The organism is Streptomyces camponoticapitis, from assembly GCF_014646115.1.
GTDB lineage: Bacteria > Actinomycetota > Actinomycetes > Streptomycetales > Streptomycetaceae > Streptomyces > Streptomyces camponoticapitis.
In genome coordinates this window covers 1-52,074 of the sequence record NZ_BMMV01000005.1, presented here as the reverse complement: position 1 = coordinate 52,074, position 52,074 = coordinate 1, and the positions used below count along the sequence as shown (strand labels likewise).

At 68.7% G+C, this 52,074-nt stretch carries 82 protein-coding genes (1 of these 82 only partly in view); 72 read left to right on the top strand and 10 right to left on the bottom strand.

Annotation, left to right across the window (positions count from 1 at the left end; all coding sequences use genetic code 11):
• Positions 1-1,193: the 3' portion of a UDP-N-acetylglucosamine 1-carboxyvinyltransferase gene (gene murA, locus IEY79_RS09290; RefSeq protein ID WP_189106894.1), read on the top strand. 148 nt of this gene lie to the left of the window's left edge; the window shows 1,193 of its 1,341 coding nt (coding positions 149-1,341); its start codon lies off the left edge, out of view; its stop codon occupies positions 1,191-1,193.
• A gap of 69 nt (positions 1,194-1,262) precedes the next feature.
• On the opposite strand, the gene IEY79_RS09285 is transcribed toward murA, so the two are convergent.
• From IEY79_RS09285 to IEY79_RS09275, 3 genes are all read right to left on the bottom strand, one after another.
• Positions 1,263-1,544, bottom strand: a complete 282-nt coding sequence (locus IEY79_RS09285; protein WP_003954777.1) for an HU family DNA-binding protein — start codon at positions 1,542-1,544, stop codon at positions 1,263-1,265.
• A 270-nt stretch (positions 1,545-1,814) separates the two neighbouring features.
• Positions 1,815-3,248, bottom strand: a complete 1,434-nt coding sequence (locus tag IEY79_RS09280; RefSeq protein ID WP_189106893.1) for an NAD-dependent malic enzyme — start codon at positions 3,246-3,248, stop codon at positions 1,815-1,817.
• A 289-nt stretch (positions 3,249-3,537) separates the two neighbouring features.
• The gene (locus tag IEY79_RS09275) at positions 3,538-4,875 is read right to left on the bottom strand and encodes a tyrosine-type recombinase/integrase (protein WP_189106892.1); all 1,338 of its coding nucleotides are present in this window, start codon (positions 4,873-4,875) and stop codon (positions 3,538-3,540) included.
• A 19-nt stretch (positions 4,876-4,894) separates the two neighbouring features.
• Between IEY79_RS09275 and IEY79_RS09270 the strand changes: the two genes are divergently transcribed.
• Positions 4,895-5,152 carry a hypothetical protein gene (locus IEY79_RS09270; RefSeq protein ID WP_189106891.1) on the top strand — a complete coding sequence of 86 codons (258 nt, stop codon included), beginning with the start codon at positions 4,895-4,897 and terminating at the stop codon, positions 5,150-5,152.
• 158 nt (positions 5,153-5,310) lie between these two features.
• Here IEY79_RS09270 and IEY79_RS09265 read toward each other — a convergent pair whose 3' ends face one another.
• On the bottom strand, positions 5,311-5,691 hold the full coding sequence (locus IEY79_RS09265; RefSeq protein WP_189106890.1) for a helix-turn-helix domain-containing protein: 381 nt from the start codon (positions 5,689-5,691) through the stop codon (positions 5,311-5,313).
• A 227-nt stretch (positions 5,692-5,918) separates the two neighbouring features.
• Here IEY79_RS09265 and IEY79_RS09260 point away from each other — a divergent pair, with 227 nt between their 5' ends.
• From IEY79_RS09260 to IEY79_RS09175, 18 genes are all read left to right on the top strand, one after another.
• A complete protein-coding gene (locus tag IEY79_RS09260) occupies positions 5,919-6,188 on the top strand; it encodes an XRE family transcriptional regulator (protein ID WP_189106889.1) in 270 nt (89 codons plus the stop codon).
• A 30-nt stretch (positions 6,189-6,218) separates the two neighbouring features.
• Positions 6,219-6,455, top strand: coding sequence for a hypothetical protein (locus IEY79_RS09255; protein WP_189106888.1), 237 nt, complete (start codon positions 6,219-6,221; stop codon positions 6,453-6,455).
• An 88-nt stretch (positions 6,456-6,543) separates the two neighbouring features.
• Positions 6,544-6,843, top strand: coding sequence for a hypothetical protein (locus tag IEY79_RS09250; RefSeq protein WP_189106887.1), 300 nt, complete (start codon positions 6,544-6,546; stop codon positions 6,841-6,843).
• Positions 6,843-7,097: a hypothetical protein gene (locus IEY79_RS09245; protein ID WP_189106886.1), complete on the top strand. Its 255-nt coding sequence runs from the start codon at positions 6,843-6,845 to the stop codon at positions 7,095-7,097. Before IEY79_RS09250 ends, IEY79_RS09245 begins: the two co-directional genes overlap by 1 nt.
• Positions 7,094-7,273 carry a hypothetical protein gene (locus IEY79_RS09240; RefSeq protein WP_189106885.1) on the top strand — a complete coding sequence of 60 codons (180 nt, stop codon included), beginning with the start codon at positions 7,094-7,096 and terminating at the stop codon, positions 7,271-7,273. The genes IEY79_RS09245 and IEY79_RS09240 overlap by 4 nt, the downstream gene beginning before the upstream one ends.
• Complete coding sequence (locus IEY79_RS09235; protein ID WP_189106884.1) at positions 7,270-7,863, top strand: hypothetical protein; 594 nt, start codon at positions 7,270-7,272, stop codon at positions 7,861-7,863. Before IEY79_RS09240 ends, IEY79_RS09235 begins: the two co-directional genes overlap by 4 nt.
• A complete protein-coding gene (locus tag IEY79_RS09230; RefSeq protein ID WP_189106883.1) occupies positions 7,860-8,126 on the top strand; it encodes a hypothetical protein in 267 nt (88 codons plus the stop codon). Before IEY79_RS09235 ends, IEY79_RS09230 begins: the two co-directional genes overlap by 4 nt.
• Positions 8,123-8,338: a hypothetical protein gene (locus tag IEY79_RS09225; RefSeq protein ID WP_189106882.1), complete on the top strand. Its 216-nt coding sequence runs from the start codon at positions 8,123-8,125 to the stop codon at positions 8,336-8,338. The genes IEY79_RS09230 and IEY79_RS09225 overlap by 4 nt, the downstream gene beginning before the upstream one ends.
• A gap of 94 nt (positions 8,339-8,432) precedes the next feature.
• Positions 8,433-8,705, top strand: coding sequence for a hypothetical protein (locus IEY79_RS09220; RefSeq protein ID WP_189106881.1), 273 nt, complete (start codon positions 8,433-8,435; stop codon positions 8,703-8,705).
• A 94-nt stretch (positions 8,706-8,799) separates the two neighbouring features.
• A complete protein-coding gene (locus IEY79_RS09215) occupies positions 8,800-9,192 on the top strand; it encodes a hypothetical protein (protein ID WP_189106880.1) in 393 nt (130 codons plus the stop codon).
• Between the two features lie 106 nt (positions 9,193-9,298).
• Positions 9,299-9,487, top strand: a complete 189-nt coding sequence (locus IEY79_RS09210; RefSeq protein WP_189106879.1) for a hypothetical protein — start codon at positions 9,299-9,301, stop codon at positions 9,485-9,487.
• Positions 9,487-10,611 carry a DNA polymerase III subunit beta gene (gene dnaN / locus IEY79_RS09205; protein WP_189106878.1) on the top strand — a complete coding sequence of 375 codons (1,125 nt, stop codon included), beginning with the start codon at positions 9,487-9,489 and terminating at the stop codon, positions 10,609-10,611. The genes IEY79_RS09210 and dnaN overlap by 1 nt, the downstream gene beginning before the upstream one ends.
• Positions 10,612-10,698: 87 nt before the next feature.
• A complete protein-coding gene (locus IEY79_RS09200; protein ID WP_189106877.1) occupies positions 10,699-11,697 on the top strand; it encodes a YqaJ viral recombinase family nuclease in 999 nt (332 codons plus the stop codon).
• Positions 11,598-12,560, top strand: a complete 963-nt coding sequence (locus IEY79_RS09195) for a recombinase RecT (protein ID WP_506359353.1) — start codon at positions 11,598-11,600, stop codon at positions 12,558-12,560. Before IEY79_RS09200 ends, IEY79_RS09195 begins: the two co-directional genes overlap by 100 nt.
• Positions 12,451-13,425: an EspF repeat-containing protein gene (locus IEY79_RS38625; protein WP_189107148.1), complete on the top strand. Its 975-nt coding sequence runs from the start codon at positions 12,451-12,453 to the stop codon at positions 13,423-13,425. The genes IEY79_RS09195 and IEY79_RS38625 overlap by 110 nt, the downstream gene beginning before the upstream one ends.
• Positions 13,422-13,580 (top strand): hypothetical protein, encoded by a 159-nt coding sequence (locus IEY79_RS09185; protein ID WP_189106875.1) that lies wholly within the window; start codon positions 13,422-13,424, stop codon positions 13,578-13,580. The genes IEY79_RS38625 and IEY79_RS09185 overlap by 4 nt, the downstream gene beginning before the upstream one ends.
• Entirely contained in the window at positions 13,577-14,008 is a 432-nt protein-coding gene (locus tag IEY79_RS09180) for a hypothetical protein (protein WP_189106874.1), read from the top strand. The genes IEY79_RS09185 and IEY79_RS09180 overlap by 4 nt, the downstream gene beginning before the upstream one ends.
• The gene (locus IEY79_RS09175) at positions 14,008-14,412 is read left to right on the top strand and encodes a helix-turn-helix domain-containing protein (protein ID WP_189106873.1); all 405 of its coding nucleotides are present in this window, start codon (positions 14,008-14,010) and stop codon (positions 14,410-14,412) included. The genes IEY79_RS09180 and IEY79_RS09175 overlap by 1 nt, the downstream gene beginning before the upstream one ends.
• Positions 14,413-14,504: 92 nt before the next feature.
• Here the strand turns inward: IEY79_RS09175 and IEY79_RS09170 are convergent, their stop codons facing one another.
• On the bottom strand, positions 14,505-14,714 hold the full coding sequence (locus IEY79_RS09170) for a ribosomal biogenesis LAS1 family protein (protein WP_189106872.1): 210 nt from the start codon (positions 14,712-14,714) through the stop codon (positions 14,505-14,507).
• A 174-nt stretch (positions 14,715-14,888) separates the two neighbouring features.
• On the opposite strand from IEY79_RS09170, the gene IEY79_RS09165 reads away from it, so the two are divergent.
• The 12 genes from IEY79_RS09165 to IEY79_RS09110 all read left to right on the top strand — a co-directional run bounded on the left by IEY79_RS09165 (position 14,889) and on the right by IEY79_RS09110 (position 23,183).
• Positions 14,889-15,863, top strand: a complete 975-nt coding sequence (locus IEY79_RS09165; protein WP_189106871.1) for a DNA cytosine methyltransferase — start codon at positions 14,889-14,891, stop codon at positions 15,861-15,863.
• Positions 15,860-16,015, top strand: coding sequence for a hypothetical protein (locus IEY79_RS09160; protein ID WP_189106870.1), 156 nt, complete (start codon positions 15,860-15,862; stop codon positions 16,013-16,015). Before IEY79_RS09165 ends, IEY79_RS09160 begins: the two co-directional genes overlap by 4 nt.
• 51 nt (positions 16,016-16,066) lie before the next feature.
• Positions 16,067-16,981: a hypothetical protein gene (locus tag IEY79_RS09155; RefSeq protein ID WP_189106869.1), complete on the top strand. Its 915-nt coding sequence runs from the start codon at positions 16,067-16,069 to the stop codon at positions 16,979-16,981.
• Positions 16,978-18,351, top strand: a complete 1,374-nt coding sequence (locus IEY79_RS09150; protein WP_189106868.1) for a replicative DNA helicase — start codon at positions 16,978-16,980, stop codon at positions 18,349-18,351. The genes IEY79_RS09155 and IEY79_RS09150 overlap by 4 nt, the downstream gene beginning before the upstream one ends.
• Positions 18,348-19,118, top strand: a complete 771-nt coding sequence (locus tag IEY79_RS09145) for a PDDEXK family nuclease (protein ID WP_189106867.1) — start codon at positions 18,348-18,350, stop codon at positions 19,116-19,118. The genes IEY79_RS09150 and IEY79_RS09145 overlap by 4 nt, the downstream gene beginning before the upstream one ends.
• Before the next feature lie 35 nt (positions 19,119-19,153).
• The gene (locus tag IEY79_RS09140) at positions 19,154-19,483 is read left to right on the top strand and encodes a response regulator (RefSeq protein ID WP_189106866.1); all 330 of its coding nucleotides are present in this window, start codon (positions 19,154-19,156) and stop codon (positions 19,481-19,483) included.
• Between the two features lie 56 nt (positions 19,484-19,539).
• Entirely contained in the window at positions 19,540-20,226 is a 687-nt protein-coding gene (locus tag IEY79_RS09135; protein WP_189106865.1) for a DNA cytosine methyltransferase, read from the top strand.
• A gap of 82 nt (positions 20,227-20,308) precedes the next feature.
• A complete protein-coding gene (locus tag IEY79_RS09130) occupies positions 20,309-21,244 on the top strand; it encodes a hypothetical protein (protein ID WP_189106864.1) in 936 nt (311 codons plus the stop codon).
• On the top strand, positions 21,241-21,507 hold the full coding sequence (locus tag IEY79_RS09125; RefSeq protein WP_189106863.1) for a hypothetical protein: 267 nt from the start codon (positions 21,241-21,243) through the stop codon (positions 21,505-21,507). Before IEY79_RS09130 ends, IEY79_RS09125 begins: the two co-directional genes overlap by 4 nt.
• A 123-nt stretch (positions 21,508-21,630) precedes the next feature.
• Complete coding sequence (locus IEY79_RS09120; protein ID WP_189106862.1) at positions 21,631-21,984, top strand: hypothetical protein; 354 nt, start codon at positions 21,631-21,633, stop codon at positions 21,982-21,984.
• 318 nt (positions 21,985-22,302) lie between these two features.
• Positions 22,303-22,500: a hypothetical protein gene (locus tag IEY79_RS09115; RefSeq protein WP_189106861.1), complete on the top strand. Its 198-nt coding sequence runs from the start codon at positions 22,303-22,305 to the stop codon at positions 22,498-22,500.
• A 38-nt stretch (positions 22,501-22,538) separates the two neighbouring features.
• Entirely contained in the window at positions 22,539-23,183 is a 645-nt protein-coding gene (locus IEY79_RS09110; RefSeq protein WP_189106860.1) for a hypothetical protein, read from the top strand.
• 6 nt (positions 23,184-23,189) lie between these two features.
• Here the strand turns inward: IEY79_RS09110 and IEY79_RS37280 are convergent, their stop codons facing one another.
• The 4 genes from IEY79_RS37280 to IEY79_RS09090 form a co-directional block, all read right to left on the bottom strand.
• Positions 23,190-23,507 (bottom strand): hypothetical protein, encoded by a 318-nt coding sequence (locus IEY79_RS37280; RefSeq protein ID WP_229700768.1) that lies wholly within the window; start codon positions 23,505-23,507, stop codon positions 23,190-23,192.
• 79 nt (positions 23,508-23,586) lie between these two features.
• Entirely contained in the window at positions 23,587-24,369 is a 783-nt protein-coding gene (locus IEY79_RS09100; RefSeq protein WP_189106859.1) for a hypothetical protein, read from the bottom strand.
• Positions 24,370-24,443: 74 nt separating this feature from the next.
• Positions 24,444-24,908 (bottom strand): DUF6907 domain-containing protein, encoded by a 465-nt coding sequence (locus IEY79_RS09095; RefSeq protein ID WP_189106858.1) that lies wholly within the window; start codon positions 24,906-24,908, stop codon positions 24,444-24,446.
• Between the two features lie 95 nt (positions 24,909-25,003).
• Positions 25,004-25,711 (bottom strand): GntR family transcriptional regulator, encoded by a 708-nt coding sequence (locus IEY79_RS09090; protein ID WP_189106857.1) that lies wholly within the window; start codon positions 25,709-25,711, stop codon positions 25,004-25,006.
• 228 nt (positions 25,712-25,939) lie between these two features.
• On the opposite strand from IEY79_RS09090, the gene IEY79_RS09085 reads away from it, so the two are divergent.
• From IEY79_RS09085 to IEY79_RS08975, 23 genes are all read left to right on the top strand, one after another.
• Entirely contained in the window at positions 25,940-26,215 is a 276-nt protein-coding gene (locus IEY79_RS09085) for a hypothetical protein (RefSeq protein WP_189106856.1), read from the top strand.
• Positions 26,212-26,385: a hypothetical protein gene (locus IEY79_RS09080; RefSeq protein ID WP_189106855.1), complete on the top strand. Its 174-nt coding sequence runs from the start codon at positions 26,212-26,214 to the stop codon at positions 26,383-26,385. Before IEY79_RS09085 ends, IEY79_RS09080 begins: the two co-directional genes overlap by 4 nt.
• 5 nt (positions 26,386-26,390) lie before the next feature.
• Complete coding sequence (locus tag IEY79_RS09075; protein ID WP_189106854.1) at positions 26,391-26,582, top strand: hypothetical protein; 192 nt, start codon at positions 26,391-26,393, stop codon at positions 26,580-26,582.
• Positions 26,570-26,722, top strand: coding sequence for a hypothetical protein (locus tag IEY79_RS09070; protein WP_189106853.1), 153 nt, complete (start codon positions 26,570-26,572; stop codon positions 26,720-26,722). Before IEY79_RS09075 ends, IEY79_RS09070 begins: the two co-directional genes overlap by 13 nt.
• 98 nt (positions 26,723-26,820) lie before the next feature.
• Complete coding sequence (locus tag IEY79_RS09065) at positions 26,821-27,027, top strand: hypothetical protein (protein ID WP_189106852.1); 207 nt, start codon at positions 26,821-26,823, stop codon at positions 27,025-27,027.
• An 88-nt stretch (positions 27,028-27,115) separates the two neighbouring features.
• Positions 27,116-27,286, top strand: a complete 171-nt coding sequence (locus IEY79_RS09060) for a hypothetical protein (RefSeq protein ID WP_189106851.1) — start codon at positions 27,116-27,118, stop codon at positions 27,284-27,286.
• Positions 27,287-27,295: 9 nt separating this feature from the next.
• Positions 27,296-27,523, top strand: coding sequence for a hypothetical protein (locus IEY79_RS09055; protein ID WP_189106850.1), 228 nt, complete (start codon positions 27,296-27,298; stop codon positions 27,521-27,523).
• A gap of 20 nt (positions 27,524-27,543) precedes the next feature.
• Entirely contained in the window at positions 27,544-27,840 is a 297-nt protein-coding gene (locus tag IEY79_RS09050) for a hypothetical protein (protein ID WP_189106849.1), read from the top strand.
• A gap of 20 nt (positions 27,841-27,860) precedes the next feature.
• The gene (locus IEY79_RS09045) at positions 27,861-29,183 is read left to right on the top strand and encodes a cation diffusion facilitator family transporter (RefSeq protein WP_189106848.1); all 1,323 of its coding nucleotides are present in this window, start codon (positions 27,861-27,863) and stop codon (positions 29,181-29,183) included.
• Positions 29,180-31,291 carry a hypothetical protein gene (locus IEY79_RS09040; RefSeq protein WP_189106847.1) on the top strand — a complete coding sequence of 704 codons (2,112 nt, stop codon included), beginning with the start codon at positions 29,180-29,182 and terminating at the stop codon, positions 31,289-31,291. The genes IEY79_RS09045 and IEY79_RS09040 overlap by 4 nt, the downstream gene beginning before the upstream one ends.
• 150 nt (positions 31,292-31,441) lie before the next feature.
• Entirely contained in the window at positions 31,442-32,227 is a 786-nt protein-coding gene (locus IEY79_RS09035) for a hypothetical protein (protein ID WP_189106846.1), read from the top strand.
• Between the two features lie 9 nt (positions 32,228-32,236).
• Positions 32,237-32,833, top strand: a complete 597-nt coding sequence (locus IEY79_RS09030; RefSeq protein WP_189106845.1) for a DUF6919 domain-containing protein — start codon at positions 32,237-32,239, stop codon at positions 32,831-32,833.
• A 1-nt stretch (position 32,834) separates the two neighbouring features.
• Positions 32,835-33,335 (top strand): hypothetical protein, encoded by a 501-nt coding sequence (locus tag IEY79_RS09025; protein ID WP_308426657.1) that lies wholly within the window; start codon positions 32,835-32,837, stop codon positions 33,333-33,335.
• Between the two features lie 3 nt (positions 33,336-33,338).
• Positions 33,339-33,788, top strand: coding sequence for a hypothetical protein (locus IEY79_RS09020; protein WP_189106844.1), 450 nt, complete (start codon positions 33,339-33,341; stop codon positions 33,786-33,788).
• A 26-nt stretch (positions 33,789-33,814) separates the two neighbouring features.
• The gene (locus tag IEY79_RS09015) at positions 33,815-34,258 is read left to right on the top strand and encodes a DUF6221 family protein (protein WP_189106843.1); all 444 of its coding nucleotides are present in this window, start codon (positions 33,815-33,817) and stop codon (positions 34,256-34,258) included.
• Positions 34,259-34,450: 192 nt separating this feature from the next.
• Positions 34,451-34,693 (top strand): hypothetical protein, encoded by a 243-nt coding sequence (locus IEY79_RS09010; protein ID WP_189106842.1) that lies wholly within the window; start codon positions 34,451-34,453, stop codon positions 34,691-34,693.
• An 84-nt stretch (positions 34,694-34,777) separates the two neighbouring features.
• Positions 34,778-35,317, top strand: a complete 540-nt coding sequence (locus IEY79_RS09005) for a class I SAM-dependent methyltransferase (RefSeq protein ID WP_189106841.1) — start codon at positions 34,778-34,780, stop codon at positions 35,315-35,317.
• Positions 35,296-35,913 (top strand): hypothetical protein, encoded by a 618-nt coding sequence (locus IEY79_RS09000; RefSeq protein ID WP_229700767.1) that lies wholly within the window; start codon positions 35,296-35,298, stop codon positions 35,911-35,913. The genes IEY79_RS09005 and IEY79_RS09000 overlap by 22 nt, the downstream gene beginning before the upstream one ends.
• A gap of 462 nt (positions 35,914-36,375) precedes the next feature.
• Positions 36,376-36,759, top strand: coding sequence for a hypothetical protein (locus tag IEY79_RS08995; RefSeq protein ID WP_189106839.1), 384 nt, complete (start codon positions 36,376-36,378; stop codon positions 36,757-36,759).
• A 62-nt stretch (positions 36,760-36,821) separates the two neighbouring features.
• Positions 36,822-37,160, top strand: a complete 339-nt coding sequence (locus IEY79_RS08990) for a hypothetical protein (RefSeq protein WP_189106838.1) — start codon at positions 36,822-36,824, stop codon at positions 37,158-37,160.
• Positions 37,161-37,208: 48 nt separating this feature from the next.
• The gene (locus IEY79_RS38350) at positions 37,209-37,565 is read left to right on the top strand and encodes an HNH endonuclease (RefSeq protein WP_189106837.1); all 357 of its coding nucleotides are present in this window, start codon (positions 37,209-37,211) and stop codon (positions 37,563-37,565) included.
• 307 nt (positions 37,566-37,872) lie between these two features.
• Complete coding sequence (locus IEY79_RS08980) at positions 37,873-38,352, top strand: phage terminase small subunit P27 family (protein WP_189106836.1); 480 nt, start codon at positions 37,873-37,875, stop codon at positions 38,350-38,352.
• Positions 38,353-38,356: 4 nt separating this feature from the next.
• On the top strand, positions 38,357-40,072 hold the full coding sequence (locus IEY79_RS08975; RefSeq protein WP_229700766.1) for a terminase large subunit: 1,716 nt from the start codon (positions 38,357-38,359) through the stop codon (positions 40,070-40,072).
• Here the strand turns inward: IEY79_RS08975 and IEY79_RS08970 are convergent.
• Positions 40,069-40,296: a hypothetical protein gene (locus IEY79_RS08970; protein ID WP_189106834.1), complete on the bottom strand. Its 228-nt coding sequence runs from the start codon at positions 40,294-40,296 to the stop codon at positions 40,069-40,071. The two genes, IEY79_RS08975 and IEY79_RS08970, sit on opposite strands and share 4 nt — an antisense overlap.
• Before the next feature lie 39 nt (positions 40,297-40,335).
• Between IEY79_RS08970 and IEY79_RS08965 the strand changes: the two genes are divergently transcribed.
• The 17 genes from IEY79_RS08965 to IEY79_RS08885 all read left to right on the top strand — a co-directional run.
• Complete coding sequence (locus IEY79_RS08965) at positions 40,336-40,560, top strand: hypothetical protein (RefSeq protein ID WP_189106833.1); 225 nt, start codon at positions 40,336-40,338, stop codon at positions 40,558-40,560.
• A complete protein-coding gene (locus IEY79_RS08960) occupies positions 40,560-42,488 on the top strand; it encodes a phage portal protein (RefSeq protein WP_189106832.1) in 1,929 nt (642 codons plus the stop codon). Before IEY79_RS08965 ends, IEY79_RS08960 begins: the two co-directional genes overlap by 1 nt.
• A gap of 4 nt (positions 42,489-42,492) precedes the next feature.
• Positions 42,493-43,365, top strand: coding sequence for an HK97 family phage prohead protease (locus IEY79_RS08955; RefSeq protein ID WP_229700765.1), 873 nt, complete (start codon positions 42,493-42,495; stop codon positions 43,363-43,365).
• Between the two features lie 6 nt (positions 43,366-43,371).
• Positions 43,372-44,703 (top strand): phage major capsid protein, encoded by a 1,332-nt coding sequence (locus IEY79_RS08950; protein WP_189106830.1) that lies wholly within the window; start codon positions 43,372-43,374, stop codon positions 44,701-44,703.
• Between the two features lie 86 nt (positions 44,704-44,789).
• Positions 44,790-44,972 (top strand): hypothetical protein, encoded by a 183-nt coding sequence (locus tag IEY79_RS08945; protein WP_189106829.1) that lies wholly within the window; start codon positions 44,790-44,792, stop codon positions 44,970-44,972.
• Positions 44,973-44,981: 9 nt separating this feature from the next.
• Complete coding sequence (locus IEY79_RS08940; RefSeq protein ID WP_189106828.1) at positions 44,982-45,194, top strand: hypothetical protein; 213 nt, start codon at positions 44,982-44,984, stop codon at positions 45,192-45,194.
• Complete coding sequence (locus IEY79_RS08935) at positions 45,191-45,541, top strand: hypothetical protein (RefSeq protein WP_189106827.1); 351 nt, start codon at positions 45,191-45,193, stop codon at positions 45,539-45,541. The genes IEY79_RS08940 and IEY79_RS08935 overlap by 4 nt, the downstream gene beginning before the upstream one ends.
• Positions 45,531-46,082, top strand: a complete 552-nt coding sequence (locus IEY79_RS08930; protein ID WP_189106826.1) for a head-tail connector protein — start codon at positions 45,531-45,533, stop codon at positions 46,080-46,082. The genes IEY79_RS08935 and IEY79_RS08930 overlap by 11 nt, the downstream gene beginning before the upstream one ends.
• Positions 46,082-46,429: a hypothetical protein gene (locus IEY79_RS08925; RefSeq protein ID WP_189106825.1), complete on the top strand. Its 348-nt coding sequence runs from the start codon at positions 46,082-46,084 to the stop codon at positions 46,427-46,429. Before IEY79_RS08930 ends, IEY79_RS08925 begins: the two co-directional genes overlap by 1 nt.
• A gap of 9 nt (positions 46,430-46,438) precedes the next feature.
• Positions 46,439-46,729 (top strand): hypothetical protein, encoded by a 291-nt coding sequence (locus IEY79_RS08920; RefSeq protein WP_189106824.1) that lies wholly within the window; start codon positions 46,439-46,441, stop codon positions 46,727-46,729.
• On the top strand, positions 46,726-47,151 hold the full coding sequence (locus tag IEY79_RS08915) for a hypothetical protein (protein ID WP_229700764.1): 426 nt from the start codon (positions 46,726-46,728) through the stop codon (positions 47,149-47,151). The genes IEY79_RS08920 and IEY79_RS08915 overlap by 4 nt, the downstream gene beginning before the upstream one ends.
• A gap of 52 nt (positions 47,152-47,203) precedes the next feature.
• A complete protein-coding gene (locus IEY79_RS08910; RefSeq protein ID WP_189106823.1) occupies positions 47,204-47,725 on the top strand; it encodes a hypothetical protein in 522 nt (173 codons plus the stop codon).
• A gap of 76 nt (positions 47,726-47,801) precedes the next feature.
• On the top strand, positions 47,802-47,978 hold the full coding sequence (locus IEY79_RS08905) for a hypothetical protein (RefSeq protein ID WP_189106822.1): 177 nt from the start codon (positions 47,802-47,804) through the stop codon (positions 47,976-47,978).
• A gap of 6 nt (positions 47,979-47,984) precedes the next feature.
• A complete protein-coding gene (locus IEY79_RS08900; RefSeq protein ID WP_189106821.1) occupies positions 47,985-48,335 on the top strand; it encodes a hypothetical protein in 351 nt (116 codons plus the stop codon).
• Complete coding sequence (locus IEY79_RS08895) at positions 48,332-48,679, top strand: hypothetical protein (protein ID WP_189106820.1); 348 nt, start codon at positions 48,332-48,334, stop codon at positions 48,677-48,679. The genes IEY79_RS08900 and IEY79_RS08895 overlap by 4 nt, the downstream gene beginning before the upstream one ends.
• 95 nt (positions 48,680-48,774) lie before the next feature.
• Positions 48,775-49,092, top strand: coding sequence for a hypothetical protein (locus IEY79_RS08890; protein ID WP_189106819.1), 318 nt, complete (start codon positions 48,775-48,777; stop codon positions 49,090-49,092).
• Between the two features lie 22 nt (positions 49,093-49,114).
• Positions 49,115-52,074: phage tail tape measure protein (locus tag IEY79_RS08885; RefSeq protein WP_373292498.1), on the top strand; the 2,960-nt coding region annotated here is incomplete at its 3' end.

The following is a 52,074-nucleotide window of genomic DNA, read 5'->3' as shown; positions in this document are numbered from 1 at the left end:
ACATCCGTGACGTACGGGTCGTCAGGGGGCTGCTCCAGCTGCACGGCGTCACCGTGCGCCCCGGTGAGGAACCGGGTGAGCTGATCCTCGACCCCTCGCACGTCGAGAGCGCCAACGTCGCGGACATCGACGCCCACGCGGGCTCGTCGCGCATCCCGATCCTGTTCTGCGGCCCGCTGCTGCACCGCCTGGGCCACGCCTTCATCCCGGGGCTCGGCGGCTGCGACATCGGCGGCCGGCCCATCGACTTCCACTTCGAGGTGCTGCGCCAGTTCGGCGCGACGATCGAGAAGCGTGCGGACGGGCAGTATCTGGAGGCCCCGCAGCGGCTGCGCGGCACGAAGATCCGGCTGCCGTACCCCTCGGTCGGCTCGACGGAGCAGGTGCTGCTGACGGCCGTTCTGGCCGAGGGCGTCACCGAGTTGTCGAACGCCGCGGTGGAGCCGGAGATCGAGGACCTGATCTGCGTGCTCCAGAAGATGGGCGCGATCATCTCGATGGACACCGACCGGACGATCCGGATCACCGGTGTCGACAAGCTCGGCGGCTACAACCACCGGGCGCTGCCGGACCGGCTGGAGGCCGCGTCCTGGGCGTCGGCAGCGCTGGCGACCGAGGGCAACATCTACGTACGCGGCGCGCAGCAGCGGTCGATGATGACCTTCCTGAACACCTTCCGCAAGGTAGGCGGTGCCTTCGAGATCGACGACAAGGGCATCCGCTTCTGGCACCCCGGCGGCCCGCTCAACGCGATCGCCCTGGAGACCGACGTACACCCCGGTTTCCAGACCGACTGGCAGCAGCCGCTGGTGGTGGCGCTGACTCAGGCGGCGGGCCTGTCCATCGTCCACGAGACGGTGTACGAGTCGCGGCTCGGCTTCACCTCCGCGCTCAACCAGATGGGCGCGCACATCCAGTTGTACCGGGAGTGCCTGGGCGGCTCGGACTGCCGCTTCGGCCAGCGCAACTTCCTGCACTCCGCGGTCGTTTCGGGCCCCACGAAGCTCCAGGGCGCCGATCTGGTCATCCCCGACCTGCGGGGCGGCTTCTCGTATCTGATCGCGGCTCTGGCGGCGCAGGGCACCTCGCGGGTGCACGGCATCGACCTGATCAACCGCGGCTACGAGAACTTCATGGAGAAGCTGGTCGAGCTGGGCGCGAAGGTCGAACTCCCGGGCGGCTCCGTCGTCTGACACCTCGTCCTCGAACGCCAAGGGCGGTCACCCCGACCGGGGTGACCGCCCTTGTGCCGTGCCTGAGGGTTACTTGCCCTTGGCGGCTTCCTTGAGCTTGGAGCCCGCGGAGACCTTCACGCTGTAACCGGCCGGGATCTGGATCGGGTCGCCGGTCTGCGGGTTACGAGCGGTGCGAGCGGCACGGTGGGTGCGCTCGAAGGTCAGGAAGCCGGGGATGGTGACCTTCTCGTCGCCCTTGGCGACGATCTCGCCGACCGTCTCGGCGAGGGCGGCCAGCACGGCGTCGGCATCCTTGCGAGTCACCTCGGCGCGGTCGGCCAGGGCGGCCACCAGCTCACTGCGGTTCATGTTGTTACTCCCGTGTTCTTCTTGCGTGTGAGGCGTGAGATCGAAGCCGATGCTGCCAGGACCCTCTGACAGTCCCGTCGAGCGGGTCTGTTTTTCAGGTCTTCGCGCCCCAGTGGGGTATCCCCTGGACATAGTCCTTGAGAAAGCATCCTGCCCCCACCAGCGGCGGGAAAGCCAATCCGGGCCCTGAAACCCCCTTGGAGCAGCGGGCTCATGGTCCGTCACCCTAGAGGTGGGTTCACGGTGCCGCGAATCGCGACGCGCCGGGCGTCAGACGGACGTGGCGCCTGTCACAACGGCGCCGGCGGCCTTGGCGGCGGTACGTACGGCACCCGCCACAGCGCCCGCGACCTTGTCGTTGAAGACCGACGGAACGATGTAGTTCGGGTTGAGTTCGTCACCCGTGACGACGTCGGCGAGGGCCGTCGCGGCGGCCAGCATCATCTCCGTGTTGACGGTGCGTGACTGCGCGTCGAGAAGGCCGCGGAAGACGCCCGGGAAGACCAGGACGTTGTTGATCTGGTTGGGGAAGTCGGAGCGGCCGGTGGCCACAACTGCCGCTGTCTCGCGGGCGATTGCCGGGTCGACCTCGGGGTCGGGGTTGGCCAGCGCGAAGACGATCGCGCCGTCCGCCATGGCGGCGACGTCCTCGCCGTTCAGGACGTTCGGGGCGGACACGCCGATGAAGACGTCGGCGTCGACGACTGCTTCCTTGAGGGTGCCGGTGACGCCCTCCGGGTTGGTGTTGTCGGCGATCCAGCGCAGGGGCGATTCGGCCGCCGCGGAGACCAGGTCGGCGCGGTCGGCGTGCACCACCCCGTGAATGTCGGCGACGACGGTGTGCTTGACGCCGGCCGCGATAAGAAGTTTCAGAATCGCTGTACCGGCGGCACCCGCGCCCGACATGACGACCCGTACGTCACCGATCTCCTTGCCGACCACGCGCAGCGCGTTGGTCAGCGCGGCGAGCACCACGATGGCCGTGCCGTGCTGGTCGTCGTGGAAGACCGGGATGTCCAGGGCCTCGCGCAGCCGCGCCTCGATCTCGAAGCAGCGGGGGGCGGAGATGTCCTCGAGGTTGATTCCCGCGAAGCCGGGCGCGATCGCCTTGACGATCTCGACGATGGCGTCGGTGTCCTGGGTGTCCAGGCAGATCGGCCAGGCGTCGATCCCCGCGAAGCGCTTGAAGAGGGCCGCCTTGCCCTCCATGACGGGCAGCGCGGCCATCGGGCCGATGTTGCCGAGGCCCAGCACCGCGGAGCCGTCGGTGACGACCGCGACGGAGTTGCGCTTGATGGTGAGTCTGCGGGCGTCCTCGGGGTTCTCGGCGATCGCCATGCAGACCCGTGCCACACCTGGCGTGTAGACCATCGAGAGGTCGTCACGGTTGCGGATGGGGTGCTTGGACTGCATCTCGATCTTGCCGCCGAGGTGCATGAGGAACGTACGGTCGGAGACCTTGCCGAGTGTGACGCCCTCGATGCCCCGCAGTTCCTCGACGATCTCGTCCGCGTGGCTGGTGGAGCTGGCGGCGATCGTGACGTCGATCCGCAGCTTCTCGTGGCCGGACGCGGTGACGTCCAGACCGGTCACCGAGCCGCCGGAGGATTCCACGGCCGTGGTCAGCTGGGACACCGCGGTGCCGCTCGCGGGTACTTCCAGCCGGACCGTCATCGAGTACGAGACGCTTGGCGCCGTTGCCATGACCGTGTTCCTCTGCTTTCCCTGGCTTCACTTGCCGCACCGCCTCGCCCCTGGGGTCCGGCGGAACTTTCCGATCGTCGCACCTACCTGCTGGTAGGCGGTAACGGGGGGTGGGCCGGGAAATCAGGAGCGGGTCCGCGTCAGTGTGTGACGCGCCCCCGCTCCTGTGAAGACGTATTCCGGTGAATGTCCGTGAACACTAAGAAGAAAAAGATGACACCGACCCGCCATGCTCGCCTCGCGGCAAGTGGTCGCTCGAAGGGATCAAGGGCCGGTGCGACTACCCTTTTCAGGGGGTCAAGACCCGTTCCCGCCTTGGGTTTTCAACCCGGTCCAGCCCGGTGGAATCCGGTCCGACAGGGTGAGGATGTGGACTCTCAGTGGACTCTGCCCTCAGCGGGATACCCTCACTGACCAGCGCCGCCAGCACCTGGCCCGCCGTGTCGGCCGCCGCGTGCGTGTAAATCCAGGTTACCTCGCCACCCCGCTCGTGGCCCAGGATCTCCTGCACCACCACCTCCGGCACCCCGAGGGCATGCAGGCGCGAGGCGTAAGCGTGCCGGATCTTGTGGAACTGCGGCCAGCACTCGTTCCGCCCCGTCACCATGTCCTTAGTAATACGAGCGACCCCGGCGCGCTCAACCGCCTTCACCCACGTCGTGCGGAAGTTCGCCTGACGCATCACCGCCTTGCGCGGCCCCTTGAACACCAGCTCTGTCGCGCACAGCCCGTCCTGCACCTTCGAGCGGGTGGCCGCCGCGGGGGACTTCTCCAGGTGCGCCCGCAGCGTCCCGACCGCCAACGGCGTCAGCGGCACTGTGCGCAGGCCGGCGTCGGACTTCGGATACTCCTTGCGCCCGAGGTGCCCGCGGGCATCCTCCAGAACCTCGTGGACGTGCAGGCGTGCACCGTCCAGGTCGACGTGGCACCGGCGCAGTCCGACGAGTTCACCCCAGCGGAGCCCGGTCTCCTGCGCAACGATCGTCAGCGCGTGATGATGGGCCGGCAGGTGTTCGCGAATAAGGTCCAGTTGCGCGTAGGTGGGCGGCTTCCGGTCCTGCGGGTGCTTCTTCCGCACCTTCGGCAGTTTGATCGAATCGCACGGGTTGTTCAGGATCCGCTTGTCCAGGACCGCCGCCGTCAGCAGACGGTCCAGGATCTGGAAGGCGGCCGGGATGGACGACGCGGACAGCGGGCCGTGGATCTTCTTCACCCAGCGGTCCACGTCCAGCCAGGAGATGCTCGCCAGGGGCCAGGTGCCGAATACTGGCTCGACGTGCAGGCGCCACATCCGTTCGTCGCGGGTGAGTGTGTTGAGGGCGCCGCGCTGGTTGGGCCACCACATGCCGTGCCACCTGGTCAGGGTGATCTGAGACTTTGCCGGATCCAGATAGGTGCCGCGCGCCATGGCGGACTTGGCCTCGATGAGGAAGCTCTCCGCCCCCTTCTTCGTGGCGAAGTTCTGGTGGCACTGCTTCCCGCCCGGGTCCCGGTAGCGGGCCTGCCAGCTGCCGGTACAGTCCTTGCGGGTCGGCTTCTCGTCCGGACGGAACTTGGCTACGCACAGTGAACATCCGCAGGATTTCGCCCGGATCTGCCGGGGGTTGTTCAGAGCCTTACGCGCCACGATGAACCTCCGTCACGCCGTGGACGCGCTGCCGGGGGACGGTCCGCTCCTGGGGCATGTCCCATATCGTGAGCGGCTCGCCGCAGAAGCAGCGCGCTTCCATTGTGGACTCTGCCGGCTGATCGGCACCGAGTTCCTGGAGCATTCCCCGCGTGACGACCAGCATCTGAATGCGGCTCAGGTCGTCGGGCACGTGTATCGCAACCTCCTGTCTGCACCAGAAGGTCCGGCGATCTTGTGTCAGTTCGACGACTACGCACATGGCTTCCCCCTGTGACGCACAGCTGTACCAATTCAGTTGGCGCGCTGGGTGGAGGCAGCGGAGGACCGAGCGTAGCCGCGCGCACGGACAGAAGCACCATGCGTACCAAGAGCTACCCGTAACAGAACCGTAACGGTAGAAGGTTGTACAAGATGCCCATGATTTTCGCCGGATCAGGAGGTGGTGCGCTCCTCCGAGGCGAGCGTCTCAACGAGCTGATCAACAACCCGGCGCCGGCCTCCGGAGAGGTTGCGGTAGAGCGCCAGGGTTCGCGCTTCCGCTTCGGGTGACACCTCGCCGGGCACTTGCTGCCCGATTGATTCGAACAGTTGCGCGACGGTGACGCCCGGGAGATGCTGGGCGAGCGACCGGAGCTGCTCTTTGGAGTCTGCCGAATTCCGGGGCGACCTGCGTCCCGAGATCCACGCGTTCAGCGTAGCGAGGGGCACTCCGGAGGCGTCAGCCAGACCCTTCTGGGTCAGGCCGTGCTGATCGATCACGCGCTCCAGGAGCGCGGACAGGGACTCGCGCTCACGCCTGCTGTCATTCGCCACGTGTAGAAGCATGTGGCCAGCCTTCTACATAGGCAAGCGCATCGTAGAACTGTGACCGAAACCAGTTACGAACCGCTAACAGGCCATACACCCAGGGCCACAAAGACTCCCGGGCAATAACAGGCGTGACCGGGCTTGACCGGGTTCTACGTCTACGGTAGAACAGAGATACCGCACAGCGCCCCACAGCCCGAGCGGCCAGAACCTGAACGCATCAAGGGGAGCGCATGTACCGACGCAACGGTGGAAAGCCGATCCGCGACGCAATCAGGCGAGCCGGCCTCTCCATACCCCGACTCGCGGCACGCACCAAGGAGATCGACCCCGAAGGCCGCGGCCTCTCGCAGGCGCTCATCGGGTTCTACGCCTCCGAAGGTGCGAGCGGCCGGGAATCCGCCAGCACCCGCACTACCGAGCTCATGGCCGCCGGCCTCGACTCCCCCATCGAGGAACTGTTCGGCGATCACCCCGATCCCCCATCCATCCAGGTCTCGTGATCTACGTCTACGAGAGAACGGAGAATAACTGTGTCCCCCAGCACGGCCACTGTCCAGCTTCTGAACCAGAAGCAGCTCATCGGGGCCCTCGGCGTCGGTAAGTGGACCATCGACAACCGCATCGAGCGGTACCCGACGGGCCATCCGAACGCCTTCCCCGTCGAGTACATCGGCCGCTTCCGCCGGTTCGAGCTCGACGCGGTCCGCGCCTGGTTCGAGTGGGAGGCCGCCGGCTTCCCCGTCGACGCCGAGCGCAACGCCGCCTAGAGCGGCAAACGGCCCCAACCGCCGGTGTCGAGACCGGCAGCCGGGGCCTACGACCCACCACCACAACCCTGAAGAACAGGAGTGGACCGTGTCCACATCATCCCAGAACCCCAGCCCCGAGAGCGCCCGCGAGCGGCTGATCGGCTACGCGCTGGTCGCGCTGCCCAACGAGCCCGCCTTCGCGAAGTGCGACGAACTGGCCGACGCCTTCCGCGCCGAGGTGCTGAACGAGGCCGCCGACGCTATCGACGCTGGCAAGCAGCCGTTCCCGGAGGTCGTCCGAAACGGCGCTTCGTGGGCGGCGCGAACGGTCCGCCGCATGGCCAACCCGGACGTGACCGCCGCCGAGATGCAGCGCGCCAACGGCAACCCGATCGGCGGTGCGTGATGGGTTTCCTCTCCAGTGACTCGCTTGCCCTGCACAACACGGACGCCCTGCCGCTTCTTCAGGGCGACGAGCGTCGCTGCATTCGCGCCCACGTCGCGGGCGACGTCCCGGTCGACGAGACGTGCGCCACCTACGTAGACCGCTTCCAGGACGAGATCGACCGCCGCGCCGACGGCTTGAACATCCCGCAGGCCCTCGCGGACCGCATGCAGGCCAACTACGGCCGCACCGGACCGAAGGGCGGCACCCGATGACGACCCCGACCCCGACGAACCCCATCGAGCGCCTGGACGTGCCGCTGGACACCGTCCTCGCCGAGCTGGCCCGCATCCGCGAATCCCTGCCGCTGGACGACCCCGACCGGCACGCACTCGACCTCGACGCCGACACCCGCTTCGCCCAACTCGCCGCCAACTGGAGCACGACATGAGTGACATCGCCAAGCGCTTCGCCAGTCACAAGATGACCGTGCTGCACGAGGACGGGCTGTACCGGCACCTGCGGTTCGAAGGAACGGCGGACTCACCGTTCAGCCGCTACCCGTTCGAGCTCATCACATGGCCGTACAACCTCGTCGTGAAGTCGGGGTGGACGTTCCACTTCGACATCGACGCCACCCCGGACATGCTCGACCTGTTCCGGAAGACCGCGTTCAGCGGGGAGATCAACCCCGGCTACTGGCAGGAAAAGGTCCGTGCCGGGCGCGACGAGATCGAGGACTTCGACATCGGCCTCTTCGAGCGGCAGGTGAAGGAGCACGTCGTCCAGGCGATCCGCGAAGGGAGTGCCCCGCGCGGCTTGGGGCGCGAGGTCACCAAAGAGATCTTCGAGTGGGGCAACATCGACCACGAGGCCGGCGCCCGGTCAGCGCTCGACTCCTTCAAGTACAAGGGTTGGACGTTCGGCGAGACCTGGGAGTGGGACTTCGACGCCTTCACCCCCGGCTTCCTGCACTCCTGCCACGCGATCCGCCACGGCGTCGACCTGTACGACGCGGCCCGCAAGGCGGTGGCAGCGTGACCGCCTCCTCGCTTCTCACCGACGCCATATCCCACGCCCACGCTGCGGCCACTGCCGCTGAGCGTGTGGACCTCGACGACCGGCTGGCCGTCATCCGCTCCCACGCCGCGCTCAGGGCCGAACTCCGCCGGGTCCTGTGGACCCTCGACCACGACGGACTCACCGAGGACGACGAGCTGGACGTAGCGGCGCAGGTCGACCGTGAGGACGGTGTCCAGCGGCCCGTCATCGTCCGCTACCAGCGACCGGCGGTGGCGGCATGACGCTCCTGAGCACCGAGACGGCCGTCATGTCCGAGCTGCTGTGCGACCTGCCCAGCACGCCGGCATCCGTCGCCTCACCGATCGCCACCGCCATGGTCCGCGCCGTCATGCGGCCCGAGCCCGTCGAGACGGACTACGAGAAGTCGGAGCGCAAGGGCTTCACCGAGACGCTCGACCAGTGGTGCGAGCGGGTCCTCGGGAGGCCGTCGTGACCCGCCTCCTCACCCTTCGCGGCGTGCTGCTGACCGCCGCCGCATCCACCGCGCTCCTCCTCCTGGGGCGCCACCTCAACCACGGAGGAACCCGATGAGCGGGCCCGAGCACTACGTGCGGGCAGAGCGGCTGGTGGAGGACCTCCGCCGCGCGAAGGCCAGCATCAGCCAAGCGGTATCGCCCGAGACGGCAATGATCGCGCTCGCCGAGGCGCAGGTGCACGCCACCCTCGCACTGGCCGCCGCGACGGCCCTGCCCGAGCCCTCGCGTGCCGCTACCCGCGCCACCGTCCCGGAGTGGGACGCCTGGCACACCGCCGCCGGGGTGCAGCCCGAGTCCTACGACGTGAAGGGCAGCGCCTCGTGATCCCCGCCCTGCTGATCGCCGCCGGACTGGCCGTCATGGGCGCCGGGATCCGGCTGGCCATCGCCATCGAACGACACGCCTCCAAGGAGGACTCGTGAGCATCGTCCAGGACCTCTGCACCCGCGCCCGCCACCGTGGCCACACCCCGTTCCAGCTCATCCAGAAGATCGGGCGGCTGGAACGGGAGAACGACGGAATGGCCTGCCAGATGGTGGGGCTGACTACCGAGAACGGCGAACTCCGCGCCGAACGCAACCAACTGGGCCAGCAGCTCGACACCGCCCGGATCGAACTCTCCGGGGCCCGCGAAGACCTCGCCGCACAGACCGCCGAACTCATCGCCCTACGCGCCTTCAAAGCCAACGTGCTCGCCGTATCCGTCCCGGCCGTCGGCACCCGCCAGGTCGAGCCCGACGACCGGCCCACCGAACCCGCCGGGATCAACGTCCGGCCACTGTGGGACGCACTGCGCGACCACGCCGCCTGACACCGCCGTCGCGCCGTGCCCAACCCGGCGCGACGGCGGGCCACACACAGACGCCCGCCGAAGGCAAGTCGGCGGGCATCCACCACCAGCATCCCAGGAGAGCGCTGTGAAGACCTACACCCAGCCCGCCCTGTTCCCCATCACCGACCTGGTCGTCACCGGCCGGCCCAAGCCGTGGCCGGCCGACGAGCTTGACGCCACCAGCCCCGCGGTGGTCGGAACCGACGAGCCGCCGACCGCCGAACTCCCGCAGGCCGACGCCCTGTTCGACGTCACCACCCTGGACGCCGCCTGATGCGCGTCACACTGCCGCAGCAGGAACTCGCCGAGGCTGCGAAGTGGGCGGCCCGGCAGCTCCCCACCAAGCCACTCAACCCGGTGTTCGTCGGGCTCCTCCTCGCCGCCGCCGGCGACCAGGTCACCCTGTCCGCGTTCGACGGAGAAACCAGCATCCACGCCACCCTCGACGCAGATGTCGCCGAGGCGGGCTCCGTAGTCCTGTCCGCCCGGCTGTTCGCCGACATCACCGGGAGCCTCGGCAAAACCGATGTCACCATCGCCGCCGACGACACCGACGCTCAGGTCGAAACCCGCAGTGCCCGCTTCGACCTGGCAGCCCTGCCGCTCGCCGACTACCCGACCCTTCCGGTCGCACCCGCCACCACCGGATCTGTCGACGGCGCCGAGCTGGCCACTGCGGTCGCCAAGGTGAAAGCGGCCGTGGCCAGGACCGGTGAAGGTTCCTTCGCCGGCATGACCGGCATCCGCCTCAAGGTTGTCGGGGACCGCCTGGAGCTGACGGCCACCGACCGGTACCGGATCGCCCGCCACACCATCCCGTGGCAGGCCGCCGATGGTGGCAGTGACGCCATGGCGGTCGTTCCCGGGCACGTCATGGTCGCCAACGCCAAAGCGTTCGCCGGGCGCACCGTGCACCTGGCACTCCCCGCTGGCGGCGCGGGAACGGTCGGCTTCGACACCGGCCGGCGCAGGGTCACGACGATGCTCATCGAACCGGGCCTCTTCCCTCACAAGCTCGACGGGCTCAACCGCACATCGCAGGCCACCGCCCTGTTCGACACCGAAGACCTCACCCACGCCATCAAGCAAGTCACCACAGTCAACGACGGCGACAAGCCCATCTGGATCGCCTTCGACGGCCGGCAGGGGTCGGTTCGGGCGCGGGACACCGGCAGCGCCCAGGTCCGCTTCGACGCCGACTTTGAAGGCGACCTGGACGACATCGACGCCGCCTTCAACTCGCAGTGGCTCCTCGACGGGCTCGATGGGCTCACCGGTCGCATCGCCTTCGAAGTCAACACCCCGCAGACGCCGGCCGTGCTCCACGACCCAGACGACGACACCTACAGCTACCTCGTCATCCCGATCCGCGACCCGCACAAAGCCGCAGCCCCCTGACCACCCTCCCGCGGCGTGACCCCCTGCGCGCCGCACCCGCCGCCCGGACCCCCACCGGGCGGCGGGCCCCAACGAAAGGCACAACACGTGAAGACCGATCAGGCGAGCCTCGCGCCGCCACTCCACTACCCGACCGGGGCCACCGTCATCCTCGAGCCCGGTGCACCCGAAGCCGACTGGCACGAAGCCCGGCGCAACGGCATCGGCGGCAGCGACATGGCCGCCATCTGCGGACTCAACCCCTGGACGAGCCCGCTCGAGATCTGGATGCGCAAGACCGGCCAGCCCGTACCGCGGCGCGACGACGCGGCCCTGTCCGAGGCCGCCCTCATGGGACACCTCCTCGAGCCCGTCGTAGCCACCCGCTTCATCTCGATCACCGGCCTGTACGCGGCCGTTGGGCCCGGCACCCTGCGCCGGCCCGACAAGCCGTGGATCGCGAACCTCGACCGCGTCACCCACGAAGACGGGCAGCCCGGCGTCGTCGAAATCAAGACCCGCTCAAGCTACGCCCTCGCCGAATGGACCGAGGAAGTCCCGGTCGACGTACAGATCCAGGTCCAGTGGTATCTCGCCGTCACAGGCTGGCAGTTCGCCCACGTCGCCTGCCTCATCGGCGGCCAGCGCACCCTCGTCCACCGCCTCGAACGCGACAACCAGATGATCGCCGACCTGGGGACGATCGCCGACGACTTCTGGGAGCAGGTCGAGACCGGTCAACAGCCGCCCATCGACGGCACCCATGCCACCGGCCAACTCCTCGACCGGCTCCACGCCACCCCGACGGAGAACGTCGTCGTCGCCGACGCGGCCGAAGTCGAGAGCTGGCTCAAGCACCGCGCCCACGCCAAAGAAGCCCTGGCCGGTGCCGAGATGGCCATCACCGAGGCCAACAACCACCTCAAGGCCATCGCCGGCCAGGCCACCGACGTCCACATCCGCGGCGAACTCGCCTACTCGTGGCGGCCCCGCAAGGGCCAGATCTCATGGAAAACCGCCGCCCTCGAAGCCGACCCCGACATCGACCCCGAGCCCTACCGGGGCCCGGATACCCGCGTCCTCAACATCCACCTGGAGAACCTGTGACCACAGCCAGCAACGCCGTCGCCCGCCGAGCCGAAAGCGTCGGCACCGTCCAGCAGAACGGCGAACAGCCGCGCCCCGACCTTAGGGCCTTCGTAAACAACATGAGCGGCGAACTCGCTCGAGCCGTCCCCACGGGACTCAAGCCCGAGCGCATTGCCCGCATCGCGCTCACTTCCCTGAACACCGTCAAGTACCTGGCTGACTGCACGCAGGAGTCCTTCGCCGGCGCCCTCATGACGTGCGCCCAGCTGGGACTCGAGCCCGGCGGGCCCGCTGGCGAGGCGTACCTGCTGCCGTTCTACAACAGCAAACTCGGCTCCTACGAGGTGCAGCTCGTCGTCGGCTACCAGGGGATGGTCAAGCTCTTCTGGCAGTCGCCGATCGCCAAGGGCCTCGACGCTCGAGTCGTCAAAGAGGGCGACCTCTTCGACTACGAGTACGGCCTCGAGCCGTTCCTCAAGCACAAGCCCGCCAAGGGAAACCGCGGCCGGGCCATCGCCTACTACGCCATCGCGCGCACCACCACCGGCGGCGCCGTGTTCCTGGTCCTCGACCGCGACGACATCGAGGACATCCGCAAACGGGCCAAGGCCAAGGACAACGGGCCGTGGAAGACGGACTACGACGCCATGGCGAAGAAGACATGCATCCGGCAGCTGTTCAAGACGCTGCCGAAGTCGACCGAGCTGGCGCAGGCCATAGCCCACGACGAGACGGTCCGAACAGACGCCTCGCTGACGGCCATCGACGCGCCTGGCCCCTACGTGGCCGGCGAAGTCACCGCCAGTCGGCCGGCTGAAATCACGGCCGGTTCCCCGGGCGGCGACGCGGACGACCCGCGGGCCGGAACCGCCACCGCCTGACCCTCCACGCACCGGAGGCCGCCCCCGCGGGAATCGGGGGCGGCCCCTCCACCCAGGAAAGCAGACCGAAAGGACGCGCCGTGACGCACACCGCCACGCCGGCCGAGAAGCTCCGGATCAGCGCCGAACTCGAAGCGTTCATCGCCTCCGTCTCCGAGTGGGACAGGTCGCTCATCGAGCAGGCCATACAGATCTTCGGGGAAAACGGCCGCCCCTTCTCCATGAACACGTTCCGCGACCTGCTGCCCGAGATGGCACACGGCACCGCGGGCCTCGTGTTCCTGTCCCTGATCAACCGGAAGCCCGCGCCGATCGTCGAAATCCGCAAGGTCCGTTCCACGTCCGGCCCGACCCACAACAAGGAGATCGGGGAGTACGTCCTCGCCCCGTTCGCCAGCCCCGCACGGAGGGCGGCATGAGCGCCCCGCATCTCGCCCTGATCCTCGGCCTCGGCTCCCGCGCCTGGACCGACCGCACCACCATCGACAACGCCCTCACCGAGGTCTGGCACGACGCCCTTCAGGACGGCTATGACGGCATCAGCGTCATGGAAGGCACCGCCCCCGGCGCCGACTCCATGTGCGGCAACTGGGCGAAAGCCCGACTCGGTGACGGCATCGCCCACACCCCCGTCGAAGCCGACTGGGAAGGCCCCTGCGTCAACACCTGCCGACCCGGCCACCGGCGGACCCGCCGCGACGACACCGAGTTCTGCCCGTTCGCCGGGCACCGCCGCAACCAGGAAATGATCGACCGGAAGCCGCTGATGGCCCTGGCTTTCCAGGTCGGCAACTCCACCGGCACCGCCGACTGCCTGCGCCGCCTCAACAAGGCCGGGATCCCCGTCAGGCGGTGGACGGCATGACTCCCGCCACCTTCCTCGCCGCGGCCGGCCTGTGGTTCGCCGTCGTGCTCGCCGCGTTCGTCGCCACCATCCCGTTCCTCATCTGCCTCGCCCTCGCCTGGGCCGTCGTCACCGGCGCCCGGCGCATCAACCGCCCCCGGAAGGAGCGGACGTGAGTCTCCGGCCCCTCGCCACCCGACCCAGCCTCGGACGGCAGCCCCTCCCCATCCCCACCGACCGCACCTACAGCCGCGGCGTCGACTGGATCGCCCTCGAACGCGCCATCGCCGGCGACTGGCCCCGGCCGCAACTCACCCGGCACGAGCAGCTGACCGCGACCCTGCTGCTGATCCGCGCCGGCTGGACCGAGAAAGCCACCGCCGAAGCCGTCGGCGTGCAGCTCCGCCAGGTCTCCCGCTGGAAGTTCGAGCACGGCATCGGCGGCGCCAGCACGTGCACCCGCGACGACTGCGGCACCCAAGTCAAGGCCCGCGGTCTCTGCTCCCCGCACTACCGACAGGACCAGCGGCGGCGCAAGGCGGCCCAGCTCAACTTCCCCAACCAGAAAAAGACAGCTCAGCGCGGCTATAAGGAGGCGGCCTGATGTCCCGCGCCGCGATCGCCGAACTCCTCCAGGCCGGGCTCACCACCAAGGCCATAGCCCGCCAGATCCACGTCCACACAAGGACGATCACCGCCGTCCGCAGAGAACTCGACCTGCCCCCGACCCGTCCGGGACCTAAACCCAGCGACCCGGAAGCGATCTTCTGGCGCCGCACCCAGCCCACCGAAGACGGACACCTCCTGTGGACCGTTGCCGGCCGACAGCTGCGCGGCGGTGACAACAAGGTCTCCGTGTACCGGGTTGCCTTCCGCATCGGTAACCAGCGGGACCCGGTCGGCAATGTCATGACCGGGTGTGGGCGGGACCGGTGCGTTCACCCCGCACACGTCGAAGACCAGCCCATGCGCCAGCAGTACAAGGCGATCTTCGGAGAGACGTCATGACCGCCGCCCACCTCACCGCCCAAGCCGCGCGACGCAACACCTGAGCGCACGACAAAGGCCCCGCGCGGCGGGGCAGGAGGGAGAAGGGGATGTCAGTCGGACTTGGGCTTGGACCGCTTGATCACGATGCGCTTTCTGGCGGGCAGCCCCTGCTTCTTTCGCCAGGCGTTGACGCGGGCGTAGGCGTGACGTCGCAGGTCATCGCCGCGCGAGGTGCCTTCCTCGTCGCACAACTGCCCGTACTCGTCCCAGACCGCTTCATCGATCCGGACCATGCGGCCGGGCGTCCCCTTCGTCGTCATGCCGACAGCGTAGCTGACGGTCTCCTGCCTACACACCCCATGGCCCGGATTTGGCTCGCAAGTGTACTGACGGTGCCTACACACCTTGGGGTACTCTCGAAGCACGCCGAGAGGCTCGCCATCGAGAACGCTGGCGCCCCCAAGGGCCTGGTTCCGTGCGCCCACTCGGCACCCATGACCACCTCCAACCAGGGGGACACCTTGATCGTCCACGGCTTTGCGGGCATCGGCTGGTCCGAAGCCCTCCGCAACCTCGGCATGGCAGACGTCGGGCTAGAGCTCGATGCCGCCGCCTGCCGCACCCGCACCACGGCCGGGCACGCCACCATCCAGTGCGACGTCACCCAGTACCCGACATGGGTCTTCAAAGGGCGGACCGAGTGGAAGATCGACAGCCCGGTGTGCCCACCGTTCGGGAAGTCCGGCAAGAAGCTCGGGCTCATCGACCTGCCGCTCGTGCACCAAGCCGTCGAAGACCTGTCCCGCGGCAAGGACACCCGCGCCGGGATCGGCAACGCCTGCCTCGACCCGCGGTCAACCCTCACCGCCGAACCCATGCGCTGGCACTACGACCTGATGCCGGAACGGATCTGCATGGAGCAGGTCCCGTCCGTCCTGCCGGTCTGGGAGCAGTACGCCGGCATCCTCACCCGCTGGGGCTACAGCGTCGCGACAGGCGTTCTCGACGCGGCTCACCGCGGACTCGGCCAGCACCGGAAGCGGGCCGTGCTCATCGCCTCGCGCATCAACGAAGTCGCCCTTCCCGCGCCGACGCACGGCGGGACCGGCCAGCCGCCGCTCACGCCGATGACGTCGGTCATCGGCTGGGGGTACACACAGCGGCCGGCGCCCACCGTCACCGGGGGCGGTACCGCGACTGGCGGTGCGGAGCCGTTCGGCAACGGCACCCGGCAGGCCATGCGGAAAGTCATAGGCACCCCACTGTGGGCCGACCGCGGCGTCCCGCACCTGCGGCCCACTGTGGCCGAGTGCGCCGCCCTCCAGGGCTTCCGCCCCGGCCTCACCTTCCACGGCCGCGCAGGGCAGCAGTACTTGCAGGTCGGCAACGCCGTAGCAGTGCCGTTCGCCGACGCCGGCAGCCGCGCGGATGACGGCGTCGGCGAACGGCACCTGGCGGTGGCCGCGTGACCGCCGAACCAGCCCCGCAGCCAAGGGAAATGGTCGCCACCCCGGACTGGCCGCCCGTCGCGATCCCCGGACGGCCCGGCTGGTGGCGCCACCACGTCGACGGCCAGCAAGTCGACCTCCCGCACAACCAAAACCCCCGCGCCCCCACCTGACCGGGCCGCACCCGCCGCAGACCTATCCGTATCGCCTTAAGGAAGTCGTCAATGCCGAGCAGGTTCGAGTTCGAGCGCGCGATCAGGCGCAGCGGACTGCCTCCCCTGTCGCGGCTCTTGGCGCTGACGATCGCAACGTGGGCTGACGCGGACACCGGCTCGATCGCTCACAGAAACCAGCCGGCCCAATCGGTGCTGCTGGAAGCCACGGGGATGTCGAAGTCCTCGTTCCTCACGCACCGCAAAAACCTCCTCGACGGCGGATGGGTTCGGTGCGACTCGCCCGACCCCATCAAGGCCCAGAAAGAGCATGCACAGAATGTCTATTTCATTCAGATTCCTGACGGTAAGGCTGGGTCGGGAGACGACCCAGCTAAGTCCGGCAAACGCCCCGGAAAGCGACACGAACCTAGGTCGGGAGACGACCTAGCCCTAGGTCGGGAGACGACCCAGCCAAAAGGGACAGAAACCGCTAAGTCCGGATCGAACCTAGGTCGCCTGCCGACCACAAGAGTTCTTCCTTCTCCTATCTCCTCCCTACCTACCGGCGAAGGCGAGCAGGCGAGCAGCGAAGAACGAACCCCACGGGCCTTCGACTACTGCCAGCCGCTCATCAAGGCCATGACCGAAGCCGGGATCTACGTCTCCTGGCAGATGACCGCCGACGACTGGCAAGCCGTAGCCCGAATCCTCGACCGCGCCGGAGTTGAGCAGATGGTCAAGTTCGCGGCTGGCACCAAAGCGCGCGAGCCCATCCGCTTCGCCAAGTTCTTCCTCAAGGCCGGCTGGGTCGGCCTGCCCCCGCGGAGCACTCGCCCGCAACCCGCCGCCGACAAGCCGCCGCACTGCGGCCACCCCGACTGCGACCCCATCACCCGCACCCGCGAAACCGAAGACGCCCGCGGCATCCGCAGCCTCAACCGCTGCCCCGAATGCCACCCCAACACGAAAGGCCGCGCCGCATGACCGAGCCCACATGGCTCCCCGACATCGACGACGGCGGCGAGACCAGCACCAGCCCGCACAACCGCGAAGCCGAAGAAGCCGCCCTCGGCTCAATGCTCCTCGACCGCCGCCGCATCGACCCCATCGCAGCGATCCTCACCGGCCCCACCGACTTCTACGTCCCACAGCACCAGACGATCTACCGCGCCATCACCGACCTGTACTCCCGCAGCCGAGACCCGAAGATCGACCCCATCACCGTTGCCGCCGAACTCCTCGCCACCGGCGAACTCGGCCGAGTTGGAGGAGCCGCCTACCTCCACCAGTTGTGCCACCAGGTCCCGTCCGCGTCCCACGCCGAGCACTACGCCGAGATCATCCGCGAGAGCGCCCAACTGCGGGCCGTCCTCGACGCCACCCGCCGCGCCACCTCCCGCGCCCTCGTCGCCGCATCCACCGCCGCCGAAATCCTCGACGCCGCCATGGCCGACCTTCAGGCCGCGGCAGCCGGAACCGCCTCCACCGAGGTGCGGCTCGCTGTTGCCGACCGGTGGATGGGCTTCATCGACGAACTCGAAGCCGGCGCCGACCCCAACGCCCTCGACACCCCCTGGCACGACCTCAACGACGTCGTCGAACTCAAGCCCGGCCAGCTCGTCACCGTCGGTGCCGCAACCGGCGGCGGCAAGTCGCTCCTCGGTATGAACCTGGCCGCGCACGTCGCCCTATCCCGCGGCCGGCCCGCCCTCGTAGCCAGCCTCGAAATGGGCGGCTCCGAACTCATGGCCCGCCTCACCGCCGCCGAAGCGGGAGTCGTCCTCGACAAACTCATCCGCCGCAAGCTCGACCAGGCCGACTGGGAGAAAGTCTTCAAGGCCGCGCCGAAGCTTCAGAACGCCCACAACTTCATCCTCGACGACTCCCCGAACCTCACCATCGGGAAGATCCGGGCCCGCATGCGGTGGATGGCATCCCAGGGCAACGCACCAGCGATCGTCGTTGCCGACTACCTCCAGCTCATGACCCCAGAGAACGCGAAGCCCAACGCGAACCGGGCCAACGAAGTCGCCGAACTCTCCCGCGGGCTGAAGCTCCTGGCGATGGAGTTCGAAATCCCCGTCGTCGCCCTCGCCCAGTTCAACCGCGGCGCCGCCGGCCGTCAGCCCGTCGTCACCGACTTCAAGGACTCGTCGGCGATCGAGCAGGACTCCAACGTCATTGTCCTCATGCACCGCCCCCTCAACGACGACGGCACCCCCGACGACAACCGGGCCGGCGAGATCGACCTCATCGTCGCGAAGAACCGCAACGGCGCCAACGGCCGCATCGTCCCGCTGATCTTTCAAGGCCACTACGCACGGCTCCGGTCCATGGGGCGGGAGCTGGGATGAGCATCCAGAACATCAGCAACGGCATGTCGATCGGGCAGATCATCGGCGACTACATGGAGCAGAGGCTCGCCCGGCAGAACCACATACCCGGCCAAGCGGGCGCCCTCGGTGGCGACATGACGATCGAAGCCCTGCCTACCTGGTACGCCGGCGTCACCTTCCGATCCGCCCTTGAAGCCGGATGGGCGGCCACGCTCGACAGCCTCAACATCGCCTGGCAGTACGAACCTGAGGCCATCAACCTGCCCTCCGGTTCGGTCTACCTCCCCGACTTCCGGCTGCCCGACCACGGCATGTGGCTCGAAGTCAAAGGCACCGGCGTCCCCCGCATCGAGAAGGCCGTCGAACTCGGCAAGACCCTGGCCTGCCGCTGCGAAGGCGACTGCACCTGCGACTGGCCCGGCGGGCAGCTCGTGCTCATCGGCCACCCGCCCAAGCCCTATGACTTGTTACGCGACAGCCGGTACGACGACTACCTCGACTGGGAGCGTCCGCGGCCTCGTGGCCGCAAGACGTGCCCCGTCTGGTCTTCGGCCCACGGCCGGCCGGCCTGGCTCACTCGCTGCCCCAGCTGCAACCGCGGCGGCTGGTTCACCGGGCCCTGGTGCCGCGCCTGCCGCCGCCGGCTCATTGGCGCTCACGCCTACCCGGCGGGGGCTGCCGAGATCGAGTTCATCACCATCTCCGGGCCGCCAGTGACCCCCAAGCCGATCGGCGAAGACACCGGCCAGCCCTGCGAATGCCCCCGCTGCCAGATCACCGCCTGACCAACCGCACCCCGACCCAACAGGAGAAACCCGACATGACCGATATCCCCGAAGCCACATGCCAGGCCGTCCGCTACGAGGTGTCGATCCTCCCCGAGGGCGACATCAACCGGCACGTCTTCAACATCGACGTCGAGTACCGCGGCGACGGCAAGTGGGCTGTCACCCGCAACGGCTGGTGCCTCGGTGCCGACGGCACGTGGGCCCACGGCGTCAAGCCCTACGACCGCGGCGACGACTGGCTCGCAGCGCACCGGTTCGACCTCGACACCGCGCTGCGTCTCGCCCGTGAACACGCCCCGCACGTCGTCGTCAACGGGATCACCGCGCTCGACGCGTACCGCCGCACCCACCCCACGACCTGACCCGCTGTGGATCCGGTTCTCGCCGGCCCGCGCGCCACACCACGAAGGAGCAGCACATGACCGACCTGACCATCCCGACGCGCAGACCCCGCGTCCTGGACCTGTACTGCCACCGCGGCGGCATGGCCATGGGCTACCACCAGGCCGGGTTCGACGTGACCGGCGTCGACATCGACCCCGACTGCGGCACCGAGTACCCGTTCGAGTTCGTTCACGGCGACGCGATCGAGTACCTGCTGGCCCACGGCCACGAGTACGACCTCATCCACGGGTCCCCGCCGTGTCAGGCGTGGTCGCCGCTGAACGCGTACAACCACAAGGTCTATCCGGAGCTGATCGGTCCGACCCGCGAGGCGATGCTCGCCGTCGGCAAGCCGTTCGTGATCGAGAACGTTGAGGCCGCGCGTCCGGAGATGGTCGATCCGATCATGCTGTGCGGCCCGATGTTTGACCTGCGCATGTACCGGCACCGGCTGATGGAGACGTCGTTCCCGCTGGTCGCGCCCGAGCATCCGGCGCACGTCGAGCTGTGCTCGCGGAACGGCTACCTGCCCACGCCGGAGCGGCCGTTCATGACGATCACCGGCGGCAAGCACAGCAAGGCGTGGCAGCGCGCCGCCGCCGCGGCCATGGGCACCCCGTGGATCACGACCATCCAGGGCGTGTGCGAAGCGATCCCGCCGGCCTACGCGCGGTGGATCGGCGAACAGTTCCTCGCCCGTGTGCCCGTCCCCGCCCCGTGACGCACAACGGCCCGTCCCCCTCGTCGCAACCGAGGGGGCCGGGCGCCCTGGCAGTCCACCACCTGACCCTGAGGAGATCAACATGCCCGACCAGCCCGAGCCCACGACCTTCCGGTACATCGACGCCGATGAGTTCTGCCTGTCCGCCCGCCTGATGCCCGACTTCGACACCGGCGGTGTGACCGACACCCTGTCCATCTCGATCGAGGGCGATGAGCCGCAGTCGGTGCACGTGCCTGTTGCCGACCTGCCGAAGATCCTCGCCGGGCTCGCTGGGGCGGCTGGCAAGCCCGTCGTCGACTGCCCGGCGTGCGAAGCCGGGATCGAGCACACCGCCCACTGCCCGACGCCGGAGACCCACAACGCCGGGTGCGGCTGCCCAAGCGACACTGCCGCGTCCGGGGACCAGCCCGACACCCGGCCCGCTTCGTGCGCCTGCGACGGCCAGACCCTGCTGCAGGTGCACACGCCGACCGGCTGCCACGACGAGGCCCCCGCCCGGCCTGTGCCCGACGCCGAGCGGCGCGAACGGTGGGACGCCGTCTGGCCCGACCCGTTCGGCACGCTCACTGCCGACCAGGCCGAGGCCGTCCAGGCCATGAAGGCCAAGCTGCGCGCCGTGGCGGACGAGGAGCAGCAGCGGGAGCGCGAGCGCCTGTTCATCCCGCTGCACCGCGCCGAGTCGGACAACGCCCGCCTGCGTGCCGAGCTGGAGCAGGCCCGCGCCACCACGCTCACCGAGGCCGCCGACGCGATCCAGGACATGGAGCGGCGGAACGCGTGGGATGTCCGCCCGATGACCTCGTCCCTGTACGCCGAGTTCCTGCGCGGCATGGCCGCCGCCGGGTCCGGTGGGCAGGCCGAGGACGGGGCGCAGCCCGACCTGTGCGCTGCCTGCGGCCACCTGCTCTGCGCCGAGCAGTCCCCGTGCGGCGCTTTCCTCCGCGCCTACGCGGACACGGAGAACCGCTGCCCCTGCACCGGCACGGCCGACGTGGACGGGGCGCAGCAGAAGTGACCGCCGACGCCCGTCCGCTCGCCTGCACCCGATGCGGCCAGCAGTGCGGCGTTGCCGAGGATGTCGAGTCCTGCATCGACTGGGGGCCAGCCGTCGTCGGGGACGACGGCATCGTGCGACCGCAGTACCCCGACGCGGAAGACGGCTACCAGGAGGTCTGGTCCGTGGTGCGACCGCTCAGGCGTCGTGCGTTCTGCGTCAACCCGGACTGCCGCCATCAGTGGACGCTGCGCCGCTACTTCGACCCAGTCCCGACCGCCTGACCGGGTGTGGCGCGCCCGACCCCACGGGGCGCGCCACACGCCCACCACAGCCCCCCGCGCACGCCCACCGGCACCCAGCCGCACCGAGACCGCCACAGACCCGCACAACGCCACGGAGGACCGATGACCACCAGCCCCGCCGACGAACTCCGCACCGCCGCCGAGCGGTTGCGGACCACCGCCACCGCCGTCCAGTCCGCCCCCGGCATCGACAACGCCTGGGCCGCCGACGGCACCACCGTCACGCAAGGCGCCTACCCGGACACCGGAGAACCGATCTACCCGGTTGCGGACGCCGCCAGCCCGCAGTGCGCCGCGCACATCGCCCTCATGGACCCCGCGCTCGGCCTGCTGGTTGCCGACTGGCTGGAGCGTGAAGCCGCCCGACGTCACGCCCTGGACGTCGGCCAGCCCATCCCCGACGGAGAGCCCGCCCTCGCGGTGGCCCGGCAGATCAACACCGGGGGCGGGTCATGACCGGCCCATCGTCGGCCCCGCGCCGCGAGCGCGGCGGAACACCCGGTGCCCGCTGGGAGACCGAACTCCGGTCCGTTGAGGTCGTGGTGGCCGACGACGACCCCGAGCCCCGCCCGAACCGGGCGACGCGACGGGCGGCGAAGCGCGCACAAGCTGGGCGCTCGGCTACCCGTCAAGCAGAACAGCCCCGAGAAGGCCACTCAGCGCCCGCCTAAGCGCCTCGGAGTGTTCTGGCGCCCCCCAGTCGCCCCGAGCCCGAGAACGTCAGCGAGGCGCACAGCCCCGCCGATCCGTGACACGTGACCGAAAGGAACCGGAATGACCGCCTTGGTCGGCTGGCTCGCCAACGCCCTCACCCGACTCGCCCACTGGCTCGGCACCCACGTCTACCTCTCCACCGGCTGCCTCCACGACGAGCACGCCTACTGCCAGGGCAAGACCGGCCTGGCCGGGGCGAAGACCCCCGCACAGTGCAAATTCTGCGCCGCCCGCTGCGTCTGCCCCTGCCACAACTGACCCACCGCACCCGCCCGACCCGCACCAAGGAGCCCGCCGTGAACCTGGACGAAGCCCCCGAGCCCCGCTGCACGATCTGCCCCGCCGCGCTGCACCCCGACGAGATCGGCCGCTACGCCTGCCACCGGTGCACCGAGCGCGTCGACCGGCAACTGCTCGAACTCGCCGGCCCGCGCGGGCTGTACGCCAAGCTCGGCACCCGCCTGGCCCCCGGTTCCGGTGGCGGCGGACCGGCGGTGTCCGGTTCCCGCAACGCGCCCGTCCCGGTGCGGCTCGACGTGCTCAACCTCATGACGGCCGGGGGCCCGGTCCTCGGCCCGCTGGAAACCTGGGTGCGGGACTGGGAAGCCCAAGGCCGGGCCGAGCTCGACGAGGCGGGGACGCTGCAGCAGCGGGTCAACCACGCGGTGTCGACCTTGAGATTCAACCTTGAATGGGCGGTCACGGCGCACCCCGCGTTCGACGAATTCGGCCGGGAAGTGAGCCTCATCCACCGCCAGGCGAGCGTCCACGTGGCGGGCGAGAGACCACCGCGCGCCGTCCCCGTGACCTGCCCCTGCGGCGCCGTCCTGCGCGTCACCCTCGATACGCCGGGGGCCCGCTGCTACGGGTGCCAGACCCAGTACGGGCACGCCGAGGTGCTGCGGCTGCCGGTCGCCGAACGGAGGGCAGCGGCAGCGTAGGTGCACCTACGTCTCGTCGGGCGGCAGCCGATTCGCGATGCGACTGGCCAACCTGTGCGCCGCAACGTGTCCGTCGCCGTCGCCCGACGCAAGGACCCGCAGCAGCAGTACAGCGGCTTGCGCCTCACGCAAGCTGATCAACGGCAGCCGGTCATCTGGCGAGTCCAGCAAGTCGTGCAGCCGTTCCTCGACTTCTGTGATCGGGGGCGCGTCCAGAACCGGCAGATGTGAGCCGTAAGCGCCTGTCACCCCCATGGAGTCGGCGATCTTCAGCAACGTTGAGACGTCATCGCGCTGCCTGTTCGTACCCAACGGTTCGCTCATGCCCCCTATAACGCCCTGACCGGCCAGCGGTCACACACCGAAGCCCCCGGGCCATCGCGGCTCGGGGGCTTCGGTGCGCTCACCGAGGGAATCGCACCAGCCAGTCGGGCAGTGGCTTCCCGTCGCCGCCGTAGTGCTGGAGCGCGTACTTGAAGCTCAGCATGTCGACGGCACGCACCGACCGCAGGTCGTCCGGTTTCTCCCGGCCGAGCTGGGCCAGCGCAGCTTGCCGCTGCTCCCGGTAGATCCGTGGCCGCTTCCGTTCGAACTGGAGCAGCAGCCGGCGGACTTGGTCGTCGTTGAGCTTGTCTGCCGCCGAGTACAGCCGGTCGAGTTCTCGCCGCCGCCCCTCGCGCCCACGCGCCAACTGGCCCGCACGAGCGGCAGCGAGTGCGGAGGAATGTTGCCCCTCGTCGTCTTGGTGATCCGTCTTTAGAGAACCCGTGTTGTTAGAGACCTCCTGGTTGGCCGACTTGCTGGAGGACCGGGTTACTGAACCTCCGGGGTCCTGAAGACCAGTAGCCCGGACATCGGCAACGCCGGGCAGGTCGGTGACCACCGTCTCGGTGCGCCACTGCTTGCGGTCGCCGACGCTTCCGTCGATCCGATGGCGGACATGGGTCAGCAGGCCCGCTTGCTCCAGCTCCTGCATGGCCTTACGCATGGCGTCGCGACCCTCCGCCTTACCGCCTGCCGATCGCGCCCTTTCCATCAGCTTCTCGAACGTCAGGTCGTACCCGTCGGGATAGCTGAGGAGCTCAAGCAGCAGCCCCTTGGCGCGCCAACTGAGCTTGTGGTTCTGGGCCGTCACATTGGCAATGGGGACCCACCCGTCGGGCGACATGCTGCGGATGACTCTCATGCGCTCACCGCGCCTTATCTGCGAAACGGCCGGGCAGCGAGGCCGCCCGGCCGTAGAGGTTCGTGGTGATCGGTTCAGCCCGTCTGTCCGTACTTGGCGCGCGCCGCCACGAGCTGCGCGTGCACCTCGTCGAGCCGGTCGCACTGCGCCCGCACCTGTGCGATCACCTGCGCGAACTGGTCCGGGTTCAGCGTCTCCATGACCTCGTCCTGCCACGGCTCCAGCGTCACGTGCGGCAGTCGGCGGTTCGGGTCCTCGCTGTACGGGTCGACGTTCAGGCGACCTGCCAGGACCGGCATCGCTACCGCGCCCAGGTCCGGATGGAACACCGGCATCGGCGTGCCGTCGAAGTACGCGCCGTGCTGGAGGTCATCCAGGGCGCCGTCGGTGTCGTTGCGGTGGTGGTCGGTGCAGTACGACGGACATGCCTCGATGATCTGACCGCCGCCGTCGATCGACCGCAGCCAGGAGCGTGGGGGCGTGGTGGAGGCGGAGGAGGGGGCCTGCGCGGTCGGGCGCTCAGGGGATACGATGGACATGTTGAGACCTCTTCCTTCGAGGGTTGCGGATCTCTGGATCAGCGGGTGCAACCGCTGGTTGAACTGGCCGGGCGTTGGCGCGCCCGGCCGTTCGTTTATTCGGCGTCGACCTGCCAGGAGCCCGGAGGATAGACGTCCTCCCAGACCTCTAGCGGTCCGTCTTCATCGTGGAAGACATTGACCACCACCAGTACGGAGGTCGCCGACTCGGGCGGCAGCTGGATCCCGAGGGCAGTCAGCTCGTCGTTGGAGATGAGTCGCGCAGTTCTCCGCTCAGGCGACCTGGTGATGTCGCGACCAGTTCGTTCCTTGTAGAGATCCTGCCACCAGCGCTCGGACGGCCCATCGCCCAGCATCTCTGGGACAGTGCCTAGAGCCCGGACGTGAATGAAGGAGCTGTCCACGGTGGACGGCGAACCCTCGCGGTGGTGAACCCGGCGTCTGATTACGACTTCTTCGTGTGGTTCCAGGTCAAGCAGTTTGGCGATGACCGGATCTGCGACCGACCTCAGCCCGCTCCAGTGATTACTGGTCGTTTCGCCTGGTGCGCGAAGGGCGCCTGTGCGTTCCCGGCGGCCCAGCCTTGCGGCGCCGGTGACGGCGACGTCTGATCGAGCAGCCACGAAGGTGCCGGTGGAATTGGCCTCCAGGAGGCCCTCTGTGGTCAGAGTCTTGAACGCCTGATCAATGGTTCCGGAAGCGGCACCGGTCTCCTCGGTGATCTTCCGCCTGGACGGTAGTTGATCTCCCGGGGAAAGCGTCCCGTCTTGGATGAGCCGCCGGTAGTGAGCGGCGATTTCCATCGCGGAACGCCGTCTGTTCGGCGGCGGCATGGGTCTCCTGTCGTGAGTTCGGGCGGGGGGCTTGCTTGTGTTCTAGATTAGCTCTAGATTGGTTTTCCGCAAGCCCCCCGCCGCAAGGCAAAAGGCCCCACCAGTGGTAGCGCACTGAGAGAGGCCGGGGCCCTCGACACCGGTGGTAGCGCACCGATGCCGAGGTAGCCAGCAACCTGACCGAACCAGGAGCTAGCCATGTCGAACCTTACCCGTGATCTAGAGCGCACAGGGGGCGCCCCAACCCCTGCCCCTACTCTCAGCCCGGCCGACGTCGCGGCCCACGCCGCCGCATCGTTCGTCCGCAACACTTCCGCCGGGGTCAACCGGTCGGCGGCCCGTGCGGAGATTTGCCGGGAGACGATCGAGCGTCTGTCCGCGATGGACGCCCGTGACCTGTCCGGCGCCCAGTTCGATCTGCTGGCGTCCGCCCGGGCCGAGCTGGACTCGCTGACTCCGGCGGTGGCGTCATGACCGCCACCCTGGTCGCGACCCCGGACCCGGACCGTCGCCCCCGCCCTGTGGCCTCCGGTCGCATCACCGCCGGGCGCCTGCGCCTCACCGTCATCCCGCAGCAGGAGTCGCCGAAGCGCCCGTCCGACCCGGCCGAGCTTCGCCGGTTCATCAAGCGGATGGGGTGGTGAGCGCCATGTCTGCTCCGACGCTGGCGCTGGTGGAGGAGATGCGCGGCGAGGGTCTCGCGGCCCGTGCCGCCGAGATCGCGTCGACCCCCGACCACCCGTCGACCGGTTCGGCCTGGATGTACCGGGCGATGGCCCGCATGGCATTCGAAGCAGCCGCCGAGAACGCCGAGCAGCCCGAGACGGGGTGGCAGCAGTGACCCCGCAGGAGATCCAGGCCGCCGCCGAGGCTGCCCTCGCCGAGCAGACCCGGCAGGCGCAGGAACGCGCCCGTGAAGCCCAGAAGGCCATCGAGAACGCCAAGTACGAGCGCGACTGCATCGTCACCGCCCGCCGCTGACCCCAAGACCGCAGCGCCCGTGGGGTGCCTCCAACCCCCGTAGCCCCCACGGGCGCTGCACCAAACCCCTTGATCACTACTCACAGATTGGCACCCCCATGTCTCTTTACCTGCTGTCGGACCTGCTCGACGCCCACGACGCCACCGAGACGGCCGTCCTTCGCTTCCGGACCCGCCTGGAGGTGGCACTGGGGACCGGTGACGAACTGGACGTGCGCCGGGTCCGGGCCGAGGCCGCCGTGTACGAGCTGCGCAACCCCGGCGTGCGGGTGCTCGACGAACTCGACGCCATCGCAGCGGCCTGATCCTCTCCGCCTCTGTCGCCGCCGGACTTCGGCTCGGCGCCGGCAGAGGGGACCGGAACAGCCGGAACCCAGACCAGAAGGGGAACCGATGTTCGGACGCGAGAAGACCGACAAAGAGTGCGCGCAGCAGGCCGTCGCCGTCGTCGTCGTCGCCGGAAAGGCCGGCTCCAAGGAAGTCATGGACAACACCATGACCACCGATGAGATCCAGCGGGCCGTCAGGTACCTCGAATCCGGCCAGACCATCCACGGCAAGTAGGGGAGCCCCGTGTTCGCCACCCTGTTCGTTCTGCTGAACGTCGACCTCCTGCCCGCCGCGGTGGTCCTGCTGTGGATCGCCGGAACGCACGCCTTCGTTGACCGCCGGTGGCCCGTCGCCCGGTGGATGAAGTTCGCCAGGCAGGCCGGGTGGGCGGAGCGAGGCGGTGCCGCGCACGTCGACCAAACCGCCCACGTCACAGCCCTGCTCGTCGCCGCACTGGCACTCGCCGCATAACTTCGAGAGGAGTCCGCACCGTGCACCCCTACCTGATCACCGCGAAGCCGGGTCGTATCCGGCGGTCGCTGACCGCCCTGCGGGTGTGGTCGGTGCGGCTCCTCGCCCTGGCCGTCATGACCGGGCTGGGCGCCGTGGTCCTCACCGTCCGCTGCGCCCGCCCCGTCATCAACTACCTCGCGACCAAGGCCATCTACCTGGAGCTGTGGGCCGCCCAACGCCTCGGGCGGCCCCCGGTGTCCGGCCTCGTCGGCGCCGGTCTCACTGACGAGTTCATCCGCGAATTTCACCGCGCACGCCAAACCACCAACGCCTGACCAGGAAGGAACCGCCCGCCATGATCACCGCCCCGACCCAGGCGAACGGCCACCCGCGCCCCCTGCCCGACCTCGGGGAGCGGCGGCCCGTCGAACAGGACAACCCGACCGAACCGCCCACACCCGCAGTCGACCCGATCTCCGAGGCTGAAGCCGCCGCCATCCGGGCGCGCACCTACGCCGAGACCGAAGCCATCCGTATTGAGGCCGAGGGCAAGGCGGACGCCGCGCGCACCCTGGCCGCCACCGAAGCCGAGCGGCAGCGCCTCGCCAACGAGCGAACGGCGATGCGAGTCGAGAAGGAGCGCGCCGCACACGAAGCGCACCTCGCCGAGATCAACCGGAAGCGCGAGGAATCCGACCGTCTCGCCCGCCAAGCGCGGAAGGCCGAGGAGGCGGAGCAGCAGAAGGCCGAGAAGGCTGACGAAGAGGTCGCCAAGGCCGACGCGAAGTGGCGTACCTACGCCATCCGCTTCGCGATCGTCTGCGGGATCGTCGCCCTGCCCGTGCAGATCGCGGCGTTCTGGAACCCCGAGGCGTGGTGGCTGGTCGCCGCGCCGGTGATGCTGGAAGGCGGGTCCTGGGTCGTTCAGCGCGGTGCCGCTGCCGCGGTCGCGAACCGGCGCCCGCTGTGGCACTACCGGACGATCGCCTGGCTCCTCGCGTTCATCGCCGCGGGCATCAACCTTTGGCACGGGTGGCATGCGTTCGACCCCGCCACCGCAATCGCCACCGCGTTCGCGTCTGTTGCCGGCCCCGGCGTCTGGGACCTTCACGAGCACGGCCGCATCCGCAAGCGTGACGGCGCCCTGACGCGTCGGGAGCGCAACGCCGCCAAGGAGGTCGCCAAGAAGCAGGCCGAGGAGGAGGCGGCGGCCGAGAAGGTTGAGGCCGAGCGTCAGGCCCACCTTGAGAACGCCGCGCGGGCTTCTGCTGCCGCGCTCGACGCTAACCGCGAGGAGAACTTCCCGAAGGTCTGGAAGCACGCCCTGAAGCTGGCTGCTGCACTCGGCGAGACGACCGTCACCGAGTCGGTCTGGCGGCGCGCCCACAACGACATCGAGGGCACCGAGCCGGGCAGTTCCGTCGACATCATCCGTGGCCGCAACTCGGCCGCACGGCGCGTCGAGGCGGCCCGCTCCGAAGCCCCCGGAAACAAGCCCACCAAGGTCACGTCGCCGCAGCGTGCATCGCAAATGCCCCCCACCTCGAAAACACGCCGCTACAACCCGCCCGCGCGCTCCGGCCGACGCCGACCCGGCGACACCCCGAAGTACGTTCCGGCCGCCAAGAAGCAGGCCTCCATCACCGCCCGTACCGCAGCCACCGAGGAGCAGAAGTGAGCACCGAGACCGAGCCGCAGACGTTCCCCGCGGACTGGGATTTCACGAAGGTCATCAAGGGCCAGATTGTCGAGCCTGAGCCGGCCGCCGAAGAGGTGGACGACATCGCGCCGGGCATGGTGGAGACGGTTCCCGCCCGGACCCCGGTGCTGCGCCAGACGGCTTCCGCTGCGATGGTCGTCGCGTCCGTCACCGGGAAGGCCGCAGGGCTCACCGCTCGCACGGTGTTCCCGCCGATCAAGTGGTTCGCCGTCGGCGCCGCCGCGACGAGCGTGCTCGGCTGGCGGTACGTCCGGGCGCACGACCACCAAGAGGTTCTCGGGGGCATGAGCACCGGGGCCGACTGGGGCAAGGTCGAGCGCACCCGCAAGTCCCGCTGGAAGATCCTCGGATGGAGCGCGGGCGCAGTGGCCGCCTTGGACCTGGCCGGCTGGTGGGCGCTCGTGAAGTACGGGGAGCTCGCCGCCCTGGACTGGTCGTGGGCGGTTATGCCCGGCGTCGAAGCCCTCGCCGCGGGGACGCTCCTCACCGCCTACGGCCGGTACCGCGTCCAGAATCCCGGCATAGGGCCTGGCCAGATGCTCGCCGACGAGGACCAGGATGACGGGGAGGAGCCGTACCCGCTCTCCTGGTGCACCAATGGCGAGCAGGTCATCGAGTGCATCGAGCGCGCCCTCGCCCACGAGAGGATCGCCACCCGGCGCGTCCAGATCCTCGGCCACCGCCCCTGGGGCTGGGAAGTCGACATCGACCTCAAGGGCTCCACCCCCGGCAAGGTCAACGCCGCTGCCGACCAGCTTGACGCGCACTTCGACATCGCCAAGGGCGGCACCCTCATCGAGCCCGACCCCTCCCGGTCCGCGCATATCGTGCTGCGGCTCGTCACTGCGGACCCGTTCGCGAACATGCCCCGCCCGGCCGTGCATGCTCCGAACTCGCTGTCCGTCAAGGACGTGGCGGTCCGTGGGCGCAGCATGGACGGCGGTCCCCTCGAACTGCGCCTGCGTGGCATGTCGATGCTCGTCATCGGCAAGTCCGGTTCGGCGAAGACGAAGGGCGCCCTGCGGTGCATCGCCGAGACCATCACCGCCTGCCGGGACGCCATCGCCATCGAGATGGACCCGGTCAAGGGCGGGCTGCGGGAGTTCGAAGGCGTCATGGCGGCCCCGCCGATCCGCGGCGGCAAGGCGTGCACCGAGTGGCTGTCGCACCTGGTGGCCATCGCCTCCGCCCGCAACGACGTGAAGCACCGGCTCAACATGGGCGACCTGTGGGAGCCGTCCCGCGATCACCCGGCGATCTACGCGATCGTCGATGAGTTCATCTACCTGCCGAAGGAGGCGAAGGCCCTCGCGATCGAACTGCTGCGCATCGGCCGCGAGACCGGCTCCTACCTGATCTTTGCCGCGCAGGAGGGCACCGAGGACTCGCTCGGTGACGCCATCGCCGACTCCGTCACCTACCGGGTGATGCTCGCCTCCCGTGCGGAGGACATCCGGCTCGTCCTCGGCACGGGCGCCGCGGCGGCCGGCTACCGGCCCGACCGGCTCCAGCCCGCCGTGGACGACGAGCGGGTGTACGACGCGGGCAAGTGCTTCATCCGCGGGCCCGGGTACGACCGGCCGATCCTGTGGAAGTGGGACCGCATCAGCCGCGACCAGATCATGGAAGCGGTCGCCGACCGCAAGACCGCTGGCCGGCCGTGGTTCGACCAGGACAGCCTGGCTGCCGCCAACTTGCTGCACGTCATCACCCGCAGCGGGACGGCGGACACGGTCAGTCTCTCGGACCGGCTCGACGCACTGGCCTCACAGGGCGGCATCGACGATGCCCGCCTGGTCGCGGTGCTGATGCGGGAGTTCGAGCTCGGCGGCCACACGTTCCTGCCCACCTCCGAGGTTCTGCTGCCCGCGCTGCACGGCGCCGGGGAGACCGATATGGACGCCAACAAGCTCGCCCAGCTCCTCAAGGCCCACGCCCCCGGCGCGGCGGCTGGCAAGGGGAAGTGGCTCGACACTCCGCAGGCTCGCGGCTGGCATCGGGCCACCGTCGAACAGGCTGCCGCGGGGCTGATTGACCCGTCTACAGCCCGTCTTTCGGCCGCCTAACCCCCGTCTTCGGCCCGTCTTGGGCCCGTCTAGTCGTCAGGGCATCGTCGCAGGTAGGCGGGCTATAGACGGCCTATAGGCGGGGTCAAGACGGCCCCTAGACACCCTATTGATCCATATATGTGAAGTTTACGGAGAGGATTGCCGATCATGGCCGCGAGGAAGCCCGCCGCACGCAAGAAGACCACCGCCACTCGCCGGAAGGCGACCGCCCGCAAGTCCACCGTCCGTAAGCCGGCCCGCGGCGGTCTCGTGCAGCGCGGACTCCTCGCCACCGCCCTAAAGGTCGGCGAATACCACGAGAAGCACGGGCAGACCGTCATGTCCCGCAAGGACGCCGCGATCCTCCGCTACACGCATGAGGGCTGCCCCACCTGCAAGGGCAACGGGCAGATCTTCACCAAGGGCAAGGACGGGTCGTTCACCGGCTCGAAGCCCTGCCCCGCCAAGCCCACCAAGGCCCGCGCCGGACGTCTCCGGGTCGCCCTGTCCGCCCGGTTCTCCGGCGCCAAGGCGACCGGCCTGTGCGGCGTCACCTGCCCGTGCGGGTGGAAGGAGAAGCCCCGCTATCGGGACGCCAAGGAAGCCACCAAGGCGCTCCGCACCCACGAGCGGAAGAAGCACGGCGGCAAGACCGTCGGGGGCCGCTGGTACGCCCAAGTAACCGAAGGGGCGCAACCGTCGGCCAAGCCCGGTAAGACCGCGGCGCCCGTCACCAAGACCGACACCAGCGGCACCACGATGACCGACGCCGAATGGGAGAAGCAGAACACCCCGCTCTCCCCGGCCGCCGCTCAGAAGAAGGGCGTCTGCTGGTGCTGCGGCGGCAGCGGCGCCCTCTACTCCGCTTTCGGCGGTCAGCGCATCACCGCCGCCTGCACCCCCTGCAACGGCACCGGCAAACCGTCCACCACCAACCAGCCCGCGAACGCCTAGGAGATCGTCATGCCGCTGCCCTGGATGTCCCGCCGCGACCGCCGTGCCTGGCGCACCGCTTCGACCCTCGCCGACCTCGGTGAGCTGACGGCCCGCTGGCTGGAGGGTGACCTCAAGTCCCAGGCTGGCTACCAGCCCCGCTACGGGCCCGACGAGGAGACTGCGGAGCTGATCCCCACTCTGGCCGCGGCCTGCCGGGCCGGGTTCCTGACCGACAACTCGCAGCCCGGCGAGGACGAGACCGCGGCCGGGGTCCGCTGGCAGCAGCGCGCTGCGGTCGACGGCTACCTCACCGACCTCGACCTGCTCTCCCGCATCCGCGCTGCCGCGAAAGCCGAGGGTGTGCTCCTCGTCGTCAACCAGCCCGGCGGCCGCGCACGGCAAGGCATTCCCGCGACCAAGGCCGACGGTGAGACATACACCTGGTTCGGCCGCGCACCCACCCGTGCCGACCGGCGTATCTCCTGGGACGGCGTCAGCCGGGCCGCGCACCGGGAGATCGCCGCCGCCCGCCACGTGACCCTCATTGACCCCGAGTGGGGCCGCAACGACCGGCTGTGGCCCCTGCTCGACCAGATCACCAACCGCGTCCAGATCGGAGTCTGACGTGCCGCTGTCCGACCGGCGCCCCGCCCCCACGGCCGGGCAGCCCACACCTGAACCCGCCGACGACCAGGCGCAGATGCTTATCGCTGCGGTCAACGAGGCCCTTGCCGAGAAGCCCACCGCGTTCCGCGACGACACCCCGCTGCCCGTCGTCGGCACCGCCCTGCCCGTACCGCAGCCTGGCCGCCCGCCGATGTCCCAAGGTGCGACGGACGCCAGCACGTTGATGCTCGCCGGGGGCGCCACGACGCTCATGGTCAGCATGTCGGCCGCCGGGCTCATGTACTTCTCGCAGTTCGCCGACCCGGTCGCGTGCGCGATCGTCCTCGGTGCCCCGACCGCCCTCGTACTCGCGGTCAGCCGTCTCGTCGCGAAGACCCGGACGTCCGCCCCGCCTGTGATCCACCAGCACTACAACGGCACCGTCGTCCAGGACTCGCGCAGCATCACCACCAGCACCCGCGGCGTCATCGCCAACACCCGCAACCAGACGCCGCGGTGACCCGTGTTCGGGTTACGGGTGTACGTCCCGGAACGGTCGTCGTCCACGCCCGTCGCCGACTTCACGTGCCGCTGTGGAGAGAAGCGGCGGGCCCGTGGCGGCAGTGAGATCGCGGCCCTCACCGCGCACGCCGGCGCCCACCGCGAAACCTGTGCGGCCATCGAGCCCCGGCCGTGTGAGCACTGCGGTGTCGCCACCCGGCTGCTGTCGAACGGGCAGAACGGCTACCCGGCCCACCGCGAATGCCGTGAGGCGTGGGAGACCCGGAAACCCGAGATCCGGCGGCGCGAGAAAGCCGCCGAACGAATCAAGAAGATCGAAAAGCAGTGGTACAAGTCCCGGATGCTGCGCGAACAGCTCACCCGCGACGGATACGCGCCCGACGTCATCGACGCACTCATCTCCGGCGGCGCACTGCCCGACCCGGAGGCGGAGGTCGAAGAGGACGAGTGACCGGCAACAGGAGGGATGATGGACGCATGAGCGAGGAACTGGCGGCGTTCCTGAGGGCGCGCCTGGATGAGGAAGCCGAGGTCGCGCGGGCTGCTGCCGCGAAGCGTGGTGGCGGCAAGTGGACGGCTGTACTCGGTGACGACGGGTTGACTTCCGTCTGTGGCGAAGGGGACGGCCGGTCGGTGCCTGCGATCCTCGATCCAGACGACCATGAGACGTCCGTCCACATCGCCCGGCACGACCCGGCCCGCGTGCTGCGCGAGGTCGGAGCCAAGCGGGCGCTCCTGGCCGAGCACCAGCCGCAGGACGGCGACTGCACCGTCTGCGCGTTGTCGGAGGACTTCGACGACGACGCCGACGGCAACCGCGAGTGGTTCCGGCGTGCGAAGCCATGGCCCTGCCCCAGCGTCCGCCTGCTCGCCACCGAGCACGCCGACCACCCCGACTACAAGGAGACGTGGCGCCCGTAGCGTTACCCCGCGCGGCCCTGGCCCTCGTCGGCCGGGGCCGTTGGACGTGTCTGCACCAGAGCCAGTCGACGAAGGTCACTTGACCAGTCTGATCACCTTATGTCACAGTGCTCGCAGGGCAGACACGTATGCCCGCCCACCACTTGAGCCCCCGCCACTGCCGGGGGCTTTCTGCATGTCCGGGGAGGCCCAATGCACCCCACCCAGCTCTACCCCGAAGACCTCGTCTACGGGACCGAAGCCGAACGCATCACCGGCGTCCCCGGGCACGTCATTCGCCAGTGGGCCTCACGCGGGAAGATCCAGCGGTTCCGGGGCGACGGGCGGCCCAACGGGCAAGGCCACGGGCAGCGCACCATGTACGCCCTCCCCGAGATCCGCCAACAGGCCGCCGGCTACCGGGCGATGCCGCAACGGGCGCCGAAGGCGGCGTAACCCCCGAACTCGGGGCTCCCGCTCCGATGTCCCGCCGTCTGCCACCCCCCGCCGACGGCGGGACGACCCCGCATTGGAGCAGTCATGCCCACCAGCGATGCCGAGGGCAAGGACTGGTCCCTCGAACGATTCCGCCGCCACCTGCCGAACACCGTCACCGACATCGGGCCCGGCGAGGGGACTTACGCGCGACTGTTTCGCCCCGCACATCCCGGCGTCTGGTGGACCGGCATTGAGATCCACAAACCCTATGTGGCCAAGTACAAGCTGAAGTCGACGAAGACCCGCAAGATGTACGACGAGATCCACGTCGAGGACGTGCGCGACTCCGAAGACCATCTGTTCCACCGGGACCTCGTCATCGCCGGTGACGTGCTGGAGCACATGCCGCGCGAAGACGCCGTCGCCCTGCTTCAGCGGGTTGAAGCGGCCGGGGCGTGGCACATCCTCGTGTCGCTGCCGATCGTCGAGTCCGAGCAGGGCGAAGTCGACGGCAACCCGCACGAAGCGCACGTCTACCAGTGGGACGCCGGCGACATGGACCAGGTACTCGCCTCACTCGGCGGCAACGTCGAAGCCATGCACGGCGGGACGCTCGGCGTGTGGTGGTGGAGCCGAGCCTGACCCGAAGACCGATCACCCGCGAGAAAACGGGAGCCCGCGCCATGGATCTCCACGCCTGGATCGCCCAGCAAGTCGACCGTGCCGAACTGACCGGCCGCCACATCACCCTCGTGCCGGATGACGGCAGCCACGTCATCAGCGGAAGCGTGACGGATGTCGCCCACGGGCCCGACGGGCTCAGCCTCTCCGTCGCTCAGCATGGAGTCGAGCCGACGGTCGACGCGGCGACCCTGCGTCGCTGTGAGGCGGACCGCCGCATTCTCGCCCGGCACTGCCTTGACCCGGCAAAGGTCGACAGCTGGATGTTTGCCACCGCCTGCCTAGGCTGCGGCACCGAGGGCGACTTCCAAGACCCGGTCACAGAGAACCTGAACGACTGCCCCGAACTGCTGGACCTCGCCCACGCGCACGGCATCACCACCGAGATCCTTGCCGGACTGGACCGGCCACAGGCGCCCGAGCGGGAGCCGCGTGGACCTGTCGACCCAGTACTCGCTGGCATCTTCGCCCGAACCTTCGGTCTCGCCACCCCGGTCATCACCACCGCCGGCGTACCCGAAGCGCTACGCGGCCCCCACTGGAAGCCCGCGCCATGACCCGGTACTCCGCCACGATGCGCATGCGGCCACCCGGATTCGTTGAACGCCTCTGGTACCGGCGTCTCGGCATCCGGCCGCCGCTCTCCACCGCCACCACCCAGCGCCAGAAGAACGAGAAGTGGGTGCGGCTCCTCCCACAACGATGGGCTCGCATCCACCGCGAATACGCCCACCGCCACCGCCTCTTCTGGCGCCCATGCGTCCTCTGCTCGGCTGGCTACGGCGGTCACCAGTTCGCAGGAAGCATCCCCGACCCCGAGCACGGCCCCGGATCCGGTCGCAGCGTTGGCATTTGTCCACGTTGCACACGAGCCGGTCGGCACGTCGAACTCCCCGACGAGGACATCCTCTGCCTCTAGGCATCAAGGGCCCTAAGGTCAGCGGCTGACGCATTCGCCTTCCCGGCACCCCCGGCATACAGGATGATTGCGGCCCCAACCGCGCCACCCTGGGGGGACCATGTTCGGCAGCAAGAAGACCGACGAAGAGAAAGCCGCCGCGAAGCGCAACCGGCAGATCGTCGCCGCAGCCGCAGCGGCCGGAGTCACCGCATACGGGGGCAACTTCAAGAGCCCCAGCCAGATGGACGTGCCCATCGAAGGCGCACGCGTGACCATCGAGAAGGGCGAGCAGGCCAAGGCCCGCATCACCGCCACCCGCGTAGCGCTCACCGGGATCTTCGCCCTCTGGTTGAAGAAGGACATGAACCAGCTGTTCATCACCATCGAAGGCGCCGGCGGTGAAGTCCTCGTGCAGCCCGTAGCGGCCCGCAAGGAAGCCCAGGCGCGCGTCTTCGCCACCATGGTCAACGGTGAGGCCACCGGCATCAGCAAGATCGATTAGCAGCACCCCACCCACCGAAGCCCCGCCACCGCGCGGGGCTTCGCGCATGCCAGGAGGCGACCGTGCCCCGCGTCAACGTACCCGTCACCCAGATCGTCAGGGCCGGCGTCCCCGACACCGTTCCGACCGAAGGCGACGCTACCAACGGCCACAGCGTGGTCAACGACGGCACCGTGTTCATCGAGGTCGAGAACACGGGGGCCGTGTCACGCACCCTCAGCGCCCTGTTCGCCAGCACAGTGGACGGCATCACCGTCGACCCCAAGACGTGGACCATCGCAGCAGGCGCACGCAGGCGCATAGGGCCCTTCCCCACGCGCTACTACGGCACCACGCTCCAACTGGACGTGGACAACGCCGAACTGGAGCTCAGCGCATACAAGGTGGCCATGCAGGGATAGCCCCTCTCGGGCGCGCGTACCCCCCTCCCCCCAGGGAAGGACCCCCCGGTGCCTACCTCCCCCCCATCCAGGTGTGGTGAACAGGGATGCAACGAGCTCACGAGTGATGGCCGATGCGATGAGCACAAGCGCAAGGCGTGGGCCAACCGATCAAGCGCATGGGGATCAGGCAGCACACGCAAGTGGCGTGCGTTCAGGGCTGCAAGGCTTGAGGATGAGCCACAGTGCAGACGATGCGGCTCGAAGCGACAGCTCGAAGTCGATCACATCATCCCCTTGAGCGAAGGCGGCTCGAAGTGGGACCCGGCGAACGTCCAGACGCTCTGCGACGACTGTCACGACGTCAAATCGGATGAAGATCGACGCCGAAGGACTCGAATCGAGGGTTCAAGACTCACCTCTTGATCTCTCGGGGCCGATTTCGAGGCCAAAACGGGCATCCAGGGCATCAAATTGGGCGATCAGAGGCGTGAAAAAGGGCTCGCTGGTATGCTGAAATGTAGCTTCCAGTTGATGTTTTCGGTGATCTTCGGGCCAAGATCCTTCCCCATCGGGGGGAGGGGGAGTCAAGATCACCAGCTCGGATGTCCTGGACAGCGCCGCGGTTAACTCGGCACACGCCCGCTCAGAATTGCCACCCTGGGTCGCTCCGTCACTCACTGTCACGCAGGCTCCTGACCTGCGATTTTGTCATTTCTGGGGGTGAATGGCCATGGGGCGCACCGCTCAGCCGGCCGCACTCAAGCTGATCAAGGGCCGCGCCGACGGCCGCGACTCCGGTGGCCGGCCGGTCGACAAGGGCCCGGCGTTCCGGCGCATCGCCCCGTCCCCTCCGTCATGGCTGAGCGAAGAGGCGCGCGCCGAGTGGGACCGCGTCGTGCCGGGTCTCCAGCGCCTGGACATCCTGAAGGAAGAAGACCGCGCGGTCCTGGCCGCCTACTGCGAAACGTGGGCGTCGTTCGTGACCGCGACCCGCATGGTCACGTCGGAGGGCATCACGACTGAGGTGGTGACCGTCGGCCGCTCGGGCGCGGAGTCGACGCGCACGGTCGCGCACCCCGCGGTGTCCATCGCTTCCCGAGCCGGCCGCGAGCTGCGCGGGTTCGCCGCCCAGTTCGGCCTGAGCCCGTCCAGTGAGCAGGCCCTGTCGAAGGGGGCCGACGATGGCGAGGACGAAAGCAACCCGTTCTGACAGTGTGAATCTGCCGGAAGCGGCCGAGCTGGAGCGCCTGAAGATCTCCCCTGAGGTCGCCTGGTACATGCTCAGTCGGGGCATGGTTCTGCCGGACTGCCCGCCACTGATCCAGACCCCGAGCCCCGGTGAGGCGCCGGGTGCGGTGTTCGACCCGGCCCGCGTCGACAAGGTCATCCAGTCGTTCAACCTGCTGCGGCATACGCAGGGCCAGTGGGCTGGGCGGCCGTTGAAGCCGGACCCGTGGCAGGTCGCCTACGTGCTGGCGCCGGTCTTCGGCTGGGTGTACTGGGACACGGACGCGGACGCTTACGTGCGCGTGGTGCGCGAGCTGTACGTCGACATCCCCCGCAAGAACGGCAAGTCCACGCTCTCTGGCGGCATCGCGATCTACCTGACGTGCGCGGACGGCGAGCAGGGCGGGCAGGTGGTGGCTGCGGCCACCAACGAGCGCCAGGCCGGGTTTGTCTTCGCGCCGATCAAGCACTTGGCGGAGAAGGCGCCCGCACTCAAGGGCAGGGTCCTGCCGCTGAAGAAGAAGATCGTTCATCCGCGTTCGGGCTCGTACTTCGAGTGCGTCGCCTCGGTGGCGGATGCCCAGCACGGCGCGAACCTGCACGGAGCGATCATCGACGAGCTGCACATCCACAAGGATCCAGAGCTCGTCGAGACGATCGAGACGGGCACCGGTTCGCGCACGCAGCCGCTGATCGTCATCATCACGACGGCGGACAGCGGCAAGCGTGAGTCCATCTACGACCGGAAGCGCGGCCGTGTTGAGCAGCTGGCCCGCCGGGTGTTCACCGCGCACACGGTGTACGGCGTGGTGTGGGCCGCAGAGAAGGCGGACGACCCGCACGACGAGGCAACGTGGCGGAAGGCGAACCCCGGTTACGGGATCAGCCCGACGCGCGCGTACATGCGCGCCCGGTCGGACGAGGCCAAGCAGTCGCCGGCCGACATGGCGAAGTTCCAGCGCCTGCACCTTGGGCTGCGGACGAAGCAGGAGACGAAGTTCCTCCTGCTGGACAAGTGGGACGACAACGCGGGCATGGTCGACGAGGCGAAGCTGAAGGGCCGGGACGCCTATGGCGGCCTGGACTTGGCGAGCACGTCCGACCTGTGCGCCCTGTGCTGGCTGTTCCCGAACGACGCCGACGGCACCCTGGACGCCGTGTTCCGCTTCTGGACGCCCGAGGACAACCTGAAGGCCCTGGACAAGCGGACAGCGGGCGCCGCTTCGAAGTGGGTTCGCGAGGGCTTCCTGGTGGCAACACCGGGGAACGTCGCGGACTACGACTGGATCACGGAGCAGATCAAGCGGGACCGCGACTTCTTCAAGGTCCGCTCGATCGGCTACGACCCGTGGAACGCAAGCCAGATGACGAACACGCTGGTCGCGGAGCGGGCGCCGATGGTGAAGGTCCGTCAGGGCTTCGCGACCATGTCGCCGGTCCTGAAGGAGATTCAGCGACTGACGTTGCAGGGGACCCCCGAGGTTCCGGTGCTGCGGCATGGCGGCAATCCGGTGACGCGATGGTGCGTCGACAACCTGGCCGTGGCGATGGACCCGGCCGGGAACGTGAAGCCGGACAAGGCCAACAGCGGCGACAAGATCGACGGCGTGTCTGCTCTGGCCACGGCGATGGCCGAGGTCGTCGCCCGCCCGCCGAAGCGCAAGAGCGCGTACTCGGACGAGGACGAAATCATGGTCGTCTAGCGCAAGCCGAACGACCCACCGCCGTAAGGCGGAATGGTCACGTCGACATCGATTGTCATCTCAACGGACTGACCACCATCCGCGACTTTCGCCGCTACGAGGCGGCCGGTCTGTGCGCTCCCTCCCTCGATGTTCACCGGCACATCGGTGCCGATCTGGCCTTCGAATGCGTCCGCCGTGAACACCGTTCCGGCGGGGGCGGGCTGCTCGAATTTCATCTTCATGTCGCCACGGTAGCGGCTCCAACTCAACGGAGGTCGCTGATGTTCGCATGGCGTCGCACTGCGGTGCGCAAGCGCGTCGTGGTCAACCTGGCGGACAAGGCTTTCGACGGGGTCCTGTGGGCGAAGCGCGGTCCGCTGCTGGTGCTGCGGGACGCGATCCTGCTGGAAGCCGGGCGGGAGCCGCAGCGCATTGACGGCGAGATCGTCATCGAGCGGTCGAGGGTCGAGTTCATGCAGGTCCTCGCTGTGACGGGCGGTGGCTGATGGCGTTCGTGGTCAGCTCAGGCCAGCTCGCGGTCACCGGCGCCGGAGTTACGACGGGCTACGCGGCGATGCCGCTGCAAGCCGCGCCGTGGGAGTACGAGGCGATCTGGCGGACGCAGCCGCAGGTCCGCACGGTGATCGGTTTCCTGGCGCGGAACATCGCCCAGCTCGGCATTCACACCTTCCGGCGCCTGTCGGACACGGACCGGGAGCGCCTGACGGATCACCCGCTCGCCCAGCTTCTGGCGGCCCCGCTGCCCCGCCTGACGACGTACCGGTTCGTCGAGCGATGGGTGGCGGACTGCGCGCTGTACGACAACGCGTACCAGATCAAGATCAAGGTCGATGGGCAGCTCCGGCTCCTGCCGGTGCCGCCGACGCTGATCCGCCCCTACGGCGGAAACTGGATCTCACCCGAGTACTACGAGACCGCGGGCGGCCGGGACTTCGGCCCGGATGAGGTCGTCCACACGCACGGCTACTCGCCGGAGAATCTGACCTACGGCTCGTCGCCGATCGAGGCGCTGCGGGATCTGCTGCTGGAGTCGACGGAGGCATCGAAGCAGCGGGCCTCGATGTGGAAGTCCGGTGCGCGCATGACGGGTGTCATCACCCGCCCCGCAGAGGCCACGTGGGAGCCGGACGACAGGCGTCGGTTCCGCGAAATGTGGCGAACGTTCGCTGCTGGCGGCGGCGCCGAGGGCGGCACGCCGATCCTGGAAGACGGCATGGAGTACAAGCCGATTGCCCTCAACCCGCAGCAGGCGCAGTACGTGGAAGCCCGCAAGCTGACGCGCGAGGAAGTGTCGGCGGCGTACTTCATCCCGCCGCCGCTGATCGGCATCCTCGATCACGCGACGTACAGCAATATTCGCGAGCAGCATGCGCACCTGTACCAGGACACGCTCGGTCCGTGGATGACGATGCTCCAGCAGGAGATCCAGTCGCAGATCCTGCCCGACCTCCCCGACAACCAGGACGTGTACTGCGAGTTCAACATCGCGGAGAAGATGCGCGGCCAGTTCGAGGAGCAGGCGGCGGCCATGTCGACGATGGTCGGCGGCCCGGTCATGACCCGCAACGAGGGGCGCGCCCGCATCAACCTGCCGTCCATCGAGGGCGGCGACGAACTGATCACCCCGATGAACGTCACCGAGGGTGGGCTCGCCTCCCCGCGCGACACCGTTCCACCGCCCGAGGCTCTCCCAAAAGCGCGCGGCCTGGCGCTGGTCAAGAGCGGCAGGCCGTCTGATCTCGGTACCGCCGATGGCGAGCGCGAGGCTCTCACGGCGTCGCTGGTGAAGTTCACGGAGCGCGCCACCGGGAAGCTCCTGACGGCCGCGGGCGTGAAGGCCGACGGCATGCCGGATCTGCTGGCGCTGTGGGCGGCCGGCTCGAAGGACCGGCTCGCCCAACTGTCGGCGCTGCTGGCGGATCACGGCTTCCGTCTCGCGCAGGTCGGCGCTTGGGCGGTGCTGAGTGAGTGGAACCCGGACGTCGAGGGCTGGTCGGCGGACGTGATGCTCGCCTGGATCCTGGCCGCCGCCGAGACTCACGCCGAGCAGCACGAGGAAGCGGGCCGCAAGGCGGTCGCCCGAGTGCAGGAAGCCGAATCCGAGGGCTGGCAGGACGACCTCCGGCAGGCCGCGGCCTCGCTGGCGACGGACGCCGCGGTGCGCGCGGCAACCGCCTCGACGGAGCTCACGAGCTTCGGTGGCCACGACGCGGCGAAGGCGTCCGGGCTGACGAGGAAGATCTGGCGGACCGGCGGGAAGAACCCGCGGCCCAGCCATAAGGCGCAGGACGGCGAACAGGTCTCCCTGGATGACGTGTTCTCCAACGGCCTCAGGTGGCCGGGCGACGGGTCCGGCAAGACGGCCGAGCTCGTCAACTGCAACTGCACTCTCGACTACGCGAAGGAGGAATGACGCCGTGCGCACGAAGGATTTCACCGCGAAAGTGAAGGCGGCGGGCGTCGCCGACGGGCTGGCCGAGGGGCAGTTCACCGCTCTCGTCAGTGTCTTCGGCAACGAGGACAGCGTGGGGGATGTGGTCCGGCCGGGCGCGTTCACGGAGACGCTGGAGGAGTGGGCCGCCAAGCAGGATCCGATCCCGGTGATCTGGTCCCATGCCTGGGGTGACCCGTTCGCCCACGTGGGCACGGTCGTCAAGGCCGTCGAGACTCTCCAGGGTTTGGAGGTCACCGGTCAGATCGATGACCTCGACAGCAACCCGACCGCGGCCCAGGTGTACCGCCTGCTGAAGGGCCGCCGCGTTACGCAGTTTTCATTTGCCTACGACGTCAGCGAAGGCGCGTGGGTGAACGACGACGAGCACAAGTACGGCGGCTACTACGAGCTGCGACGGCTGAAGCTGCACGAGGTCGGCCCATGCCTCGTCGGCGCGAACCAGGAGACAGAGCTGCTTGCCGCGAAGGCTCACGGCCTAGTACGCAGCGCAAAGGCTGGCCGAGTCCTGAGCCAGTCCAACTACGACTCCCTCGCCAAGGCCCACGAGGCGATCGGCGAGGTGCTTGCGGCGGCGACGCCGGAGAAGAGTAAGGCGACCGAGGAGTCCAGCCAGCTAAGTGATCCCGCAGCCGACGGCGTACAGCCGCCCGCCCAGCCGGACACCCTGCCCGCTCAGGGGCCTAAGGCCGAAACCTCCAGCAGCATCGAGATCGAGACCAAGCCGAACCTCCGCGAAGTGCCTGAACTCGTAGGCGCCGCCAAGGTCGGAACCGACTCGCTCCGTCTGCGCACCAGCCTTGAGCTCGCCGAGCTTGAGGCCTCGCTCACGGAATGAGGATCCATGCCCAGCAAGATCGATGAGCTCAAGGAGCTCATGAAGCACCACCTCCTCGAAGCCCGCCAGATCACGAAGACGGCCGAGGAGGACGGCGACCGCGACTTCACACCCGAAGAGGCCGGCCAGCTGCGCGAGCATATGGCCAAGGCGACCGAGGCCAAAGGTGAGATCGAGAAGGCCCGCGGCAACGACGAACTGAAGAAGACTCTCGCCGACTTGGGCGACGACATCGCCCTGAACGCGAAGACCGACGAGGACGGCCGCCGGCGCACCGCGTCCGGGTTCGAACTCCCGGAGCGCGGCAAGTCCCTGGGCGAGCAGTTCACCAACAGCGCCGAGTACAAGGGCCTGCTGGCGAGCGCGCCGAACGGTGTGTTCGGGAAGCAGCAGCGCGTCCAGTCGGAGATGGTGGGCTTCAAGTCCCTCGTCACCGGCGCTTCGGACACGTCTGCCGGGTCGCTGGTCCAGAACGACTGGCGCGGTCTCCAGGTCGGCACGGACGTCTTTCAGCGCCCGCTGCGGATCCGGGACGTCGTCACCAACGGCAGCACGACCAGCGACACCGTCGAGTACGTGCGCGTCACGTCGATCACGAACAACGCGGCCCCGGTCGCGGAGGCCACTTCGTCGGCGGCGCCCACCGCCCCCGGTGGAGCCGGCGCCCTGGTCAACGTGGCTGGCGGCGGCTACAAGCCCGAGTCCGGGCTCGCCCTGGCGAAGATCACCGCCCCGGTGAAGACGATCGCGCACTGGATGCCCGTCACGAAGCGGGCCCTGTCCGACGCCGCGCAGATCCGGACCCTCATCGACGCCTTCCTCCGCTACGGACTGGAGGAGGAGCTCGAAGACCAGATCGTCCAGGGCGACAACACGGGCGAAAACTTCGAGGGCATCGCCACCGTCTCCGGCACGCAGTCGCAGGCGTGGGACACCGACGCCCTCACCACCACCCGCAAGGCGAAGACGAAGGTCCGCACCGTGGGCCGCTCCGTCGCGAACGCGTACCTGCTCAACCCTGCCGACCTGGAGACGATCGACCTGCTCCAGGACAACGAGGCCCGCTACTACTTCGGCGGCCCGGCCGGCACGGGCACTGCGGGCAACCTCTGGGGCGTGCCGGTCATCGAGACCGAGGCCGTCCCCGCGGGCACCGGCTACGTCGGCGATTTCCGCAAGGCGATCCTCTGGGACCGCGAGCAGGCCACCATCCAGATGACCGACTCGCACCTCGACTTCTTCGTTCGCAACCTCGTCGCGATCCTCGCCGAGATGCGCGCCGCGTTCGGGGTGCTTCAGCCCAACGCCTTCGTCGAGATCGACCTGACTGCGGCGTGATGTACGCACGTCAGGTCACGATTCCCCCCGGGGCGACTGTTGGCGTATTCGGTGCGTTGGCGGCGTCCCCTCAGGGGGATTGGGACGTGTACCTGGCTGGCGCCGTTCAGCTGGTTGTGGCCGAGGATGCCAGCGGCACTGACACCGCATTTCAGGTGGGCGCGTCTGGTTCTCCTCTGAAGGTCAGCGTGCACAACGAGGAGCTTCACGTGAAGAACACCGCTGGCGGGTCAACGCTGACACTCAGCGTCGCGTTGATCCAGCAATAGGAGGCTGACATGGCATATCTGGACCCTGCTGCCGGCGCGGCCCGTGAGGGCAAGCGGACGGCGGCGGTCGCGGACGCCGGCGCGGCCACTTCGGTGGTCGCTGCTGGCGCCACGCCGACGAAGGCCGAGTACGACGCTCTGCGCGCCGACTACCTGGCGCTGCGCACCAAGGTCAACGCGCTGATGGCGGCGATGCGTTCGTCCGGCCAGATGGCGTCGTGACGCTGTTCACCCACCGGACGGCTCAGGGGCGGTGTCCGTGCGGCGCCGAGCACGCGGCGTGCGGCCCGCCCTCCATGTCGGTTCCGGTCGACCAGAACATCGAGGAGGTGGCCGCCGTGGGCGGGCCGCTGAAGAGATACCGGTACACGTCGCCGTCGGGCGCCGAGACCGTCATGAAGTTCAACGAGGCCGACGCCGCAAGGTACGGCCTCACCGACGAGGATCTTGTCGACGCCGCCCCTGCGGCCGAGGCGAAGGCCGTCCCGGAGTCCCCGAACAAGGCGCGGGCCGGATCGCAGAACAAGGCCCGCACGCCGCGCGGCAAGGCCGCCCCCGGTGGCGACTGAGTTCCTGGCGGACCCTGACGAGCTGGCCGTCTGGCTGGGGAAGCCGGCGAACGATCCGAAGCTGCTGGCCGCCCTGCGGGCAGCCACCCGGCGGTTCCGTGGCGCGGTCGGCCACGACGTGGATCTGGTGCCCGACGACCATGTGACGCTCGACGGCAACGGCCGCGAGTCGCTGCTGCTGCCCGTCTGGCCGACGACCGAAGTCGCCAGTGTGGAGCTCGACGGCGAACTCCTTGTCGAGGGCACCGACTACCAGTGGTCGGACATGGGTGCGCTCCGGCGGCTCAACTGCTACCGGTGGCCGGACCGCCTGCGCTGCCTGGCGGTCGTGTACTCGCACGGGTGGAATCCGATCCCGGAGGACATTCAGGAAGCGGTCATCGACCAGGCCCGCACGATGTTCACCGTGCCGGCCGGCGTGCAAAGCCGGGCCGTCGGCGGTCAGTCCGTGACGTTCGGGGCCACGGCCGCCGTGGGCGTGTCCAGTCAGTGGTCCGCGGCCGTGGCCCGCCACAAGATCCGAACCTCCGGGGACGCCTGATGATGTTCAACCAGAGCGCGGTGCGCGTGCGCGCGGGCGAGCGCACGGACCGCGGCGGCAACACCGTCGCGGATTGGTCGCCCGGCGCCGTCACCCGCCTCACCGTGGACCTGCTGAACATTCAGCCCAGCATCCAGCAGGAGACCGTGGACGAGCAGCGCGACGCCGTCGTCACCGGCTGGCACGTCCAGTCGGCCGAGGGCACCAACCCGGACATCACCGCTGTCGACCGCATCGAGTGGGACGGCATGACGCTGGAGGTCGACGGCGAAGTAGCCCGCTGGCCCGAGCTGTTCGCAGACGAGGTGCATCACATCGAGTTCGAGGTGAAGCGCGTCACCGGATAGGAGGCTGCCGTGCTGGAGGATTTCCGTCTCGATGCCGCCGGGGTCCGCGAGGTTCTTCGCGGCGACGAGGTGCGCCAGCTGGTCAATGGCAAGGCGGGTGAGGTGGCCGCGAACGTGCGGGCCATGGTCCCGTCGGGCACGACGATTGAGGTCCGCTCGTACACGACGGACCGTGGCGCGGCGACGGTGGTTGTGGCGGACCGGCGGGCGATGGCCTGGCAGGCGCGCGACGGGATTCTGACCCGCGCGGCCGGTGCCGCACAGTTGGAGATTCGCGAGTGGCGGGGCGGCGCGCGGTGAAGCCGCTGGTTGTCTTTTCTGACGTGCAGTCGGCGGGCGCGGGCGTGTTGCGCGCGGCCCTGGCGGCGCGCTCCGAGGACTACGCGGAGGGCGTCAAGGTTGGCACCCTCGTGCCGGGCGACCGCTCCCCGGAGACTCCGCACCTGCCCTATGTCCTGGTCCGGCTGGACGTGACTCTGCCGCACGGCTCGATGGCCAATGCCCGCTGCACCTTGCGCTGCACCGTGTGGCACGAGGACGCCGACCGGGCCCACGATCTCGCGCAGCTCTGCCAGGGCCTGTTGCTCATCCACGACGGGACGGTTCTGCGTTCCGTCCGTCCCGCGACCGGGCCGCTCCCGGCGGTCGACAACACGGATTCGGCCGTCGACCTCAGCACGTTCACCGTCACCGTCAACGTCCGCCCAACGGTCCTGACCTAGGCACCGCCGAACCGCGCGCACACCGACCCCGTACCGAATGAGGAGGTCTGCCGTGGCCGGCGACCCGACTAACGCTTCACTGTGGACCGACGCCGACGTGTATGTCGGCCCCCTGTCCGCGACCAACCCTGCGACCGTCGATGACCCGTTCAGCGTGGACTGGGGACTCGTTGGCCTTCTCGACGGCGACGAGGGTTACACCGAGTCCCGCGACGAGGACAAGGACGACAAGTACGCGTGGGGCGGCATTCTCGTCCGCACGTCGCGCGCGCACTTCAAGCTGACGAAGTCCTTCACCGCGCTGGAGGACAACGAGACGACCCGGTCGCTGATCTGGCCGGGCAGCACCGAGACCGAGATCATCGTGCCGCGTCCGGCGCAGATCAAGATGGCGTTCGAGACGCGCGAGGGCGACAAGGTCAAGCGCCTGATCACCGCCCAGTACGCGGAGGTCGACCTGGACGGTGACGTCCAGGAGAACGAGACGGACCTGACCGCGTACTCGCTGGTCGCCACGATCTTCCCGACGTCGGGCAAGGTCCTCTTCCTCCGGCAGTTCACTGCCGGAGCCTGATCGGCCGGGGCGCGGAGTTCGCGCGGTTCACCGCGCCCCGGCTCTACCCGAACCGCGCACCCGAAGGGAACCGCGCATGTCCCAGTACCTGATCACCTACGACGACGGCACCGAGCAGACCCTCGACGTCGAACGCCTCGACTACGACGGCGAGCAGTACGTCGCCTACATCCGCAACGAGGTTGTCGCCTACGTCCGCCCCCTGGATGTCCGCAGCATCGTCCGCCAGGGCGTAGCGGCGGACGGTCGGTGAGCCTCAATGCCCCTGTCCTTCACTGAGGGTGAGATCTACAAGCAGGCCGTTCGCCTCGGTCTGATCTACCAGGGCGCTGAACTGCCGCGCCACCAGCGCAGTCGCGTCGTCGCCTCGCTCGCCGCCGAACGCCAACGCCCCGCAACTCAGGCAGAGGTGCCGCTCGCGCAGAGCATCGTCATCCAGCCTGGCGGCGACATCCACATCGACGGGAAGCCGTTCCCGTGGGTCATCCAGGCCGACCAGATGGAGCTGACTCTCAGCCCTGACGGCGCCGGAATGGTCCGCCTCACCATCCCCACTCTGAGTCTCCAGATCCTCAAGCCCGCCACCCCCGAGAGTGAGAACCGCGCATGACTACGAACCGCGCCCCCGCCAAGAAGACCGCCGACGACCAGCCGTTCGACTTCAACCTCGACGCCGTCACTTCCGAGGTCGACCTCACCCCCTTCCGCGTCCACTTCAACGGCCGCCGCTTCGAGTTCACCCACATGGAGGGCCTCGACATCTGGGACCTCGTCGAGCACGCCGAAGGTGGCGAGGTGAAGGCGATGATCGGCGTTTTCCGCACATCGCTCGGTGACCAGTTCGACGACTTCCGCAAGGTCAAGCTTCCGCAGTACAAGATGAAGGCTCTGTTCGCGAACTACCGCAAGCACTGCGGGATGGAGCCGGGGGAATCGGACGCCTCCGAGAGCTGATCCGGAGGCACGGCAGAGCGCTCGAAGCGGACCTCCGGCGCGAGTACGGCGTCCGTCTGCGCGACCTGACCAACGGGGACCTGACATACCGGGAGTTGGCCAGCCTCGTCAGCGGCCTGTCGCCTCAGGCGGCCACCCGCACCGCCCTGCGCGACGGGCTCCCCGAGCCGACCGGCCAGGAAGTCCTGCTGGCCGACGTGTTCGACGCGGTGACCAGCCTCGACTTCCACTTCTCGTCGGCCAACTCCGACCCGAAGAAGGGGAAGCTGAAGCCCCCGAAGCCGTACCCGCGTTGGTGGGTGACGCAGAGCCGGGCAAGGAAGAACTCCCCGGAACGCGTGGCGAAGATCGAAGACGCCCGGCGTCGCAAGCGCGAGCGCGAACAGGCCATCGCCGAAGGGCGCATCGCCTGACAACTGAATAGGGGGCCGCCCCGTGCCGAACGTCGGCTACGCAACGATCCAGATCATCCCCTCGGTGCGGGGCATCTCCGACGAACTCCGCCGCCAGCTCGTCGGGCCAGCAGAAGACGCGGGCGGCGAAGCGGGCGAAGCGGCAGGCAGCGGTCTCCGCGACAAGATGGCCGCAGGCGCTGCCGTCGCCGGGGCCGCCGCTGGAGCGCTCCTCGTCGCCGGCATCACGGAGGCAATGGACCAGGCAAACATCACCTCCACCCTCCAGGCTCAGCTCGGCGCCACAGGCCAAGAAGCCGCCCGCTACGGGAAGATCGCCGGGAAGCTGTACTCCAGCGGCATCACAACCGACATTCAGCAGGGCGCGGACACGATCCGCGCGATCGTCAACGCGGGCCTGACGCCGCCGGACGCGACGAACAAGCAGCTGACGTCCATCGCCACGAAGATGGCCGACGTCGCGAACACGTTCGGCACCGACATGTCGATGCAGACGCAGGCCGTCAGCGCGCTGATGAAGAACGGCCTCGCGCCGTCAGCCAGTGCGGCCCTCGACGTCATCACCGTCGGCATGCAGAAGCTCGGGCCGAACGCCGAGGACTTGCTGGAGACGTTCCAGGAGTACCCCGTCCAGCTCAAGAAGCTGGGCATCGACAGCAAGCAGGCGCTCGGCCTGTTCCAGCAGGGCCTCCAGGGCGGCGCCCGCGACACCGACATCATCGCGGACGCGTTCAAGGAGTTCTCGATCCGCGCGATCGACATGTCCGAGTCGTCGCAGGACGCGTACAAGGCGATCGGCCTGGACGCCGAAGACATGTCCCTGAAGATCGCCAAGGGCGGCAAGGGCGCCAACGACGGACTGCAGTTGGTTCTCGACAAACTCCGTGGGATCAAGGACCCGGTCAAGCAGAACGCCGCCGCCGTCGGCCTCTTCGGCACCCAGGCGGAAGACCTGGGCGCAGCCCTGTTCAAGCTCGACCCCGGCAAGGCCGCGAGCGGATTTGGGAAGGTCGCCGGCGCCGCGGCCGGGCTGGGCAAGACCCTGCACTCCGGACCCTCGCACGAGATCGAAGTCTTCGTCCGGACACTCAAGCAGGGGTTCGTCGACTTCCTCGGCGGCGAGGTCCTGCCCGTCGTATCGCGAGTCGCCCACGGCCTCAACACCTACCTGGTTCCGCCGCTCCGCATCGTCGGATCGGCCATCGCCTCCGTGCTGCTGCCCGCCCTGGTGGGTCTGTGGCAGGGCGGCGCCGCGGTGGTCGACTGGCTGCGCGACATGGGCACGTGGCTGATCCCTGTCGGCATCGCTGTTGTCGGATTCACCGCCGCCATCTTTGCCCAGCAGATCGCCGTTGCTGCGGTCACTGCGGTGTTCGCGATCTACCGCGGGGCAATTCTCGCGTGGACGACGGTGCAGAAGGGCGCGACGCTCGCGCAGGCCGCCTTCAACCTGGTGATGAACGCCAACCCGGTGATCCTTGTGATCACCGCGATCCTCGCGCTGGGCGCCGCCCTGTACGTCGCTTACCAGCGCAGCGAGACGTTCCGCAACATCGTCCAGGGCGCCTGGCAGGGCATCCAGACGGCCGCCTCATTCGCCTGGAACAGCATCCTGAAGCCCGCGTTCGCCGGGTTTATGACCGGCCTGCGCGCGATCGGGGACGCCGCGATCTGGCTGTGGAACACCGCGATCAAGCCGACGTTCTCCTTCATCTCGACGGCGGCGCGGATCCTCGCGACACTGTTCGTGATCGTCGTCGGCGGACCGATCTACCTCGCTGTCCGCCTGATCGGCGCCGTGGTCATGTGGCTGTGGAACTCTGTGATCAAGCCCGTGTTCGGGCTGATCGTGGAAGTCGCCAAGTTCCTGTGGTCCGTGCTTGAGCCGATCTTCTTTGCGATCAAGCAGGGCTTTTGGGCGGTAGCCGACGCGGCACTCTGGCTGTACAACAAGGGCGTCAAGCCCATGGCGATGCTGGTGATCGCTGGCGTCAAGCTGATGTGGGGCCAAGCCCAGACCGTGTTCGGCTACTTCAAGGCCGGTCTGCGCGCCTTGGGCGCGGTCTTCACTTGGTTGTGGAACAACGCCACAAAGCCGGCATGGAACGGCATCAAGTCGGCCATCTCCACCGTGTGGAACTCGGGCATCAAGCCCGTTTTCGACAAGCTGAAGTCGGCAACTGCCCAGGTAGGAAGGGCATTCGAGCTTGCCCGCGCGGCCATCAAGATCGCCTGGGACAAGCTGAAGAGCATCGCCCGGGGCCCCGTCGAATTCATAGTCAATACGGTGTATGGGAAGGGAATTCGCCCGACCTGGAACGCCGTCGCCAAGGCGTTCGGGGCCCCCTCATTGCCTGCCGTCAAGTTCGCCCGGGGCGGCGTCCTGCCCGGCTACACGCCCGGTAGGGATCCGCATAAGTTCTACTCGCCCACCGGCGGCGCACTGGAGATGTCGGGTGGCGAGGCCATCATGCGGCCGGAGTTCACCCGCGCGGTCGGCTCCGGGTTCGTCGGCCACATGAACCGGATTGCCCGCACGCGTGGTGCGGGCGGCGTCAAGGCTGCCCTCGCCCCGGTGTTCGGCGGCAACCCGAACACCCCGACGCAGCGCTTTGCTGACGGCGGAATCTTCGGCTGGATCGGCAAGACCGTGTCCGGTGCCGGATCGGCCGCCTGGGACGGCATCAAGAAGACCGCGGGCTGGCTGAAGGACGGCATGGAGGCGTCCGCACGCGCCGGCGTGAAGCACGTCGTCGACCCGCTGCTGCGGTCGTTCCCCGGCATGGACACCGGCTTCGGCCAGATGATCCGCAAGATCCCCACAAGCATCATCGACACCCTGTTCGGCTACACCAAGGAAGCCGACAAGAGGGGCGCCGGGGGCATCGGCGGGCCGCGGGTCCAGAAAGCCCTGTCGTGGGCGCGCACCCAGGCCGGCAAGAAGTACCAGTGGGGCGGCAACGGCAACCCGTCGTGGGACTG

What these genes read in the sequence shown, in the direction of transcription:
- IEY79_RS09285 (WP_003954777.1), bottom strand. Translation starts at nt 1,544, where the DNA reads ATGAACCGCAGTGAGCTGGTGGCCGCCCTGGCCGACCGCGCCGAGGTG.
- IEY79_RS09280 (WP_189106893.1), bottom strand. Translation starts at nt 3,248, where the DNA reads ATGGCAACGGCGCCAAGCGTCTCGTACTCGATGACGGTCCGGCTGGAA.
- IEY79_RS09260 (WP_189106889.1), top strand. Translation starts at nt 5,919, where the DNA reads ATGTACCGACGCAACGGTGGAAAGCCGATCCGCGACGCAATCAGGCGA.
- IEY79_RS09245 (WP_189106886.1), top strand. Translation starts at nt 6,843, where the DNA reads ATGGGTTTCCTCTCCAGTGACTCGCTTGCCCTGCACAACACGGACGCC.
- IEY79_RS09240 (WP_189106885.1), top strand. Translation starts at nt 7,094, where the DNA reads ATGACGACCCCGACCCCGACGAACCCCATCGAGCGCCTGGACGTGCCG.
- IEY79_RS09235 (WP_189106884.1), top strand. Translation starts at nt 7,270, where the DNA reads ATGAGTGACATCGCCAAGCGCTTCGCCAGTCACAAGATGACCGTGCTG.
- IEY79_RS09225 (WP_189106882.1), top strand. Translation starts at nt 8,123, where the DNA reads ATGACGCTCCTGAGCACCGAGACGGCCGTCATGTCCGAGCTGCTGTGC.
- IEY79_RS09220 (WP_189106881.1), top strand. Translation starts at nt 8,433, where the DNA reads ATGAGCGGGCCCGAGCACTACGTGCGGGCAGAGCGGCTGGTGGAGGAC.
- dnaN (WP_189106878.1), top strand. Translation starts at nt 9,487, where the DNA reads ATGCGCGTCACACTGCCGCAGCAGGAACTCGCCGAGGCTGCGAAGTGG.
- IEY79_RS09195 (WP_506359353.1), top strand. Translation starts at nt 11,598, where the DNA reads ATGGAAAACCGCCGCCCTCGAAGCCGACCCCGACATCGACCCCGAGCC.
- IEY79_RS09185 (WP_189106875.1), top strand. Translation starts at nt 13,422, where the DNA reads ATGACTCCCGCCACCTTCCTCGCCGCGGCCGGCCTGTGGTTCGCCGTC.
- IEY79_RS09175 (WP_189106873.1), top strand. Translation starts at nt 14,008, where the DNA reads ATGTCCCGCGCCGCGATCGCCGAACTCCTCCAGGCCGGGCTCACCACC.
- IEY79_RS09170 (WP_189106872.1), bottom strand. Translation starts at nt 14,714, where the DNA reads ATGACGACGAAGGGGACGCCCGGCCGCATGGTCCGGATCGATGAAGCG.
- IEY79_RS09165 (WP_189106871.1), top strand. Translation starts at nt 14,889, where the DNA reads ATGACCACCTCCAACCAGGGGGACACCTTGATCGTCCACGGCTTTGCG.
- IEY79_RS09155 (WP_189106869.1), top strand. Translation starts at nt 16,067, where the DNA reads ATGCCGAGCAGGTTCGAGTTCGAGCGCGCGATCAGGCGCAGCGGACTG.
- IEY79_RS09150 (WP_189106868.1), top strand. Translation starts at nt 16,978, where the DNA reads ATGACCGAGCCCACATGGCTCCCCGACATCGACGACGGCGGCGAGACC.
- IEY79_RS09145 (WP_189106867.1), top strand. Translation starts at nt 18,348, where the DNA reads ATGAGCATCCAGAACATCAGCAACGGCATGTCGATCGGGCAGATCATC.
- IEY79_RS09140 (WP_189106866.1), top strand. Translation starts at nt 19,154, where the DNA reads ATGACCGATATCCCCGAAGCCACATGCCAGGCCGTCCGCTACGAGGTG.
- IEY79_RS09135 (WP_189106865.1), top strand. Translation starts at nt 19,540, where the DNA reads ATGACCGACCTGACCATCCCGACGCGCAGACCCCGCGTCCTGGACCTG.
- IEY79_RS09130 (WP_189106864.1), top strand. Translation starts at nt 20,309, where the DNA reads ATGCCCGACCAGCCCGAGCCCACGACCTTCCGGTACATCGACGCCGAT.
- IEY79_RS09120 (WP_189106862.1), top strand. Translation starts at nt 21,631, where the DNA reads ATGACCACCAGCCCCGCCGACGAACTCCGCACCGCCGCCGAGCGGTTG.
- IEY79_RS09115 (WP_189106861.1), top strand. Translation starts at nt 22,303, where the DNA reads ATGACCGCCTTGGTCGGCTGGCTCGCCAACGCCCTCACCCGACTCGCC.
- IEY79_RS37280 (WP_229700768.1), bottom strand. Translation starts at nt 23,507, where the DNA reads ATGAGCGAACCGTTGGGTACGAACAGGCAGCGCGATGACGTCTCAACG.
- IEY79_RS09100 (WP_189106859.1), bottom strand. Translation starts at nt 24,369, where the DNA reads ATGAGAGTCATCCGCAGCATGTCGCCCGACGGGTGGGTCCCCATTGCC.
- IEY79_RS09095 (WP_189106858.1), bottom strand. Translation starts at nt 24,908, where the DNA reads ATGTCCATCGTATCCCCTGAGCGCCCGACCGCGCAGGCCCCCTCCTCC.
- IEY79_RS09090 (WP_189106857.1), bottom strand. Translation starts at nt 25,711, where the DNA reads ATGGAAATCGCCGCTCACTACCGGCGGCTCATCCAAGACGGGACGCTT.
- IEY79_RS09085 (WP_189106856.1), top strand. Translation starts at nt 25,940, where the DNA reads ATGTCGAACCTTACCCGTGATCTAGAGCGCACAGGGGGCGCCCCAACC.
- IEY79_RS09080 (WP_189106855.1), top strand. Translation starts at nt 26,212, where the DNA reads ATGACCGCCACCCTGGTCGCGACCCCGGACCCGGACCGTCGCCCCCGC.
- IEY79_RS09075 (WP_189106854.1), top strand. Translation starts at nt 26,391, where the DNA reads ATGTCTGCTCCGACGCTGGCGCTGGTGGAGGAGATGCGCGGCGAGGGT.
- IEY79_RS09065 (WP_189106852.1), top strand. Translation starts at nt 26,821, where the DNA reads ATGTCTCTTTACCTGCTGTCGGACCTGCTCGACGCCCACGACGCCACC.
- IEY79_RS09060 (WP_189106851.1), top strand. Translation starts at nt 27,116, where the DNA reads ATGTTCGGACGCGAGAAGACCGACAAAGAGTGCGCGCAGCAGGCCGTC.
- IEY79_RS09045 (WP_189106848.1), top strand. Translation starts at nt 27,861, where the DNA reads ATGATCACCGCCCCGACCCAGGCGAACGGCCACCCGCGCCCCCTGCCC.
- IEY79_RS09035 (WP_189106846.1), top strand. Translation starts at nt 31,442, where the DNA reads ATGGCCGCGAGGAAGCCCGCCGCACGCAAGAAGACCACCGCCACTCGC.
- IEY79_RS09030 (WP_189106845.1), top strand. Translation starts at nt 32,237, where the DNA reads ATGCCGCTGCCCTGGATGTCCCGCCGCGACCGCCGTGCCTGGCGCACC.
- IEY79_RS09015 (WP_189106843.1), top strand. Translation starts at nt 33,815, where the DNA reads ATGAGCGAGGAACTGGCGGCGTTCCTGAGGGCGCGCCTGGATGAGGAA.
- IEY79_RS09010 (WP_189106842.1), top strand. Translation starts at nt 34,451, where the DNA reads ATGCACCCCACCCAGCTCTACCCCGAAGACCTCGTCTACGGGACCGAA.
- IEY79_RS09005 (WP_189106841.1), top strand. Translation starts at nt 34,778, where the DNA reads ATGCCCACCAGCGATGCCGAGGGCAAGGACTGGTCCCTCGAACGATTC.
- IEY79_RS08995 (WP_189106839.1), top strand. Translation starts at nt 36,376, where the DNA reads ATGTTCGGCAGCAAGAAGACCGACGAAGAGAAAGCCGCCGCGAAGCGC.
- IEY79_RS08980 (WP_189106836.1), top strand. Translation starts at nt 37,873, where the DNA reads ATGGGGCGCACCGCTCAGCCGGCCGCACTCAAGCTGATCAAGGGCCGC.
- IEY79_RS08970 (WP_189106834.1), bottom strand. Translation starts at nt 40,296, where the DNA reads ATGAAGATGAAATTCGAGCAGCCCGCCCCCGCCGGAACGGTGTTCACG.
- IEY79_RS08965 (WP_189106833.1), top strand. Translation starts at nt 40,336, where the DNA reads ATGTTCGCATGGCGTCGCACTGCGGTGCGCAAGCGCGTCGTGGTCAAC.
- IEY79_RS08960 (WP_189106832.1), top strand. Translation starts at nt 40,560, where the DNA reads ATGGCGTTCGTGGTCAGCTCAGGCCAGCTCGCGGTCACCGGCGCCGGA.
- IEY79_RS08950 (WP_189106830.1), top strand. Translation starts at nt 43,372, where the DNA reads ATGCCCAGCAAGATCGATGAGCTCAAGGAGCTCATGAAGCACCACCTC.
- IEY79_RS08940 (WP_189106828.1), top strand. Translation starts at nt 44,982, where the DNA reads ATGGCATATCTGGACCCTGCTGCCGGCGCGGCCCGTGAGGGCAAGCGG.
- IEY79_RS08925 (WP_189106825.1), top strand. Translation starts at nt 46,082, where the DNA reads ATGATGTTCAACCAGAGCGCGGTGCGCGTGCGCGCGGGCGAGCGCACG.
- IEY79_RS08905 (WP_189106822.1), top strand. Translation starts at nt 47,802, where the DNA reads ATGTCCCAGTACCTGATCACCTACGACGACGGCACCGAGCAGACCCTC.
- IEY79_RS08900 (WP_189106821.1), top strand. Translation starts at nt 47,985, where the DNA reads ATGCCCCTGTCCTTCACTGAGGGTGAGATCTACAAGCAGGCCGTTCGC.
- IEY79_RS08895 (WP_189106820.1), top strand. Translation starts at nt 48,332, where the DNA reads ATGACTACGAACCGCGCCCCCGCCAAGAAGACCGCCGACGACCAGCCG.